The sequence below is a fragment of the Micromonospora sp. LZ37 genome (assembly GCF_059359015.1).
In genome coordinates, this window is the sequence record NZ_JCADBL010000005.1 from 167,555 (window position 1) to 223,965 (window position 56,411).

General features: G+C 73.9%; 50 protein-coding genes (2 of these 50 running past the window's edge). 32 read left to right on the forward strand and 18 right to left on the reverse strand.

Features of this window, described 5'->3' with window-relative positions; translation table 11 throughout:
• On the forward strand, positions 1-25 hold the end of the coding sequence (locus tag AC5L3Z_RS13305) for an ABC transporter ATP-binding protein (protein WP_494841901.1). The gene continues 809 nt to the left of window position 1, outside the view; 25 of the gene's 834 nt are visible here — the last part of the coding sequence; the start codon falls outside the window, past its left edge; it ends in the stop codon at positions 23-25.
• Positions 26-87: 62 nt separating this feature from the next.
• Positions 88-990, forward strand: a complete 903-nt coding sequence (locus AC5L3Z_RS13310; protein ID WP_494841903.1) for a ribokinase — start codon at positions 88-90, stop codon at positions 988-990.
• 21 nt (positions 991-1,011) lie between these two features.
• Here the strand turns inward: AC5L3Z_RS13310 and AC5L3Z_RS13315 are convergent, their stop codons facing one another.
• A complete protein-coding gene (locus AC5L3Z_RS13315) occupies positions 1,012-1,782 on the reverse strand; it encodes a hypothetical protein (RefSeq protein WP_494841905.1) in 771 nt (256 codons plus the stop codon).
• Between the two features lie 130 nt (positions 1,783-1,912).
• Between AC5L3Z_RS13315 and AC5L3Z_RS13320 the strand changes: the two genes are divergently transcribed.
• Positions 1,913-3,436: an alpha/beta fold hydrolase gene (locus AC5L3Z_RS13320; RefSeq protein WP_494841907.1), complete on the forward strand. Its 1,524-nt coding sequence runs from the start codon at positions 1,913-1,915 to the stop codon at positions 3,434-3,436.
• A 40-nt stretch (positions 3,437-3,476) separates the two neighbouring features.
• Here the strand turns inward: AC5L3Z_RS13320 and AC5L3Z_RS13325 are convergent, their stop codons facing one another.
• From AC5L3Z_RS13325 to AC5L3Z_RS13340, 4 genes are all read right to left on the reverse strand, one after another.
• Entirely contained in the window at positions 3,477-4,418 is a 942-nt protein-coding gene (locus tag AC5L3Z_RS13325) for an alpha/beta hydrolase family protein (RefSeq protein WP_494841909.1), read from the reverse strand.
• A gap of 94 nt (positions 4,419-4,512) precedes the next feature.
• On the reverse strand, positions 4,513-4,884 hold the full coding sequence (locus AC5L3Z_RS13330) for a DoxX family protein (protein ID WP_494841911.1): 372 nt from the start codon (positions 4,882-4,884) through the stop codon (positions 4,513-4,515).
• Positions 4,881-5,363, reverse strand: a complete 483-nt coding sequence (locus AC5L3Z_RS13335; RefSeq protein WP_494841913.1) for a DUF6232 family protein — start codon at positions 5,361-5,363, stop codon at positions 4,881-4,883. Before AC5L3Z_RS13335 ends, AC5L3Z_RS13330 begins: the two co-directional genes overlap by 4 nt.
• A 517-nt stretch (positions 5,364-5,880) precedes the next feature.
• Positions 5,881-6,402 (reverse strand): DUF6232 family protein, encoded by a 522-nt coding sequence (locus tag AC5L3Z_RS13340; protein WP_494841915.1) that lies wholly within the window; start codon positions 6,400-6,402, stop codon positions 5,881-5,883.
• A gap of 99 nt (positions 6,403-6,501) precedes the next feature.
• On the opposite strand from AC5L3Z_RS13340, the gene AC5L3Z_RS13345 reads away from it, so the two are divergent.
• From AC5L3Z_RS13345 to AC5L3Z_RS13360, 4 genes are all read left to right on the forward strand, one after another.
• Positions 6,502-7,275: an enoyl-CoA hydratase-related protein gene (locus AC5L3Z_RS13345; protein WP_334519113.1), complete on the forward strand. Its 774-nt coding sequence runs from the start codon at positions 6,502-6,504 to the stop codon at positions 7,273-7,275.
• A gap of 125 nt (positions 7,276-7,400) precedes the next feature.
• The gene (locus tag AC5L3Z_RS13350; RefSeq protein WP_494841917.1) at positions 7,401-9,023 is read left to right on the forward strand and encodes an acetolactate synthase; all 1,623 of its coding nucleotides are present in this window, start codon (positions 7,401-7,403) and stop codon (positions 9,021-9,023) included.
• Between the two features lie 155 nt (positions 9,024-9,178).
• Positions 9,179-10,153 carry an ATP-binding cassette domain-containing protein gene (locus tag AC5L3Z_RS13355; RefSeq protein ID WP_494841919.1) on the forward strand — a complete coding sequence of 325 codons (975 nt, stop codon included), beginning with the start codon at positions 9,179-9,181 and terminating at the stop codon, positions 10,151-10,153.
• Positions 10,150-10,971, forward strand: a complete 822-nt coding sequence (locus AC5L3Z_RS13360) for an ABC transporter permease (protein ID WP_334519104.1) — start codon at positions 10,150-10,152, stop codon at positions 10,969-10,971. The genes AC5L3Z_RS13355 and AC5L3Z_RS13360 overlap by 4 nt, the downstream gene beginning before the upstream one ends.
• A 51-nt stretch (positions 10,972-11,022) precedes the next feature.
• Here AC5L3Z_RS13360 and AC5L3Z_RS13365 read toward each other — a convergent pair whose 3' ends face one another.
• From AC5L3Z_RS13365 to AC5L3Z_RS13375, 3 genes are read right to left on the reverse strand one after another with little or no spacing between them, the layout of a single operon-like run.
• Positions 11,023-11,448, reverse strand: a complete 426-nt coding sequence (locus tag AC5L3Z_RS13365) for a PLD nuclease N-terminal domain-containing protein (RefSeq protein WP_494841921.1) — start codon at positions 11,446-11,448, stop codon at positions 11,023-11,025.
• Between the two features lie 27 nt (positions 11,449-11,475).
• A complete protein-coding gene (locus AC5L3Z_RS13370) occupies positions 11,476-11,775 on the reverse strand; it encodes a DUF202 domain-containing protein (RefSeq protein WP_494841923.1) in 300 nt (99 codons plus the stop codon).
• Positions 11,772-12,164, reverse strand: coding sequence for a YidH family protein (locus AC5L3Z_RS13375; RefSeq protein ID WP_494841925.1), 393 nt, complete (start codon positions 12,162-12,164; stop codon positions 11,772-11,774). Before AC5L3Z_RS13375 ends, AC5L3Z_RS13370 begins: the two co-directional genes overlap by 4 nt.
• Positions 12,165-12,205: 41 nt before the next feature.
• Between AC5L3Z_RS13375 and AC5L3Z_RS13380 the strand changes: the two genes are divergently transcribed.
• On the forward strand, positions 12,206-13,003 hold the full coding sequence (locus AC5L3Z_RS13380; RefSeq protein WP_494841927.1) for a GNAT family N-acetyltransferase: 798 nt from the start codon (positions 12,206-12,208) through the stop codon (positions 13,001-13,003).
• Positions 13,000-13,413 carry a hypothetical protein gene (locus AC5L3Z_RS13385; RefSeq protein ID WP_494841929.1) on the forward strand — a complete coding sequence of 138 codons (414 nt, stop codon included), beginning with the start codon at positions 13,000-13,002 and terminating at the stop codon, positions 13,411-13,413. The genes AC5L3Z_RS13380 and AC5L3Z_RS13385 overlap by 4 nt, the downstream gene beginning before the upstream one ends.
• Here AC5L3Z_RS13385 and AC5L3Z_RS13390 read toward each other — a convergent pair.
• A complete protein-coding gene (locus AC5L3Z_RS13390; RefSeq protein ID WP_494841931.1) occupies positions 13,385-13,573 on the reverse strand; it encodes a hypothetical protein in 189 nt (62 codons plus the stop codon). The two genes, AC5L3Z_RS13385 and AC5L3Z_RS13390, sit on opposite strands and share 29 nt — an antisense overlap.
• A 219-nt stretch (positions 13,574-13,792) precedes the next feature.
• Here AC5L3Z_RS13390 and AC5L3Z_RS13395 point away from each other — a divergent pair, with 219 nt between their 5' ends.
• The 3 genes from AC5L3Z_RS13395 (at position 13,793) to AC5L3Z_RS13405 (ending at position 18,491) form a co-directional block, all read left to right on the forward strand.
• Positions 13,793-14,572, forward strand: coding sequence for an electron transfer flavoprotein subunit beta/FixA family protein (locus AC5L3Z_RS13395; RefSeq protein ID WP_334519087.1), 780 nt, complete (start codon positions 13,793-13,795; stop codon positions 14,570-14,572).
• Between the two features lie 11 nt (positions 14,573-14,583).
• A complete protein-coding gene (locus tag AC5L3Z_RS13400; protein ID WP_494841933.1) occupies positions 14,584-15,543 on the forward strand; it encodes an electron transfer flavoprotein subunit alpha/FixB family protein in 960 nt (319 codons plus the stop codon).
• Positions 15,544-15,779: 236 nt separating this feature from the next.
• A complete protein-coding gene (locus AC5L3Z_RS13405; RefSeq protein WP_494841934.1) occupies positions 15,780-18,491 on the forward strand; it encodes an HAD-IC family P-type ATPase in 2,712 nt (903 codons plus the stop codon).
• Positions 18,492-18,565: 74 nt separating this feature from the next.
• On the opposite strand, the gene AC5L3Z_RS13410 is transcribed toward AC5L3Z_RS13405, so the two are convergent.
• Both AC5L3Z_RS13410 and AC5L3Z_RS13415 read right to left on the reverse strand, forming a co-directional pair.
• Positions 18,566-19,357 carry an anti-sigma factor gene (locus tag AC5L3Z_RS13410; protein WP_494841935.1) on the reverse strand — a complete coding sequence of 264 codons (792 nt, stop codon included), beginning with the start codon at positions 19,355-19,357 and terminating at the stop codon, positions 18,566-18,568.
• Positions 19,311-19,922, reverse strand: a complete 612-nt coding sequence (locus AC5L3Z_RS13415) for an RNA polymerase sigma factor (protein WP_494841937.1) — start codon at positions 19,920-19,922, stop codon at positions 19,311-19,313. Before AC5L3Z_RS13415 ends, AC5L3Z_RS13410 begins: the two co-directional genes overlap by 47 nt.
• Positions 19,923-20,164: 242 nt before the next feature.
• Here AC5L3Z_RS13415 and AC5L3Z_RS13420 point away from each other — a divergent pair, with 242 nt between their 5' ends.
• From AC5L3Z_RS13420 to AC5L3Z_RS13450, 7 genes are all read left to right on the forward strand, one after another.
• Complete coding sequence (locus AC5L3Z_RS13420; protein ID WP_494841938.1) at positions 20,165-20,995, forward strand: DUF4397 domain-containing protein; 831 nt, start codon at positions 20,165-20,167, stop codon at positions 20,993-20,995.
• Positions 20,992-21,663, forward strand: coding sequence for a class F sortase (locus tag AC5L3Z_RS13425; RefSeq protein ID WP_494841940.1), 672 nt, complete (start codon positions 20,992-20,994; stop codon positions 21,661-21,663). Before AC5L3Z_RS13420 ends, AC5L3Z_RS13425 begins: the two co-directional genes overlap by 4 nt.
• A gap of 108 nt (positions 21,664-21,771) precedes the next feature.
• Positions 21,772-22,947: a cysteine desulfurase family protein gene (locus tag AC5L3Z_RS13430; RefSeq protein ID WP_494841941.1), complete on the forward strand. Its 1,176-nt coding sequence runs from the start codon at positions 21,772-21,774 to the stop codon at positions 22,945-22,947.
• A 180-nt stretch (positions 22,948-23,127) separates the two neighbouring features.
• A complete protein-coding gene (mnmA, locus tag AC5L3Z_RS13435) occupies positions 23,128-24,201 on the forward strand; it encodes a tRNA 2-thiouridine(34) synthase MnmA (protein WP_494841943.1) in 1,074 nt (357 codons plus the stop codon).
• Positions 24,202-24,228: 27 nt separating this feature from the next.
• Complete coding sequence (locus AC5L3Z_RS13440; protein ID WP_494841945.1) at positions 24,229-25,233, forward strand: methionine synthase; 1,005 nt, start codon at positions 24,229-24,231, stop codon at positions 25,231-25,233.
• Positions 25,234-25,270: 37 nt separating this feature from the next.
• Positions 25,271-25,639, forward strand: a complete 369-nt coding sequence (locus AC5L3Z_RS13445; protein ID WP_494841947.1) for a VOC family protein — start codon at positions 25,271-25,273, stop codon at positions 25,637-25,639.
• Positions 25,640-25,723: 84 nt separating this feature from the next.
• Complete coding sequence (locus tag AC5L3Z_RS13450; RefSeq protein WP_494841949.1) at positions 25,724-26,725, forward strand: ADP-ribosylglycohydrolase family protein; 1,002 nt, start codon at positions 25,724-25,726, stop codon at positions 26,723-26,725.
• Between the two features lie 172 nt (positions 26,726-26,897).
• Here AC5L3Z_RS13450 and AC5L3Z_RS13455 read toward each other — a convergent pair whose 3' ends face one another.
• A complete protein-coding gene (locus AC5L3Z_RS13455) occupies positions 26,898-27,443 on the reverse strand; it encodes a type II toxin-antitoxin system PemK/MazF family toxin (protein WP_494841951.1) in 546 nt (181 codons plus the stop codon).
• Positions 27,444-27,590: 147 nt separating this feature from the next.
• Between AC5L3Z_RS13455 and ligA the strand changes: the two genes are divergently transcribed.
• From ligA to AC5L3Z_RS13485, 6 genes are all read left to right on the forward strand, one after another.
• Positions 27,591-29,726 carry an NAD-dependent DNA ligase LigA gene (gene ligA, locus AC5L3Z_RS13460; protein ID WP_494841953.1) on the forward strand — a complete coding sequence of 712 codons (2,136 nt, stop codon included), beginning with the start codon at positions 27,591-27,593 and terminating at the stop codon, positions 29,724-29,726.
• 159 nt (positions 29,727-29,885) lie between these two features.
• A complete protein-coding gene (locus AC5L3Z_RS13465; protein WP_494841955.1) occupies positions 29,886-32,261 on the forward strand; it encodes a putative bifunctional diguanylate cyclase/phosphodiesterase in 2,376 nt (791 codons plus the stop codon).
• A gap of 142 nt (positions 32,262-32,403) precedes the next feature.
• Positions 32,404-32,709, forward strand: a complete 306-nt coding sequence (gatC, locus tag AC5L3Z_RS13470) for an Asp-tRNA(Asn)/Glu-tRNA(Gln) amidotransferase subunit GatC (protein WP_334519044.1) — start codon at positions 32,404-32,406, stop codon at positions 32,707-32,709.
• Positions 32,710-32,785: 76 nt separating this feature from the next.
• The gene (gatA, locus tag AC5L3Z_RS13475) at positions 32,786-34,261 is read left to right on the forward strand and encodes an Asp-tRNA(Asn)/Glu-tRNA(Gln) amidotransferase subunit GatA (RefSeq protein ID WP_494841957.1); all 1,476 of its coding nucleotides are present in this window, start codon (positions 32,786-32,788) and stop codon (positions 34,259-34,261) included.
• Between the two features lie 13 nt (positions 34,262-34,274).
• Positions 34,275-35,774: an Asp-tRNA(Asn)/Glu-tRNA(Gln) amidotransferase subunit GatB gene (gatB, locus tag AC5L3Z_RS13480; RefSeq protein WP_494841959.1), complete on the forward strand. Its 1,500-nt coding sequence runs from the start codon at positions 34,275-34,277 to the stop codon at positions 35,772-35,774.
• 122 nt (positions 35,775-35,896) lie between these two features.
• Positions 35,897-38,254, forward strand: a complete 2,358-nt coding sequence (locus AC5L3Z_RS13485) for a thiamine pyrophosphate-binding protein (protein ID WP_494841961.1) — start codon at positions 35,897-35,899, stop codon at positions 38,252-38,254.
• Between the two features lie 576 nt (positions 38,255-38,830).
• Here the strand turns inward: AC5L3Z_RS13485 and AC5L3Z_RS13490 are convergent.
• From AC5L3Z_RS13490 to AC5L3Z_RS13500, 3 genes are all read right to left on the reverse strand, one after another.
• Positions 38,831-40,408 (reverse strand): metallophosphoesterase, encoded by a 1,578-nt coding sequence (locus AC5L3Z_RS13490; protein ID WP_494841963.1) that lies wholly within the window; start codon positions 40,406-40,408, stop codon positions 38,831-38,833.
• Positions 40,409-40,523: 115 nt separating this feature from the next.
• Positions 40,524-41,693: a PQQ-dependent sugar dehydrogenase gene (locus AC5L3Z_RS13495; RefSeq protein ID WP_494841965.1), complete on the reverse strand. Its 1,170-nt coding sequence runs from the start codon at positions 41,691-41,693 to the stop codon at positions 40,524-40,526.
• Positions 41,694-41,761: 68 nt separating this feature from the next.
• Positions 41,762-43,582, reverse strand: a complete 1,821-nt coding sequence (locus AC5L3Z_RS13500; protein ID WP_494841966.1) for a SpoIIE family protein phosphatase — start codon at positions 43,580-43,582, stop codon at positions 41,762-41,764.
• A gap of 165 nt (positions 43,583-43,747) precedes the next feature.
• Here AC5L3Z_RS13500 and AC5L3Z_RS13505 point away from each other — a divergent pair, with 165 nt between their 5' ends.
• The gene (locus AC5L3Z_RS13505; protein ID WP_494841968.1) at positions 43,748-44,674 is read left to right on the forward strand and encodes a 2-hydroxyacid dehydrogenase; all 927 of its coding nucleotides are present in this window, start codon (positions 43,748-43,750) and stop codon (positions 44,672-44,674) included.
• A gap of 25 nt (positions 44,675-44,699) precedes the next feature.
• Here the strand turns inward: AC5L3Z_RS13505 and AC5L3Z_RS13510 are convergent, their stop codons facing one another.
• Positions 44,700-45,074, reverse strand: a complete 375-nt coding sequence (locus AC5L3Z_RS13510) for a PH domain-containing protein (protein WP_494841969.1) — start codon at positions 45,072-45,074, stop codon at positions 44,700-44,702.
• A gap of 215 nt (positions 45,075-45,289) precedes the next feature.
• Here AC5L3Z_RS13510 and AC5L3Z_RS13515 point away from each other — a divergent pair, with 215 nt between their 5' ends.
• Both AC5L3Z_RS13515 and AC5L3Z_RS13520 read left to right on the forward strand, forming a co-directional pair.
• On the forward strand, positions 45,290-47,872 hold the full coding sequence (locus AC5L3Z_RS13515) for a putative bifunctional diguanylate cyclase/phosphodiesterase (RefSeq protein WP_494841970.1): 2,583 nt from the start codon (positions 45,290-45,292) through the stop codon (positions 47,870-47,872).
• Positions 47,873-47,990: 118 nt separating this feature from the next.
• The gene (locus AC5L3Z_RS13520; protein WP_494841972.1) at positions 47,991-48,659 is read left to right on the forward strand and encodes a hypothetical protein; all 669 of its coding nucleotides are present in this window, start codon (positions 47,991-47,993) and stop codon (positions 48,657-48,659) included.
• Between the two features lie 34 nt (positions 48,660-48,693).
• Here AC5L3Z_RS13520 and AC5L3Z_RS13525 read toward each other — a convergent pair whose 3' ends face one another.
• Positions 48,694-49,713 carry a LacI family DNA-binding transcriptional regulator gene (locus tag AC5L3Z_RS13525; protein ID WP_494841973.1) on the reverse strand — a complete coding sequence of 340 codons (1,020 nt, stop codon included), beginning with the start codon at positions 49,711-49,713 and terminating at the stop codon, positions 48,694-48,696.
• A 383-nt stretch (positions 49,714-50,096) separates the two neighbouring features.
• Here AC5L3Z_RS13525 and AC5L3Z_RS13530 point away from each other — a divergent pair, with 383 nt between their 5' ends.
• The 4 genes from AC5L3Z_RS13530 to AC5L3Z_RS13545 all read left to right on the forward strand — a co-directional run bounded on the left by AC5L3Z_RS13530 (position 50,097) and on the right by AC5L3Z_RS13545 (position 55,886).
• On the forward strand, positions 50,097-51,377 hold the full coding sequence (locus AC5L3Z_RS13530) for an ABC transporter substrate-binding protein (protein ID WP_494841974.1): 1,281 nt from the start codon (positions 50,097-50,099) through the stop codon (positions 51,375-51,377).
• Between the two features lie 158 nt (positions 51,378-51,535).
• Positions 51,536-52,549 carry a carbohydrate ABC transporter permease gene (locus AC5L3Z_RS13535; protein ID WP_494841976.1) on the forward strand — a complete coding sequence of 338 codons (1,014 nt, stop codon included), beginning with the start codon at positions 51,536-51,538 and terminating at the stop codon, positions 52,547-52,549.
• Positions 52,550-52,605: 56 nt separating this feature from the next.
• Positions 52,606-53,448, forward strand: coding sequence for a carbohydrate ABC transporter permease (locus AC5L3Z_RS13540; RefSeq protein ID WP_494842187.1), 843 nt, complete (start codon positions 52,606-52,608; stop codon positions 53,446-53,448).
• The gene (locus tag AC5L3Z_RS13545; RefSeq protein WP_494841978.1) at positions 53,445-55,886 is read left to right on the forward strand and encodes a glycoside hydrolase family 2 protein; all 2,442 of its coding nucleotides are present in this window, start codon (positions 53,445-53,447) and stop codon (positions 55,884-55,886) included. The genes AC5L3Z_RS13540 and AC5L3Z_RS13545 overlap by 4 nt, the downstream gene beginning before the upstream one ends.
• 128 nt (positions 55,887-56,014) lie before the next feature.
• On the opposite strand, the gene ilvD is transcribed toward AC5L3Z_RS13545, so the two are convergent.
• Positions 56,015-56,411, reverse strand: partial view of a dihydroxy-acid dehydratase gene (ilvD, locus tag AC5L3Z_RS13550; protein WP_494841980.1) — the final stretch only. 1,451 nt of this gene lie beyond the right edge of the window; 397 of the gene's 1,848 nt are visible here — the last part of the coding sequence; its start codon lies off the right edge, out of view — the gene reads right to left on this strand; the stop codon is at positions 56,015-56,017.

A 56,411-nucleotide genomic window follows, 5' to 3' on the forward strand; every position in this document is an offset into this window, starting at 1 on the left:
GCGCTGGACCGCCCGCTCCGCCTGAGCGGGGCCGGCGGGGACCGCACGTCCTAGACTTCGCCGAAGCTCAGCTGGGAGGGGACCGACGTGCGGCAGACCCGGGTCGTCGTGGTGGGCAGCGCGAACATGGACGTGGTCGGGACCGGCCCGACGCTGCCCCGACCGGGTGAGACCGTGCTCGGCAGCGACTTCGTGATGGTCCCCGGCGGCAAGGGCGCCAACCAGGCGATCGCCGCCGTCCGCGCGGGCGCCTCCTGCGCCTTCCTCGGCGCGCTCGGCTCGGACGCCTTCGGGGTCACCCTCCGCGCCCGGATCACCGCCGCCGGGGTGGACACCGGGCAGTTGCGGGTGGTCTACGGCGCCTCCGGGGTGGCCCTGGTGATGGTCAACGCCGACGGTGAGAACGCCATCCTGGTGACCCCCGGCGCGAACGCCTCCTTCACCGGGCTGACCGAGGGCGAGCTCGCTGCCGTACGCGAGGCGGACGTGCTGGTCGCGCAGCTGGAGATCCCACTGGAGACGGTGACCGCGGCGGCCGTCGCCGCGCGGGAGGCCGGCACCCGGGTGATCCTCAACGCGGCGCCGGCCCGGCCGGTGCCGGACGAACTGCTGGCCGCGGTGGACCTGCTGGTGGTGAACGAGACCGAGGCGCAGCTGCTGACCGGCCGGGGCCGGGACGAGCCGCAGGCGCTGCTGGACCTGGTGCCCCGGGCGGTGCTCACCCTGGGCCGCGACGGCGCGTGGTACGGCGACCGGGACGGCGCCGCCACGCACGTGCCGGCGGTCGGGGTCGACGTGGTCGACTCGACCGCGGCGGGCGACGCCTTCACCGCCGCCCTGGCCGTGGCCTGGGGCGAGGGACGAGACGTGCTCGACGCGGTGTGCTGGGCGGCAGCGGCCGGGGCGGCCTGCGTCCGCCGGCTCGGCGCCTCCGTGGCACTGCCCCGGCGGGCCGAGATCGACGAACTCTACGCCCGGTCGGCCGGCTGACCTACCGCGCGACCGGGACCGTCACTCGGCGGGCTCGTCGGTGAGCCGCTCGCCCCGACGCCGCAGCATGCCGAGACCCGGGATGCCGGCGACGGCGAGCTTGAGGTCCCGGGTGACGTCGAGCAGGTCGTGCAGGTCCGGGCCGACCCGGTCCAGGGTGGCCAGGATCGGCAGGATGTCCGAGGTGAGGTGCTGCTTGAGCTTGGGCAGCTCGTCAACCAGCCGGATCGCGGCGGTCACCTCCTCGTGGCTGAGCTCCTCGACGAAGCGGTTCGCCATCGGCGCGCCCCGGCGCAACGCCGGCTCGTACGACTCCAGCAGGTCGGCGGCGGTGGCGGCGGCCCCCTCGGCGGTGACCACCGTGCCCGCGGCGCGACCGGCGACGGCGTCCGCCTCGGCGACCACCGCGGCGGCGGCCCGGGACACCTTCTCCGCCTCACCCACCACGACGGCGGCCGCGCCGGACACCTGCTCCGCCTCCGCGACCACCACGGCCGCCGCGGCGGCGACCTCGGTGGCGGTCTCGATCGCCCCGGTGGCGGCGGCGCTGATCACCGCGACCTCGCGGACCGCCGTCTCGGCGTCGGTGAGCACCCGGTCGGTGCGCTCCAGGGTGCCCTCGATCCGGTCCACCACCCCGTTGATCCGCGCCAGCAGCGCCTCCACCCCGTCCAGCACGGCGAACGCGCGGGCCGGCACGGCGGCGAACGAGGCGGCCGAACCGAACGCCTGGTCCAGGGCGGAGCGGGTGAGTCCGACGACGGCCGTCGGCCGGGGAAGGGGAATAGCCATGTGACCAGTGTGCGCCGGGCCGGCCAGCGGTGCCCGACGGCGCGGTCCCGGTCACCTCCGGCCCGGGTGCGCACCGCCGCGACCATCCACGGGGATCCTCTTCTGTGGCTCCGGTCGGTACTGTGCCGGCATGTCGGACCGCCGCTCCGGCGCCACCCCCGCCGCCCGCCGGACCATCCTGCTCGGCGCGCTCGCGGCGCTCGCCCTGGTCCTCGGGGGTCACGGGCTGGTCCGCGCCGGGTCCGGGCTGCACACCCGCCAGGTGACCGTCAACGAGGTGCCGATGACCGAGGTGCGGGCCGGGGCGGAGCCGGGGCGCCGGCCCGGGATGGTGATCGCGCACGGCTTCGCCGGTTCCGCCCGGCTGATGCGCCCGATCGCCGACACCGTGGCCCGGCGGGGCGCCGTCGCGCTGCTGCTCGACTTCGCCGGCCACGGCGCCAACCCGGCCGGACTGCCCGGGGCGGGGCGCGACAGCGCCGCCTCCCGGGCCGCCCTGGCGCGGGACCTGGACGTCGCCGTGGCCCACCTGCGCGGGCGGCCGGACGTCGACCCGGACCGGATCGTCCTGGTCGGACACTCGATGGGCGCGGGGGCGGTCACCCGCTACGCCGCCGACCACCCGGAGATCGCCGGAACGGTCGCGATCTCGCTGCCCGACGCCGACGACCTGCCGTACGGGCGGCCCCGGTCGCTGACGTTGGTGGTCGGGGCCGCCGAGTTCCCGGGCTTCCGCCGCGCCGCCGAGGAGGCGCTGCGCCGGGCGTCGCCGGGGCAGCGGGCGATGACGGTCGTCCCGGCCACCGAACACGTCTCGGTGCTCTTCGCCGTTCGGACCCACGAGGTCGTCGCCGGCGCCCTGCCGGGTGCGCCGGACGGGCCGCCGCCGGAGCCCGTCGTCCGGCTGGGCGCCGCCGGGCTGCTGCTGCTCGGCTTCGGCCTCGGCTTCGTACCGTTGGTGCGGGTGCTCCACCGTGGGCGCCGGGACGGGCCGCCGGTCGCGGCGGTCGCCGGGTGGCGTCGGCCGGTCGCCGGGATCGTCGCGGCGGCGCTCGGCGCGGTCGCGGCCGTGGCGTCGCCCACCGTCCGGCTGCCGCTGGCGGTCGGTGGGTACGTCACCGGATTCCTGCTGGCCACCGGCCTGCTGCTGGTCGCGGCGACCCGCTGGTGGCCCGGACCCACGGTTGCGGGCGCGAGCGCCGGGCCGGCTGTGCCCTCGGGTGGGGGCCGCGGGTCGGTGCCGGCGCCGGTCGTGGCCGTCGTGCTGACCGGGTACGCGGTGACCGCCGTCGCGGTGCCGATGCATCTCGGGCTGACCTCGGCGCTGCCGGTGGGCGCCCGCTGGTGGCTGCTGCCGCTGGTGGCGCTCGGCGCGCTGGTCTTCCTGGCCGGCGCGGAGCGGGCGACCGGCGGCCGGAGCTGGTGGTACGCGGCGGTCGGCGGGATCGCCGTGCTGGCGCTGACCGCCGCGGCCGTGGTCGGCCTGGCGCCCGGGTTCGTGCTGCTGGTGGTGCCGCTCTTCGCGGTGCTGATGGGCTGGCAGGCGGCCTGGGCGGCAGTGCTGCGCCGGTCCGGCGCGCCCCGGTGGCTGCCGGCCCTGGTGGGCGCGGCGCTGCTGGCCTGGCCGGTCGCCACCACCCTGCCGCTGAGTTGACCGGTGCCGGATCGGGGCGCCCCGGCACCGGTCCGGCGGCTCAGCGCACGCCCTCGAAGCTGACCTGCGGGTCGTTCTGGGCCGGGGCACCCCAGACGGCGTTGTCGTAGGTGGTGTCACCGGCCAGGTAGAGCAGGAACCACTCGGTGAGCAGCCGCTTGCTGATCGGCAGCTGGGTGGCCCGGCTGATCCCGCCGCTGTCGCAGAAGATCGACGAGCCGTCCATGAACCCGCAGTGGAACCCGCCCTTGATGATCCTCAGCTGTTTGGCCGACGGCTTCGCCGCGTAGATGGGTCGCTGGTGGTCGGCGACCCCGGCGATGGTGTCCCGCTCCCCGGCGATCAGCCGGACCGGCACGGTCAGGGTCGCGGCGGCGGCCTTCGCCGACGGGTTGGTCTCGGCGGCGGCGAGGTTGGCCACCGTGACCACCTTCGGGTTGCGGGCCGCGGCGAGGATGCTGGCGCCACCGCCCATCGAGTGTCCGGAGAGCCCGAGCCGGTCGGTGCGGACGTGTCCGGCGAACCGGGAACCGGTCGTGGTGTCCTGGGCGACGGTCCAGGTCAGCGCCGCGTTGAGGTCGTCGGCGAAGGCGCTGTGGCTGGGGGAGAGGCCGCCCTGGGAGGTGGGGGCGAGCACGATGAAGCCCCACGACGCCAGGTGCCCCAGCGTCGAGTAGTACTTCGACACGCTCTGGAAGAAGCCGTGGCCGAAGGCGACGACCGGGAACCGGCCCGCCGCGACCGGCTGGCCGCTGCCGGCGGCGGTTGCGGGGTAGTAGATCCGCGCGGAGAACGAACGGCCGGCCGCGCTGACCGTCGTGTCGACGTACCCGGCGGGGTGGGGCCCGGGGACCGACGTGTCGGCGGCGGCGGCGGTGGTGGGCGGCGCGGCGGTGGTGGCGGGTGGCGCGGCGGCGGCGGTGCCGCCGGGCAGCAGCAGGGCGATGGCCGCCGCGACGGCGACGGCGGGTCTTCTCCACATGACAGCCTCCCCAGATCAATGGATGGCACTGTCCATTGAGGAGAGCACTGGGTGGTCGCGCTGCCCACCACTCGGTTTGTCAATAACAGCCGGATTATGGCCGGGGGCGCGCCACCCGCAGCGCCCACCAGATCAGCGGCGCCTGCAACGGCAGCCGGCCGTAGGCGATCGCCCGCCGGGCGGGGCTTCCGCCGCGCCAGTCCACGGCCATCTGCGCGTTGGCCGGGAGCACCGCGGCGAAGAGCGCGGCGGCGGCCAGCCCGCCGCGCCGCCGGGTCGCCGGGTGGGCGACCGCCGCCGCCACCGCCAGCTCGGCGACCCCGCTGGCGTACGTCCAGAAGCGCGCCGGGGCGGGGAGTACGCGCGGCACGATCGGGTCGTAGAAGCGGGGCTTGAGGAAGTGGGTGACGCCGGCGGTGGCGAGCAGCCCGGCCAGCGCGACCGCCTCGCCGCGACGAGTGGTCATCGGTGCTCCCCCTGCTGCTCGATGGCGCGTTGCACGGCGCGGTAGATCTGCCCGAACCGTAGCGCGTCCGGCGTGCGGACCAGCAGCACCTCCTGCCCGTGGTGCTGCACCCACAGCTCGTGCACCCGGTTGCCGCGCTCGTAGGAGCGGTCGAGCCAGCTCAGCGGCAGCTCCAGGAAGGGGGTCAGGGCGAGCGCACCGACCGCGCAGGCGGCCAGGATGATCAGGGCCAGCTGCCAGTTGCCCCGGTCCTGCGCCGACCAGGCCAGCGAGACCACGCAGACCAGGGCCAGCAGCGGCGGCAGGGAGAGCAGCAGGACCAGCACGCCCCGCCCCAGCACCCGACCCCGGACCGCCATCGTCGTCGCCCCCCGGGCGTGCCAGACGTACGTCACGTCGGAGAGCCGGACCGCGTGCCCACCAGCCTGGATCGCCTCCGAGGTCACCTCGACGCGGTCGTCCCGGTAATAGAGGGTCATCACTAACTCTAACCGTGGGCCCACGCCCCGTGCCCGCCCTCGTCGCGCCCCTCGGGCGTCGTTGTGCGGGCCCGTCGGGCTTCGTCGTGTCGCCCGCCTCTGTCGCGGTCGGTCTCACCCCGGGCATCGAGTGGGTGCCTCCCGCGCCGGCGCTGGTTACGCCGATCCCGCGTGGCTGGACGCTCGACCTGGCCGATGGGGGGGCAGGTGTGTTCGTTGGATCCTTTGGAGCTGATGACGTGAACGGTTCACCCGTCCCGACGAGTCGTTTACGTCATCAGCTCCAAAGCATCCACACCGTAGGTCCGCTCCCTGGCCGGGCCGCCGATGCACCGCGCCTCGTCGGCCCCCGCAGCGCTGCCTGGGCGGCCTCTGTCCAAGGCCTGCCAGCTACGGACCCAGGGGCCTGTCAGCCACCTACGGCAAGGCCTGCCTGCCAGCGACGGCGCGCCGTCAGCGGCCGTCGTGCGGCGACCGGCGGTTGGCGGTGGCGCGGACCGCGGGGTGGGCGGGACGGCTACGGTCTGCGGCGGGGCGCGGGGTTGCTGCCGGACGAGCCGATCCGCTGCTGTGGCCGCGGGGCGGGGTGGCCGCTCTCCATCGCCCGCTGCACCGCCCGGTAGATCTGACCGAAGCGCAGCGCGTCGCCGGTGCGCAGCAGCAGCGTCGGCTGGCCGCGCCAGCGGGCCCAGAGCTCCAGTTGGCGGCTGCCCCGGGCGTAGGACCGGTCGAGGAATTCGAAGAGGACGTCGGCGAGCGGCCCGATGGCGAGCCCGACCAGCACCGAGGCGCCCACGATGGCGATGGTGACCGTGGGGGAGCGGTGCAGCCAGACGGCGACCGCGATGCCCAGCATGGCGGCCACGAGCGGTCCGGCCAGCGCCGCGCCGAGCGCGCCCCGCCCGGCGAGGACGCGCCAGGAGCGGCTGCCCCGCCGGTGCCAGACCAGGCCGAGTTCGGCGAGCGGGTAGCTGCGCCCGTCCACCCGGATCGCGGTGGAGGTGACCTGCACCGATCTGTCGTCGTAATAGGTGATCATGGCTGGACTCCCGACGGCGGGGCTGACACCTCGACTATGTACCCCAACGAGCCCGCCCGTAAGGTTGGCACGCGACTTCGACGAGGAAGTGAGGGCAGCGTGAGCGAGTTCGTGCGGCTGGAGACCCGGGACGGCATCGGCACCATCCGACTGGAGCGGCCGCCGATGAACGCCCTCAACACGCAGGTCCAGGAGGAGTTGCGCGCCGCCGCGTCGGCGGCCACCGCCGACCCGCAGGTCCGCGCCGTGATCGTGTACGGCGGGGAGAAGGTCTTCGCCGCCGGCGCGGACATCAAGGAGATGGCCGACATGTCCTACGTGGACATGGCGGCCCGGGCCGCCGACCTCTCCAGCGCGCTCGGCGCCATCGCCCGGATCCCCAAGCCGGTGGTCGCCGCGATCACCGGCTACGCCCTCGGCGGCGGCTGCGAGCTGGCGCTGGCCTGCGACTGGCGGGTGGTGGCCGAGGACGCCAAGCTCGGCCAGCCCGAGATCAAGCTGGGCATCATCCCGGGGGCCGGCGGCACCCAGCGGCTGGCCCGGCTGGTCGGCCCCGCCCGCGCCAAGGATCTGATCATGTCCGGCCGGATGGTGGACGCCCAGGAGGCGCTGCGGATCGGGCTCGCCGACCGGGTCGTCCCGGCCGGCGAGGTCTACGAGGCCGCGGTCGCCCTGGTCAAGCCGTTCCTGACCGGTCCGGCGCAGGCGCTGCGGGCGGCGAAGCTCGCCGTCGACGCCGGCCTGGACATGGACCTCAACTCCGGCCTGGCCTGGGAGAGCCAGCTCTTCGCGGCGCTCTTCGCCACCGACGACCGGCGCGAGGGCATGGCCGCCTTCGTCGAGAAGCGCAAGCCGGACTTCACCGGCCGCTGACGTATCGTCCGGGCCCGCGACCCGGCTGGGGGTCGCGGACCCGGATCGAGCGAACCGAGATCGGTTCACATTCTCCGTACCGACCAGTAGCGTGTGACTCCGGTCATGGGGCGAGGGGAGCGGCGATGACGGAACGGGTCGAGGGCCACGGCGGAGAGTTGGCGCTGGCGGCGCTGCGCGCCAACGGCGTACGGGAGATGTTCACCCTCTCCGGCGGGCACGTGTTCCCGCTCTACGACGCCGCGCACAGGGCCGACTTCCCGATCTACGACGTGCGGCACGAGCAGTCCGCCGTCTTCGCCGCCGAGGCGGTGGCCAAGCTCCAGCGCCGCCCCGGGCTGGCCGTGCTCACCGCCGGACCCGGCGTCACCAACGGGATCTCCGGCCTGACCAGCGCGTACTTCAACGCCTCCCCGGTGCTGGTGCTCGGTGGGCGGGCACCGCAGTTCCGCTGGGGCTCCGGCAGCCTCCAGGAGATGGACCACCTGCCGCTGGTCGCCCCGGTCACCAAGCACGCCGAGACGGTCTTCACCGCCGAGGACATCCCGCGCGCGGTCACCGCCGCCCTGACCAGCGCGCTCACCCCGCACCGCGGTCCGGCCTTCCTCGACTTCCCGCTCGAGGCGGTCTTCTCCGTCGGCGACGCCGAGCTGCCGGCCCCGGCCGCCCCCGCGCCGGTCGAGCCGGACCCGGACGAGGTTGCCAAGGCCGGCCGGCTGATCGCCGCCGCCCGGCGCCCGGTCATCATCGCCGGCTCCGACGTGTACGCCGGTGACGCCGTCGCCGCCCTCCGCGAGGCCGCCGAGGCGCTCCAGGTGCCGGTCTTCACCAACGGCATGGGTCGCGGGGCGCTGCCGCCGCAGCACCCGCTCGCCTTCGCCAAGGCCCGCCGGGTCGCGCTCTCCGGCGCCGACGTGGTCGTGGTGATCGGCACCCCGCTGGACTTCCGGCTCAGCTTCGGCGACTTCGGCGACGCGGCGGTGGTGCACATCGTCGACGCGCCGAGCCAGCGGGCCGGGCACGTCCAGCCGGCCGCCAGCCCCGCCGGTGACCTGCGACTGATCCTCTCCGCGCTGGCCGACCGGACCGGCGACCGGGCCGACCACGCCGACTGGGTCGCCCAGCTGCGTACCGCCGAGGACGCCGCGAAGGCCCGCGACGCCGAGGAGATGGCCGCCGACACCGACCCGATCCGGCCCGCGCGGATCTACGGCGAGCTGCGCAAGGTCCTCGCCCCCGACGCGATCACCATCGGCGACGGCGGTGACTTCGTCTCGTACGCCGGTCGCTACCTGGAGCCGGCGCAGCCCGGCACCTGGCTCGACCCCGGCCCGTACGGCTGCCTCGGCACCGGCATGGGCTACGCGATGGGGGCCCGGGTCAGCCACCCGGACCGGCAGATCTGCGTGCTGATGGGCGACGGCGCCGCCGGCTTCTCGCTGATGGACGTGGAGTCGCTGGCGCGGCAGAAGCTGCCGGTGGTCATCGTGGTCGGCAACAACGGCATCTGGGGGCTGGAGAAGCACCCGATGCGGGCCATGTACGGCTACGACGTCGCCGCCGACCTCCAGCCGGAGCTGCGCTACGACCGGGTGGTCGAGGCGCTGGGCGGCGCCGGCGAGACGGTGGCGAAGGCGGACGACCTCGGCCCGGCCCTGGCCCGGGCGTTCGACGCCGGGGTGCCGTACCTGGTGAACGTGCTCACCGACCCGACCGACGCGTACCCGCGCTCGTCGAACCTGGCCTGAGCGGCGCGCCGCCACCGCCGTCGCCGGGTGACCGGCGGTGGCGGTGGCGGCCTTCTGTCGACAGCTAAATGAGCGGAATCTCCGCGCCCGTCGTCGTAACGTCAGACCCGTCGCTCATCGTTGGGTGACCAGCGACAACGACGGGAGTTCTCCGCATGACCCACGCTATCCGCGCCGAAGGGCTGGTACGCCGCTTCGGCGCGACCACGGCCCTGGCCGGAGTCGACCTGGAGGTCCCCACCGGGACGGTCTTCGGGTTGCTCGGGCCCAACGGCGCCGGCAAGACCACCGCGGTACGGGTGCTCGCCACCCTGCTCGCCGCCGACGAGGGGCACGCCACCGTCGGCGGGTACGACGTCCGCCGCGACGCCCACCGGGTGCGCCAGCTGATCGGTCTGACCGGTCAGTACGCCTCGGTCGACGAGACCCTCACCGGCACCGAGAACCTCCTGCTCATCGGCCGGCTGCTCGGGCTCGGTCGGGCCGCGGCCCGGTCCCGGGCGGCGGAGCTGCTCGCCGAGTTCCAGCTCACCGACGCCGCCGGCCGGGCGGCGAAGACCTACTCCGGGGGCATGCGCCGCCGCCTCGACCTGGCGGCCAGCCTGGTGGGCCGCCCGCAGGTGCTCTTCCTCGACGAGCCGACCACCGGGCTCGACCCGCGCAGCCGCAACGAGCTGTGGGACATCGTCCGCGGGCTGGTGGCCGACGGGGTGACCGTGCTGCTCACCACCCAGTACCTCGAGGAGGCCGACCAGCTCGCCGGCCAGATCGCGGTGGTCGACCACGGCCGGGTGATCGCCCAGGGCACGCCGGAGGAGCTGAAGGCCAAGACCGGCGGTCAGGTCCTCACCGTCCGGCCGGCCGACCCGGCCGACCTGCAGACCGTGCTGGCCGTCGCCGGCGAGGTGGCGGGGGTGACCCCGGAGGTCGCCCAGACCACGGTCACCGTGGCGGTCAACGACGCGGGCGTGCTGCCCGCGGTGGTCCGCCGCCTGGAGTCCGCCGAGATCGAGGTCGCCGAGCTGGCCCTGCGCGGTTCGAGCCTGGACGAGGTGTTCCTCTCCCTCACCGGCCACCGGGCCGAGCAGGACACGCCGACCGACGACGCTCTGGAAAGGACGCCGGCATGACCGCCGCCACCGCCACCGCCACGGTTCCCACCCCGCTGGCGCCGGCCCGCCGGCTCGGCCTCACCGCCGGGCTCCGGCACACCCTGACGCTGGCCTGGCGGAGCCTGGTGCAGATCAAGCACAACCCGATGGAGCTGCTCGACCTGAGCATCCAGCCGGTGATGTTCGTGCTGCTCTTCACGTACGTCTTCGGCACCGCCATCGCCGGCTCCTCCGGCGAGTACCTCACCTTCATGCTGCCGGGCATCATGGTGCAGAACGCGCTCTTCGCCACCATGACCACCGGGTTCGGGTTGAACAACGACCTGACCAAGGGGGTCTTCGACCGGCTCCGGGCGCTGCCGATCGCCCGCTGGGCGCCGCTGGCCGGCCGGATCCTCGCCGACACGGTCAAGCAGGCCTGGTCGATCGCGCTGCTGCTCGGTGTCGGGATGATCCTCGGCTTCCGGGTCGGCAACGGCGTGCTCGGCGTGCTCGCCGCGTTCGCCCTGCTGCTGGCGTTCACCCTGGCCGCGTCGTGGATCTCGGTGCTGGTCGGGGTGCTGGTGAGCGAGCCGGAGAAGGTGCAGATCTTCGGCTTCATGGTGATCTTCCCGCTCACCTTCACCAGCAACATCTTCGTGCCGACCGACCGGATGCCCGGGTGGCTGCAGAACTGGGTGGAGGTCAACCCGGTGACCATCGTCGCCGACGCGCTGCGGGGGCTGCTGGTGAGCGGCCCGGTCGCCGGCCCGGTGCTGCAGACCCTGCTGTGGGGCGCCGGCATCGCGGTGCTCTTCGCGCCGCTGTCGCTGCGGGCGCTCAAGCGTCGGGTGTGAGCCCGGCCGCCGCCGCGGCGGTGCCGATCCAGGTGGCCGGTCGCACCCCGGTCACCTGGACTCGGGCTGGTCCTCCCCGCGTGGCGGCGGGTCGCCCTCCTTGCTGCGCAGGTCGTCCTCGCGGCGGCGCAGGTCGTCCTCCCACCGGCGGAACAACTCCTCGTCGTCGCGGCGGGACCGTTCGGCGACGGACTTGAGGAACTCGGGGTCGTCGTCCGGCGCGACGGGCCGGGGGCGGGTCCGCTCCGGGAAGCCACCGCCGATTCGCCAGGTCGACCGCGACCGGGCGGCCCCGGGCTCGCGCCCGGCGACGAACCAGGCGATCGAGCCGAGCAGCGGGAAGAAGAGGATGATCAGCACCCACGCGATGCGGGGGAGTGCCCGGATCGCACCCTCCTCGGCCGAGAGGCAGCTGATCAGCGCACAGACGGCGAGGACGATCTGGGCCAGGAAGAGCAGCACGTACAGACGGGCCATGCGCCTATCATGGCGTACCCGCGCGCGTCACCACAGACCGCGCAGCGCCAGCGGCACGGCGAGCAGCGCCAGCGCGGCGGTGGCCAGGGCGACCAGCGGCACCCTCCGGGTCCCGATCCGCAGCGGGCCGGTGCCGGCGGCGCGGCCCCAGCAGACGGTGAGCGCCCCGGCCCAGAGCAGCACCACGGCCGCGGCGAGCAGCGCCCCCGTCGGGTCCCCGGTGAGGGCGAGCCGGACGGCCAGCACGGTGACCACGGTGAGTGCCAGGGCGGTCCGCCGCCAGGCCAGCCGGGTGCGTTCCGGTTGCAGCCCGGGGTCGCCCGTCACCGGGCGCCGAAGGTCCGGGCCAGCACCGCGGCCACCAGCAGCAGTGCACCGAACCCCACCAGCAGGGCGAGGACGGCCGGGAAACGGGAGAACGGCAGCTCCTCACCGAGCCTGATCGCGCGTTCGGTGCGGGCCCAGTGGTCGACCGCCCGGACCGCCACGGCGCCGCCGAGCAGCAGCAGCGCCACCGCGATCGCCTCGCGCAGGTGCCGCAGCGGCAGCGGGGGGAGGAACTGGGCGGCGGCGAGTCCCCCGGCGAGCAGCGCCAGCCCGGTCCGCAGCCAGGCCAGGAAGGTGCGTTCGTTGGCCAGCGAGAAGCGGTAGTCCGGGGTGGTCCCGACCGTGCCGAGCTCCGACGGGTCGAACCATCGCCTGATCGTCTGCCGCATGAGGATGATTATCCGCTTTGTCCCCGGCATAGCCTGGACCGATGACCGATCTTGACGCTTCCCGGCTGCGCGACGCCTACGACACCCAGCTCCGTCCGGAGATCCCCGACCCGGTGCCGGCGGGGGTGACGATCGAACGGGACGGCCCGCTGGTCCGGATCCTCGGCCTGGACCAGGGCGGCTTCCTCACGTACCGGACCCTGGACGGCCTGACCGGCGCGGAGCTGGACGCGCTGATCGCCCGGCAGGTCGAGTTCTTCCGGGAGCGCGGCCAGTCGGTGGAGTGGAAGCTCAACGCCCACGACGAGCCGGCCGACCTGGCCGACCGGCTGGCCGCGGCCGGGTTCGTCCCGGAGGACCGGGAGACCGTCCTGGTCGGGCCGGTCGCGCCGCTGGCCGGCGCGGTCCCGGTGCCGCCCGAGGGGGTACGCCTGCGTGAGGTCACCTCCCGCGCCGACCTGGAGCGGATCGCCGCCATGGAGGAGCAGGTGTGGCGGGCCGACCGGAGCCACCTGGTGTACGGGTTGGAGCGGGAGATCGCCGCCGACCCGCAGTCGATCACGGTGGTGGTGGCGGAGGCGGACGGGACGGTGGTCAGCGCCGGCTGGATCCGGTACGCGGCCAACACCGGCTTCGCGAGCCTGTGGGGCGGTTCGACGCTCGAGCAGTGGCGGCGCCGGGGCATCTACCGGGCGCTGGTGGGGTACCGGGCGCGCCTGGCCGACCAGCGCGGGAAGACGTTGCTCCAGGTGGACGCCTCGGAGGACAGCCGGCCGATCCTGGAGCGGCTGGGCTTCGTCCCGGTCACCACGACCACCCCCTACGTCTACACTCCGTGAGGATGGAGCAACGGTTGACGGACGAGGAGCAGCTGACCCTCAAGACCGGCGCGTTCGGCGCGGTCTTCCTGGTCTCCAACGCCGATCCGGGGATGTTCGCCATGATCCGGGAGAGCTTCGCCGCGTCGGGGGCGTTCAACGACGCCAGCGGAGTGGTGAAGGAGGCGCTCACCGTCGGCCCGCTGCCGCAGCTGCCCCGGGACTCGGCGCTGGAGGTCGAGTCGATGGTGCTGCCGGCGCTGGGCCGGGCCGTCGACATCCTGCGGCAGAAGTCCCCCGGCGACGTGGCGGTGTACCGGGAGCTGGTGCTGGCCGCCGCCGACCGGGTGGCCCAGGCGAACCGGGGGGTGGCGCCGGCCGAGGCGGCGGTGATCGACCGGATCAGGACGGCGTTGGCCGAGCCGGCCTGACCTCGGGGTCAGACCAGAGCGCGTGCACGGTGTCGCGTACGCAGCTGTCCCGTACCTGCCCGCAGGCGCACCGGTAGGTCCCGGTCTCCGGCTGGCGGCACTGCTCCGGGGTGGCGTCGGTGGCCGGCGCCGCCCCGTCGCTCCCATGCTGCACGGACATGTCTGACACCTCCCGATTCGTGAGTTTACTCAGTACGCGGCCGACGGTGAGCTGTGTCACTCTGAGTGCCCGAGAGGCGGAAGCTACTGGCAGGTAACATTGCCGTCGTGGGCAACTGCACAGCAGCCCGCGGTTGACCGGGCGTCAACGGACGCGCGAAGCTCCGCCCGTGACCGGGCGAGCAATCGCAACACCAAACAGGAGGGTCGTCGAAGCGCGATGAACATCGTCGTACTCGTCAAGCAGGTGCCCGATTCGGGCGCGGACCGCAACCTGCGCACTGACGACAACACCGTCGACCGCGGTTCGGCGAACAACGTCATCAACGAGATGGACGAGTACGCCATCGAAGAGGCGTTGAAGATCAAGGAAGCGCACGGCGGCGAGGTCACCATCCTGACCATGGGTCCGGACCGGGCGACCGAGTCGATCCGCAAGGCGCTCTCCATGGGCCCGGACAAGGCCGTGCACGTGGTGGACGAGGCCCTGCACGGGTCCTGCGCCGTGGCCACCTCGAAGGTGCTCGCGGCCGCCCTCGGGCAGCTCAACGCCGACCTGGTGATCTGTGGCGCCGAGTCGACCGACGGCCGGGTCCAGGTCATGCCGCACATGATCGCCGAGCGGCTGGGCGTCGCCGCCCTGACCGGCGCGCGCAAGCTCACCGTCGACGGCGCCACGCTGACCGTCGAGCGGCAGACCGAGGAGGGCTACGAGGTGGTCACCGCCTCGACGCCGGCCGTGGTCTCCGTCTGGGACACCATCAACGAGCCGCGCTACCCGTCGTTCAAGGGCATCATGGCGGCCAAGAAGAAGCCGGTGCAGACGCTCTCCCTGGGCGACCTCGGGGTCGCCCCGACCGAGGTGGGCTTCGACGGCGCGACCAGCGCCGTGCTGGAGCACACCAAGCGCCCGCCGCGCTCCGGCGGCGCCAAGATCACCGACGAGGGCGAGGGCGGCGTCAAGCTGGTCGAGTTCCTCGCCACCGAGAAGTTCGTGTGAGAGGTCTGGACATGGCTGAGGTTCTCGTCGTCGTCGAAGCCACCAAGGAATTCGGCGTCAAGAAGGTCACCCTGGAGATGCTCACCCTCGCCCGCGAGCTGGGCACCCCCAGCGCGGTGGTGCTCGGTGGCGCCGGCGCCGCCGAGGCGCTGAGCGCAAAGCTGGGCGAGTACGGCGCGGAGAAGATCTACGCCGCCGAGGGTGAGGAGATCGACGGCTACCTGGTGGCCCCCAAGGCCACCGTGCTGGCCGAGCTGGTCAAGCGGGTCCAGCCCGCGGCCGTGCTGCTCGCCTCCGCCCAGGAGGGCAAGGAGATCGCCGCCCGGCTCGCCGTCAAGCTGGACAACGGCATCCTGACCGACGTGGTCGGGCTGGACGCCGACGGCACCGCGACCCAGGTCGCCTTCGCCGGCTCCACCATCGTCAAGTCCAAGGTCACCAAGGGCCTGCCGCTGGTCACCGTCCGGCCGAACTCGGTCAACCCGACGCCGGCGCCGGCCACCCCGGCCGTCGAGCAGCTCACCGTCGCCGTCACGGACGCCGACAAGCTGGCCAAGGTCGTCGACCGGGTCGCCGAGCAGAAGGGCTCCCGCCCCGAGCTCACCGAGGCCGGCATCGTCGTCTCCGGCGGTCGCGGTGTCGGCAACGCCGACAACTTCAAGCTGGTGGAGGAGCTGGCCGACCTGCTCGGTGGCGCCGTCGGGGCGTCCCGCGCGGCCGTCGACTCCGGCTACTACCCGCACCAGTTCCAGGTGGGCCAGACCGGCAAGACGGTCTCCCCGCAGCTCTACGTCGCGCTGGGCATCTCCGGCGCGATCCAGCACCGGGCCGGCATGCAGACCTCGAAGACCATCGTCGCCGTCAACAAGGACGGCGAGGCGCCGATCTTCGAGCTGGCCGACTTCGGCGTGGTGGGCGACCTGTTCAAGATCGTGCCGCAGGCCGCCGAGGAGATCCGCAAGCGCAAGTGAGCTGAGTTCCAGCCGCGGCCGAGGGCCGGGAACCGCCAGGTGCGGTTCCCGGCCCTCGGTGTCGCGGTGCCGTCTACCGCCCACCCCTCCGAGCGGTCGCCGCCGGGTCGAAGGCCGCACAGCGGGGCCACTCGGGCGATCGCGCCGGAACGCCCCGCTGTCCGGGGCGGAGCTGCGACGATGGCGGTGCCCCCGCGCACCCCCTCGGCCGGAAGGTGTCGAAGGAGGAGTGCGCCATGCCGGTCAGGACGCCGGGAAGCGACCACCACGCCCTGGCCGTGCACGAGGTCGTGCTGCTGCTGGAGACCGACACCGAACGAGGTCTGAGCGACGGGGAGGCGGCCGCGCGCCTCGAACGGTTCGGTCCCAACGTGCTGCCCACCGCCGCCCGAGGCGGCGTGTTCCGCCGGCTCCGGCGGCAGTTCCAAAACCCGCTGGTGTACGTCCTGATCGCCGCCGGCCTGGTCACCCTGCTGCTCGCCGAGTACGTCGACTCGGCCGTGATCTTCGGGGTGGTGGTGGTCAACGCCGCCGTGGGATTCCTCCAGGAGTCCAAGGCCGAGGCGGCGCTCGACGCCCTCCGGTCGATGGTGCGTACCGAGGCGCAGGTGGTGCGGGACGGCCGGCGGCGGCCGGTGCCGTCGGACGAGTTGGTCCCCGGCGACCTGGTGCTGGTCGAGGCGGGCGAGAAGATCCCGGCGGACCTGCGGTTGGCGCGCGCCGCCGAACTGCGGGCGGACGAGTCGGCGTTGACCGGCGAGTCCCTGCCGGTACGCAAGGACGAGGTCGTCGTGCCGGACGAGACGCCGGTGGCCGACCGTCGCAACGTGCTCTACTCCGGCACCCTGGTCACCGGTGGGTCGGCGGCCGGCGTCGTGGTGGCCACCGGCGCGGAGACGGAGCTGGGCCGCATTCACCGCCTGATCGGCACGGCGCAGGTCCTCGACACGCCGCTGACCTCGAAGCTCAACCGGTTCAGCCGGGTGTTGACCGTGGCGATCCTGGTCCTCGCGGCGGTGACCTTCACCGTGGGCGTCGTGCGGGGTCAGCGGATCGGGGAGACCTTCACCGCGGCGGCGGCGCTGGCCGTCGGGGCCATTCCCGAGGGCCTCCCGGCGGCGGTGACGATCACCCTGGCGATCGGTGTCGCGCGGATGGCCGGCCGACGCGCGGTGGTCCGGCGGCTGCCCGCCGTGGAGACCCTGGGCAGCACCACGGTGATCTGCACCGACAAGACCGGCACCCTGACCGAGAACCAGATGACGGTGCAGGCGGTGTGGACGCCGCACGGCCGTTACCAGGTGAGCGGCGCCGGCTACGCCCCGATCGGCGAGATCCACGCACCGGACGGCGGGTCGGTGCCGGCCGGGGCGGGCGGTGCGCTGCGCTGGTCGTTGCTGGCCGGGGTGGCCTGCAACGAGGCCCGGCTCGACGCGGGCGACGACCGGTGGACGGTGATCGGGGATCCGACCGAGGGGGCCATGCTGGCGGTGGGCGCCAAGGTGGGGATCCGCGCGGAGGAGGTCGCCGCCGAACTCCCCCGGGTGGCCGCCATCCCGTTCACCTCGGAGCGGCAGTTCATGGCGACCCTGCACGACGGGCGGGACGGCGGGCGCGTCGTCCTGGTGAAGGGGGCGGTGGAGCGGGTGGTCGAGTGGTGTGCCACGGGGCTGGACGCCGACGGTCGTACCGTCGCGCTGGACAGGTCCGCCGTGCTCGCCGCCGCGCACGAACTGGCCGGCGAAGGGCTGCGGGTGCTCGCCACCGCGATGCGGCACGGCGACCGGAGCGACGAACTGGTCGAGGAGTCGCTGCCCGGCACGCTGACCTTCACCGGACTGCACGCGATGCTCGACCCGCCCCGCGCCGCCGCGGCGGCCGCCGTCGAGTCCTGCCACCGGGCCGGGATCGCAGTGAAGATGATCACCGGCGATCATCTGGCGACGGCGAGCGCCATCGCCGCACGCCTGGGACTGCTCGCCGCCGAGCCGGGTCCGGGGGACGTGCGAACCGGCGTCGACCTGGCGGCCCTGCCCGCCGCCGAGCTGCCCGGGGCGGTACGCCGGGCGTCGGTCTTCGCCCGGGTCTCGCCCGAGCAGAAGCTCCGACTGGTGCAGGCGTTGCAGTCCGAGGGCCAGGTGGTGGCGATGACGGGCGACGGGGTCAACGACGCGCCGGCGCTGCGTCAGGCCGACATCGGGGTGGCCATGGGGCGCAGCGGCACCGAGGTGGCCAAGGAGGCGGCCGACATCGTGCTCACCGACGACGACTTCGCCACCATCGAGTCGGCCGTGCGGGAGGGGCGGGGCGTCTTCGCCAACCTCACCAAGTTCATCACCTGGACCCTGCCCACCAACACCGGCGAGGGGCTGGTCATCCTCGTCGCGATCGTGCTCGGTACGGCATTGCCGATCCTGCCGAGCCAGATCCTCTGGATCAACATGACCACCGCGGTGGTGCTCGGCCTGACGCTGGCCTTCGAACCCACCGAACCCGGGATCATGGACCAGCCGCCCCGCGATCCCGCCCAACCGCTGCTCACCGGGGCGCTGGTCGTCCGCATCCTGCTCGTGTCCGCGTTGCTGGTGGCGGGCACCTGGTGGTTGTTCGAGTGGGAGCTCGGTGCGGGTGCGGGACTGGCGGAGGCGCGGACGGCAGCGGTGAACCTCTTCGTCGCGGTGCAGACCTTCTATCTGTTCAGCTGCCGCTCGCTGACCCGTTCACCGTGGCGCCTGGGGTTCTTCGGCAACCGTTGGTTGATCGGCGGAGTGGTGGTGCAGGCACTCGGTCAACTGGCGCTGACGTACCTGCCCGTGATGAACACGCTGTTCCGGACCGCTCCGATCACCATCGAGGCATGGCTGCGCATCCTGGGCCTCGCCCTGGCGGCCTCCGCGATCGTGGCGCTCGACAAACGCGTCGGATGGTTGGGCCGCCGGCTCGGCTGAATCGCCGGAGCCGGCGGCCGTGCCGCGCGGAAGGGAGCTGATCGGCGGGCCGGGGAGCTGAGCCGGCCCGCCGATCAGCCCGTCAGGTTGCCCCTCAGCAGGCTGTCGCCGGAGTGGGCAGGCTTGTTGTCGAACTGTTCGGCGGAGACGTCGACAACTGAGTATGCCTGAAGATCGACGTTTGGTGGCAACGGGAGCAGCGCGTCGCCGGAGCGGTCGCGCAGCAACCCGACCGAGAACATCTGCATGTTGCTCGGGTTGATCAGCCAGACCTCGTAATACCCCGAAACATCCGGGAGATTCGCGACGTGCAGGTGCAGTCGGCCGTCGGTGAAGACCCGGGCGTCGCCGTTGGCTTCCTTCGGCGTCGTGCCGTACGCCGACAGGGACCCGCTGGCCAGCACGACCTGCCGCGGTGCGGGCTGGTCGGGGTCGTTGGACCCGAGCACGGCCAGCGTGCCGGCCACCCCGATCGCGGCGGCGGCGGCCGCCGTGACGGCCGTCGTCACCCAGCCCGACCAGCGCCGACGACGGCGGGACCGGTCCCGCGTCCCGGCGACGACCGGGCGGTCGGCGTCCGTGCCGGCGGGGCGCGGGTCGACCGCGGGCTGCCGACGGGCGTCGGTCAGCGACGGCAGCTCCTCGGCCGCGTTGATCTCCGCGACGATGCCCTGCCAGATGTGCTCGGGCGGGTCGGGCAGGTCGCCCAGAGCCTGGGTCTCCGCGCCGAGCCCGGCGACGTGCTGGAGCGTCTCCATCTCGCCCCGGCAGTGGGCGCAGGCGCCGAGATGGTCGGTCTCGCCGTGATCCGCACTGCTCTCACCGAGCGCCAGATAGACCAGCCGGTCGTGGTCCAGGTGCTGCACCGTCCACCTCCCATCTGCGTTTCAAGCTCGCCATGCCGCGTCGGATGTGACTCTTGACCGTGCCCAGGGGCACTCCGGTCACCGTCGATATCTGCTGGTGTGTCAGGTCGTCGTAGAAGGCCAGTTCCAGCATGCGTCGTTGGTCGTCGGGGAGCCGGGCCAGCTCGTCGGCGACCACCAGCCGGTCGACCACCGTGTCCGGGTCGGGGCCGGTGGAGACCGGCTCCGGCAGTTGTCGGACCGTCTCCACCACCCGGGTCTCCCGGGCCGAGGCCCGCAGCCGGTCGATCACCTTGCGCCGCCCGATGCCGAGCAGCCAGCCGATCAGCGACCCCTTGGCCGGATCGAAGGTGTCCCGCCCGAGCCAGGCCGCGACGAAGGTCGCCTGGGTGACGTCCTCCGCGTCGCTGCGGTTGGCCAACGTGCTGGTGGCCAGGTGGAGCACGGCCCGGCCGAACCGGTCGTACGCCTCCCGCAGGGCGGTCTCGTCGCCGGCGCGGAACCGCTCCGCCAGGTCGTCCGGGGGTGGGGGCGGGGGCTCGGGTTCCTGTCGTACCGCCGTCACCGGGCGGTTCGCCTTCCGTGGGGCATGCCCGACTGTAACTCTCACAGCCTTCGCCCCACTTCCCCGGTCCGTCCGTGTCCGTGTCCCCGTCACCTGCTCTTCGCTGCCGGAGGGGCGTGCGGATGCGCTCCGCCGACGGAAAAAGAAATCTCCGTCGGCTGCATCCGCCCGTCGGGGCGGTGGCGTATCCCGTTCTGCAAGCCAGGCCTGACGAATCAGCACCAATCAGCAGGAGGCAGACAATGCAGCTCTCGATCTTCCGTCGGGTCGCCACGGGTGGCGCGGTGGCCGCCCTGACCTTCGCCGGCGTCGGCGCCGTCACCGTGAGCCCGGCCTACGCCGCCTCGTCCAAGGTCTCGGTCGTGCACGGCATCCCGGACACCCCGGTCGACGTGTACGTCAACGGCAAGAAGACGCTGGACAACTTCAAGCCGGGCGACGTCGCCGGCCCGCTGAACCTGGCCGAGGGCGAGTACGACATCGCGCTGACCAAGCCGGGCGAGGCGGTCGACCAGGCCATCCTCAAGGTCGACGACGCCGAGGTCCCGGGCGGCGCCAACATCAGCATCGCCGCGCACCTCGACGAGGCCGGCAAGCCGAAGATCACCCCGTTCGTCAACGACACCTCCAAGGTCGACGCGGGCAAGGCCCGGCTGATCGTCCGGCACACCGCCGCCGCTCCGGGGGTGGACGTGCGGGCCGGCGGAACCCCGGTCTTCGAGGGCCTGACCAACCCGAAGGAGGCCAAGGGCGACGTCGACGCGGGCACCGTGAAGGCGGACGTGGTGCTGGCCGGCACCGACACCGTCGCGATCGGCCCGGCCGACCTCAACCTCAAGGAGGGCACCGCCACGATCGTCTACGCGATCGGCTCCGCCGAGGCCAAGAACCTCGACCTGGTCGCGCAGACCATCACCGGTCTGCACTCGGCTCCCGGCGGCGTGCCCAGCGGCACCGGCGGCCAGGCCGACACCGGCGTGGACACCTGGTGGTACGTGCTGGCCGGTGCCGGCGCGCTGCTCCTGGTCGGCGGCGGGGCGCGGGTGGCCACCGCCCGGACCGGTCGCAAGTGACGGTGCGCAACCGCGGGGCGCTGGCGGCCATGGCCGCCGGCGTCGCCGCGCTCACCCTCGCCACCGGAGTGGCGTGCGGGTCGCAGCCGGCCGACGACGTCGGCGCCGACGAGGCCGCGGCCCTGGCCAGCACTACGCCCACCCCGGCCCCGACGAGCGTCGCCCCGGGCGACGCGTCGGTGCCGGTGGGCGCCGGCACCCTGCCGGCGCAGCCGAAGACCGTCCCCCCGGTGAAGTTGACCATCCCGCCGATCGGCGTCACCGCCACGGTGAACGCCGTCGGCATCAACGAGCGGACCAACGAGTTCGAGGTGCCCCCGAGCGTCGACCAGATCGGCTGGTACCGCTACGGACCCGGCCTGGAGGCCGAGGCCGGCTCGGTGGTGATCGCCGGGCACGTGGACAGCGCCGAGCAGGGCAAGGGGGCGTTCTTCCGGCTCCGGGAGCTGGACCAGGGCGACACCCTGACCGCCACCGGCTCGGACGGCCGGCAACGCGCGTACCGGGTCGTCGCCCGGGAGGAGTACGTCAAGACGAAGATCCCGCTGGAGCGCTACTTCGCCCGGGACGGCAAGCCCCGGCTGACGCTGATCACCTGCGGCGGCCCGTTCGACGCCGCGACCCGCAGGTACCGCGACAACATCGTCGTCACCGCCGTACCCGCCTGAGGGTGTCGGGAGGGGCCCTGTCAACGCCGGCGTTGTGCGGGCCCCTTCCCGATGCCGGGCCACTCCGGCGTCCGGGCGACCGTCCGACGGTCAGTAGGCTGGACGGTGATGGCATACCTGGATCACGCGGCGACGACCCCCATGCTCGACGAGGCACTGGAGGCGTACGTCGTCACCGCCCGCGAGGTCGGCAACGCGTCGTCGCTGCACGCGGCGGGCCGCCGCGCCCGGCGGCGGGTGGAGGAGTCCCGCGAGCGGGTGGCCGCAGCGCTGGGCGCCCGCCCCTCCGAGGTGATCTTCACCGGTGGCGGCACGGAGAGCGACAACCTCGCGGTGAAGGGCATCTTCTGGGCCCGCCGCGACACCGCGGCGGCGCGGACCCGGGTGGTCTCCAGCGCGGTGGAGCACCACGCGGTCCTCGACGCGGTCGACTGGCTGGCCGACCACGAGGGAGCCGAGGTGGGCTGGCTGCCGGTGGACGAGGCCGGTCGGCTCGACCCGGCCCGGCTGCGGGCCGAGCTGACCGCGCACGCCGACCGGGTGGCGGTGGTCACCGCGATGTGGGCCAACAACGAGGTCGGCACCGTCCAGCCGGTGGCGGAGCTGGCGGCGGTGGCCGCCGAGCACGGCGTGCCGTTCCACACCGACGCGATCCAGGCGGTCGGCCAGGTGCCGGTGGACTTCGCCGCCAGCGGCGTCGCCGCGCTCACCGTGACCGGGCACAAGCTGGGCGGGCCGGCCGGGGTCGGTGCCCTGCTGCTGGCCCGGGACGTCGCGGCCACTCCGCTGCTGCACGGTGGCGGCCAGGAGCGCGACGTCCGCTCCGGCACCCTCGACACCGCCGGCATCGTCGCCTTCGCGGTCGCCGTCGAGGCCGCGGTCAAGGGCCAGCAGGAGTACGCGGCGCGGGTGGCCGCGCTCCGCGACGACCTGGTCCGCCGGGTCCGGGAGGCCGTCCCCGAGGTGGTCTACAACGGCGACCGGACCGACCGGCTGCCGGGCAACGCGCACTTCTCCTTCCCCGGCTGTGAGGGCGACGCGCTGCTGCTCCTGCTCGACGCCCAGGGCATCGCCTGCTCCACCGGCTCGGCCTGTTCGGCGGGGGTGGCCCAGCCCTCGCACGTGCTGATCGCGATGGGCGCGGACGACGACCGCTCCCGCTCCTCGCTGCGCTTCTCCCTCGGCCACACCAGCACCCCCGCCGACGTCGACGCCCTGATCGCCGCCCTCCCGGCGGCCGTCGACCGCGCCCGCCGCGCCGCCGCCCTCCGCACCCCCCGCTGACCCCCCGCCGCCCGCGCCCGCGCCGGCACCTCGGAGCCGATCATGCAGTTGTGGTGCCCGAAGTGCGATGACCTGTAGGGGTTTGTCGCCCACCACAGCTGCATGATCGTCGGGGTGGGGTGGGCGGCTGGGCGGGCGGGGTAGGGGTGGGTAGGGTCGGGGGGAAGGGGGTGGGGGCTGGTGAGGGTTCTGGCGGCTATGTCGGGCGGGGTGGACTCCGCGGTGGCGGCGGCGCGGGCCGTTGAGGCCGGGCACGACGTGACCGGGGTGCACCTGGCGCTGGCCCGCAACCCGCAGACCTACCGCACCGGCGCGCGCGGCTGCTGCACGCTGGAGGACTCCCGCGACGCGCGCCGGGCCGCCGACGTGATCGGCATCCCGTTCTACGTCTGGGACATGGCCGACCGGTTCCACGAAGACGTGGTGGACGACTTCGTCGCCGAGTACGCGGCCGGTCGTACCCCGAACCCGTGCCTGCGCTGCAACGAGAAGATCAAGTTCGCGGCGGTGCTGGACCGGGCGGTGGCCCTGGGCTTCGACGCGGTGGTCACCGGCCACCACGCCCGACTCGGCGCGGACGGCCTGCTGCGCCGCAGCGTCGACGAGGCCAAGGACCAGTCGTACGTCCTGGCGGTGCTGACCCGCGCGCAGCTGGACCGCTCGATCTTCCCGCTCGGCGACTCGACCAAGGCCGAGGTGCGCGAGGAGGCCGCCCGGCGTGGACTCGCCGTCGCCGACAAGCCCGACTCGCACGACATCTGCTTCATCGCCGACGGCGACACCAGGGGCTTCCTCGCCGGGCGGCTCGGCGAGGCTCCCGGCGACGTGGTCGACGCGGTCACCGGCGCGGTGGTCGGCAGCCACACCGGCGCGTACGCGTACACCGTCGGGCAGCGACGGGGCCTGCACCTGGACCGGCCGGCCCCGGACGGTCGGCCGCGCTACGTGCTCTCCATCACCCCCAAGACCAACACCGTGACCGTCGGCCCGGCCGAGGCGCTGGAGGTCTCGCGGGTGCGGGCGACGCGTCCGGTCTGGACCGGCGCCGAGCCGCCGACCGCGCCGGTCGAGTGCGAGGTGCAGCTGCGGGCGCACGGCGAGGTCGTCCCGGCCACCGTGGCGCTGGACGGCGACGCCCTCACCGCCGAGCTGCGCCGGCCGATGCGGGGGGTGGCCGCCGGGCAGGCGATCGTGGCGTACCGGCCGGACCCGGCGGGGGACATCGTGCTCGGCTCGGCCACCATCGCCGGCTGACCGGCCCCGGGCGAGTAGCCTTCGGCCGTGACTGATCAGTCCTGGCCCTGGCCAGCCGGAGCGGCGACCGGCATCGGTTCCCTGCCCGGCACCGACATCGCCGAGGCGCAGCGGGTCGTCCTCGGTGAGCTGCCCGCCCTGCCTCACCTGCCCGAACTGCCGGCGCGTGGCCCCGGCGCCGACCTCATCGGCCGCACCGGCGGAATGCTGGTGGAGCTGCCGGTCGAGCTGTACGCGGCCCGTTGGCGGGTCGCGCCGCGCCCCGGGCGGGACCTGCGCCGGGCCCGGGACCTGATGGAACGCGACCTGGACCAGCTCGCCGAGCAGGCCGAGGCGTACGCCGGGCCGGTGAAGGTCCAGGCAGCCGGGCCGTTCACCCTGGCCGCGACCCTGGAGCTGCCGATCGGCGGGCGGATGCTGCGCGATCCCGGCGCGGTGCGCGACCTGGCCGGCTCGCTGGGGGAGGGGCTGCGACGGCACGTCGGGGCGGTGACCCGCCGGCTGCCCCGGGCGTCGGTGCTGCTCCAGCTCGACGAGCCGTCCCTGCCGGCGGTGCTCGCCGGCCGGGTGCCCACCGAGAGCGGGCTCGGCGCCTACCGGCCGGTCGAGCCGGAGCGGGCCCGGTCGCTGCTGCGCGACGTGATCGAGGCGGCCGGGGTGCCGACGGTGGTGCACTGCTGCGCGCCGGACGTGCCGTTGGCGTTGATCCGCTCGGCCGGGGCGGTCGGGGTCGCGTTGGACCTGGATTTCGTCACCGACCTGGACCCGCTCGGCGAGGCGATCGACGCCGGGTTCGGGCTGCTGGCCGGCGCCGCGCCCACGCTGCCCCCGCCGGCCGGTCCGGCGCCCACGTCGGCGCAGGTCGCCGACCGGGTACGCGGGCTGTGGGACCGGCTCGGCTTTCCCCGGCGGCAGCTCGCCGAGCAGGTGGTGGTCACCCCGGCCTGCGGCCTCGCCGGGGCCACCCCCGGGTACGCGCGGGCCGTCCTCGCGGCCTGCCGGGACGCGGGGCGGCGGCTGCACGAGGACTGAGGGTTTTCCGTCGTACCTCCGGGGCACGATGACGGGCATGATTGGACAGCTGCGTTCAGTGGTGATCGACTGCCCCGATCCGCGGGCCCTGGCCGGCTTCTACGCGGAGCTGCTCGGCCTGCCGCTGGTGGAGGAGAACTCCGACGGTGACGAGTGGGTGGTGCTCGGCGGCCGGCCGGGGCACCAGCCGCGACTCGCCTTCCAGCGGGCGCCAAACCTGCGGCCGCCGGCCTGGCCCGACCCGGAACGGCCCCAGCAGTTCCATCTCGACGTCACGGTGGACGACATCGAGACGGCCGAGAAGGCGGCGCTGGCGCTCGGCGCTCGGCGGCTGCCGGGCGAGGGGGAGGGCTTCCGGGTCTACGCCGACCCGGCCGGCCACCCGTTCTGCCTCTGCTGGGACTGATCCCCGGGCGGGCGCGGCCCCGGCCTGTGCCGGGCCGCGCCTTCGGCCGGGCGAGGCTTGCCCGCGCGGTGCATGATCTCCAGCATGATCGACTCCTCGCCCCGCCGGGCCTCCGGCTCGCTCTTCGGCCTGGCCTACGGCGACGCCCTGGGCAAGCCGACCGAGTTCCTGACCGTCGCGGAGATCGTCCGCCGGTACGGCCCGACCGGGCCGCGTGAGCTGGTCGGCGATCCCGCGCTGGTCACCGACGACACCCAGATGGCCCTCGCGGTCGCCTGGGCGCTGCACGACGCCCCCGAGCTCACCCCGGCGGCGGTCGAGCCGCTGCTGCGGCGGCGCTTCCTCGACTGGGCGGTCAGCCCGGACAACAACCGCGCCCCGGGGATGACCTGCCTGCGGGCCTGCGCCGAGCTGAACCGGGGCCTGCGCTGGCAGGAGGCGACCGTGGTCGACTCGAAGGGCTGCGGGGCCAACATGCGGGTCACCCCGGTCGGGCTGCTCGACGTCGACCTGGACACCCTGGCCGGGCTGGCCCAGCTCCAGGCGGGCCTCACCCACGGCCACCCGACCGGGCTGGCGGCCGGCGAGCTGACCGGGTACGCGGTGCGCCTGCTGCGCGACGGCGCCGCGCTGGCGGAGCTGCCGGCGCTGCTCACCGAGCGGGCCCGGGAACAGCGGCGGGTCTACCGGGCCGACTGGCTCGGCGACCTGTGGCAGCGTGCCGGTGCGCCGACGCCGGAGGAGTACATCGCCCGGGGCTGGGACGAGTGCCTGCACGCGCTCGGGCGGCTCGACGCCGCGCTGACCCGGCCCGACGACGGCGACGATCCGTGCCGGCACACCGGTGAGGGCTGGGTCGCCGAGGAGGCCCTGGCCACCGCCCTGCTCTGCGCGCTGCGCCACCCCGACGACCCGGTCGTGGCGCTCGCCCGGGGCGCGACGACGGCCGGAGACTCCGACTCCATCGCCGCCCTGGCCGGCGCCTTCCTCGGCGCGGCCCACGGGATGCCGGCCTGGCCGGCGCGGTGGTCGACCCGCATCGAGTACGCCGACCAGCTCACCGCGCTCGGCGCCGGCTGGGACTGACCGGCGGGCAGCGGATGCCCGGCGCGACCACCCGGGCGTCGGTCGGCCGCCGGGCGTCGGTAGGCCGGCGCGACCACCTGGGCGTCGGTCGGTCGCCGGGCGGCGTCGGTTGCCCGGCGCGGCCGACCCGGACGGCGAGGCGGCGCGGCCGGGGCGAAGGGGCGTCGGTCGGTCAGGCCGAGCTGCGCCGGCCGTGCAGCTGCCGGACCCGGCGCCACAGGTCCCGGTCGCAGGTGCCGGCCCGGTCGGCGAAGGCGTCCAGCGGGATCCGGAGCGGCTCGGCGAGGTCGAGCCAGCTGTCGGCGTCGGCGTCGGGGTCCCAGTCGCGGGTCGGAATCCGTACGTGGTCGTCGCGGTTGCTCTTGTCCTGACTGGTGATCTTGAGCACCTCGGCGCCCCGCTCGTCGGCGCGCAGCACCAGACACGGCCGCACCTTGGAACCGGTGCCGTCGTGGAACGGCACGTCGGCCCACCAGATCTCACCAGGGCGGGGGGCGGCGACCGGGGCGCGCGGGCGGGGCGGCGCGGAGGGCCGGGCCCGGTCGCGGGGCGGCGCGCCCCGCTCACCAAGGGTGCGGGTGCCCGTTCCGGACCGGCGGTCGGCGTCACGCCCGCGCCACTCGTTCCACCCCCACCCGGCGACGACGGCCAGTACGACCAGCGCCGCCCAGAGCAGCCACTCCGGCATCCGTACCCCCGCCTCTCCCCGCGTCGGCACGCCGCCGACGTGCGGCGATCCTCGCACGGCCGGTGGCCCGGCGCCCGTCGGCGCGTCGGGGGAGGCGACGGGTTGTCCCACCCTGCCGATACGGTGCTCCGGTAGCGTGATCACGGGGAAACCCGACAGGTGTCCGGAGGCGGCAGGGTGTCCGAAGAAGCGATCCCCCAGCAGGTCAGCGCCGCGCAGGAGGCGGCGGCGGGTGGCGAGCCGACCCCCGAGGCGCGGGAGCGGCACGCCACGCTGAGCCAGGAGCTCACCGAGCACCAGTACCGCTACTACGTCCTCGACGCGCCGATCATCTCCGACGCCGAGTTCGACAAGCAGCTGCGTGAGCTGGAGGCGCTGGAGGCGGAGTTCCCGGCGCTGCGCACCCCCGAGTCGCCGACCCAGCGGGTCGGCGGCACCTTCTCCACCGACTTCACCCCGGTCACCCACGCCGAGCGGATGCTCTCGCTGGACAACGCCTTCGCCGACGAGGAGCTGGCGGCCTGGGCCGAGCGGGTCGAGCGGGACGCCGGCGGCCCGGTCCCCTACCTCTGCGAGCTGAAGGTCGACGGGTTGGCGATCAACCTGACCTACGAGAAGGGGCGGCTGGTCCGGGCGGCGACCCGGGGCGACGGGCGCACCGGCGAGGACGTCACCGCCAACGTCCGCAGCATCCGCGACGTGCCGGCGAGGCTCACCGGCAGCGACGAGTTCCCCGACGTGCCGGAGCTGATCGAGGTGCGGGGTGAGATCTACTTCCCGGTGGCCGCCTTCGCCGACCTCAACGCCTCCCTGGTCGAGCAGGGCAAGGCGCCCTTCGCCAACCCGCGCAACGCCGCCGCCGGCAGCCTCCGGCAGAAGGACCCGCGGGTCACCGCGTCCCGGCCGTTGCGCCTGGTGGTGCACGGCATCGGCGCCCGCCGGGGCTTCTCGCCGCGCGCCCAGTCCGAGTCGTACGCGGCGCTGAAGGCGTGGGGGCTGCCGACCAGCGACCGGTGGCGGGTGGTGCCGGACCTGGCCGGCGTCGCGGACTACATCGCGTACTACGCCCAGCACCGGCACGACGTCGAGCACGAGATCGACGGCGTGGTGGTCAAGGTCGACCCGGTCTCCATCCAGGGCCGGCTCGGCTCGACCAGCCGGGCGCCCCGCTGGGCGATCGCCTTCAAGTACCCGCCGGAGGAGGTGACCACCAAGCTGCTCGACATCGACGTCAACGTGGGGCGCACCGGCCGGGTCACCCCGTTCGCCGTCCTCGAGCCGGTGCGGGTCGCCGGTTCGACGGTCGCGCTGGCCACCCTGCACAACGCCCGTGAGGTCGAGCGCAAGGGGGTGCTGATCGGCGACACGGTGGTGCTGCGCAAGGCCGGGGACGTGATCCCCGAGGTGCTCGGGCCGGTGGTCGACCTGCGCCCCGCCGACGCCCGGCCCTTCGTGATGCCCACCACCTGCCCGGCCTGTGGCACGCCCCTCGCCCCGGCCAAGGAGGGCGACGTCGACATCCGCTGCCCCAACAGCCGCAGCTGCCCGGCGCAGCTGCGCGAGCGGGTCTTCCACCTGGCCGGCCGGGGCGCCTTCGACATCGAGGTGCTCGGCTACAAGGGCGCCGCGGCGCTGCTCGACGCGCAGGTCATCGCCGACGAGGGCGACCTGTTCTCCCTCGACGCCGACCAGCTCGCCCGCTCGCCGTTCTTCGTCAACAAGGACGGCAGCCTGGGCAGCAACGCCACGAAGCTGCTGGACAACCTCGCCGTCGCCCGGGAACGCGACCTGTGGCGGGTGCTCGTCGCGCTCTCCATCCGGCACGTCGGCCCCACCGCGGCGCAGGCCCTCGCCCGGCACTTCCGCTCGATCGAGGCGATCGACGCGGCCACCGAGGAGGAGCTCTCCTCGGTGGACGGGGTCGGTCCGACCATCGCCGCCAGTCTCAAGGAGTGGTTCGCCGTCGACTGGCACCGCGAGGTGGTGCGCAAGTGGGCCGAGGCGGGGGTCCGGATGGCCGAGGAGGCGGGCGACGAGGGTCCGCGTCCGCTGGAGGGGGTCACCGTCGTGGTCACCGGCACCCTCGCCGGCTTCAGCCGGGACCAGGCGGCCGAGGCGATCCAGAGCCGGGGCGGCAAGGTCACCGGCTCGGTCTCCAAGAAGACCGGCTTCGTGGTGGTGGGGGAGAACCCCGGCTCCAAGGCGGACAAGGCGGCCAGCCTCAAGCTGCCCGTCCTCGACGAGGACGGCTTCCGGGTGCTGCTCGACCGGGGCCCGGACGCCGCCCGTGAGGTGGCCCGCGTCGAGGGCTGAACGCCCCGACGACCGGATTGCGATCTTGAGGCCGTATACCAACTTAATTACGACTACGACCGATTCGTGACTGTCGTGCCGGGGTGACGGCACCCAGGGCGTTTCATTGGGTCACGACGCGCCGACGGCGCGTGCCCGACGAGACACCCGGGAGGTGCGATGGAGACCGCCGACGCCCGCAACTTCCTGCCACCCGGGCGGGAGTCGTCGTTCGGTGGCTTCGTGGCCGGCGTCGTCGGGTTCGCGGTGCTGGTCTCCGCGGTGCCGCTGGCCGGGCTCCCCGACCGGCTGCCCGACCTGCCGGTGGCGTTCTGGACGATGGCGACGCTCGCCGTCGCCTGCGACGCGCGCCCGTTCGTGCCGCCCGGGCGGCGGCAGACCTCGGCGGTCTTCCCGTCCACCTGCTTCACCTTCGCCATCCTGCTCGGCTGGGGGCTGGGCCCGGCCGTGGCCGTGCAGGCGGTCGCGGTCGCCGTCTCCGGCTGGCGGATGCGGCACTCGGTCTGGCGGACCGCCTTCAACGCCGCCCAGTACGCGTGCGCGCTCGGCGCCGCGTACCTGGTGCTCCGGCTCGGACCGGGCGGGCTCTTCGACGCCGGACGGCTGCGCTGGACCGACGTGGCCGCGGTCGGCGCCGCCACCGGCACCTGGTTCGCGGTCAACTACGGCCTGGTCAGCACCGCGCTGCGACTGCGCTTCGGCGGTCGGTGGTGGCCCAGCGCCCGGCAGGCGCTCCCCTTCGAACTGCTCTCCACCGGCTCGCTGCTGCTGCTCGCCCCGGTCCTGGTCGCCGCCGCCCGGGCCAGCGCCGCCCTGATCCCGCTGGTGCTGGTGCCGCTCTTCGCCGTCTACCGGATGTCCCGGCTCTCCGCCGAGCAGGAGCAGCTCGCCGACCTCGACCCGCTCACCGGGCTGCCCAACCGGAAGGCCCTGCTCGCCGAGGTGGCCGAGCAGGTGCACCTGCACGCCGAGCGGGTCGCCCGGGTCGCCCCCGACGCCCACCTCGCCCTGCTCCTGATCGACCTGGACCGGTTCAAGAACGTCAACGACGCGCTCGGCCACGCGGTCGGGGACCGGCTGCTGGTCGAGGTGAGCGCCCGGCTGGCCGACGTGGTCGCCGGGCGGGACATGCTGGCCCGGCTCGGCGGGGACGAGTTCGCCATCGTGGCGGCCGGGCTGACCGGCGTCGACGACGCGCGGGAACTCGCCGGCCGGGTGGTCGCCGCGCTCGCCGAACCGGTGTCGCTGGACGGGCTGCCGCTGGACGTCGGCGGCTCGATCGGCATCGCCCTCTTCCCCGAGCACGGCGAGGACTACGCCACCCTGATGCGCCACGCCGACGTGGCGATGTACGACGCCAAGCACCGCAACGACACCGTCGCCGTGTACGCCGCCGAGTCCGACCACAACTCCGCCGAGCGGCTCGGACTCCTGGCCGACCTGCGGCGCGTACTCGAGGCGGGGCCGGGAGGCGGACGGACGGTGCGGGGCGGCGACGGCGCCGCGCTGCCGTCCCGGCTCGGCGTGGACCCGCGGGCCTCGGCCGGCGGGGCCACCCGGTGGTGGTCGCGGCGCCGGCGGCAGCGGGCGACGGTGACCCACCCCGACGAGCTGCTGAACCGGATCCTCACCGGCGCCGACCCGACCCGCCGGCACGCCGACCCGGCCCACCGCTCCGACGGCCCGGCGGTCGCCGGCGAATCCGCCGGCCCGGCCGCGCCGGCGGCGCCGGTGGACGCCGAGCCGGTCACCGACGCCGGCGAGATCACCATGTACTACCAACCGCAGATCGCCATCGCCACCGGCGAGGTGGTCGGGGTGGAGGCGCTGCTGCGCTGGCGGCACCCCCGCCGGGGCATGGTCGACCCGGGCGAGCTGATCCAGGTCGCCGAGCAGAGCGCGGTGATGAGGCTGCTCACCCAGCGGGTGGTGGACGACGTGGTGGAACAGCTGGCCAAGTGGTCCGCCGCCGGGATCAGCCTGCGGGCCGCGCTCAACGTCAGCGTCCGCGACCTGCACACCGGGGAGATCGCCGACCAGATCGCCGACCGGCTGACCCGCTACGGGGTACGCCCCGAACGGCTGCAACTGGAGATCACCGAGGGCGCCCTGATGGCCGACCCCCGGCGGGTGCTCACCACCATCACCCGACTGCACCAGCTCGGCGTGGCCATCTCGCTGGACGACTTCGGCACCGGCTACTCGTCGCTGCAGCACCTGCGCCGGCTGCCGCTGGCCGAGGTGAAGGTGGACCGGTCGTTCGTGCTCGGGATGGCCGAGGATCCGGACGACGCGGCGATCGTCCGCTCGATGATCGAGCTGGCCGGCGCGCTCGGGCTGCGGGTGGTCGCCGAGGGCGTGGAGGACGAGCGCACCTGGCGGCTGCTGCACGCGGCCGGCTGCGACGCCGCGCAGGGCTGGTTCTACGCCCGACCCATGCCCGCCGAGGAGCTCGTCGCCTGGTTGTCCCGGTACCGCCCGGTGCGTCCGGTGCCCAGCGCCGACGTGGAGATCCCCCGCCGCCACGCCCGGTGAGGCGGGCCGGCGAGGGGGAGTCGGAGGCGTCCGCGTGGGCGCAGGACAATAGACTCGCTCCGGTCACCGCGCGTCATCCTCCCCGGAGCCCGCGCGGCCGGCACACCGCAGACCCAGCAGGACAGCCACGAAGGGGGCACCGATGGCCGCCATCTCCCGCGAGGAGGTCGCGCACCTCGCGCGACTGTCGCGGCTCGCCGTCACGGAGGAGGAGTTGGACACCTTCGCCGGTCAGCTGGACGTGATCCTCCAGTCGGTCGCCCAGGTCGGCGAGGTCGCCGCGGCGGACATCCCGCCGACCTCCCACTCGGTGCCGCTGACCAACGTGCTCCGCGAGGACGTGGTGACGCCGTGCCTGACCCCGGAAGAGGTGCTGTCCGGCGCGCCCGACGCCGACCAGCAGCGGTTCCGTGTCCCGCGGATCCTGGACGAGGATGTGGCTTCATGAGCGAGCGCAGCGAGCGACTCATCAGACTCAGTGCGGTGGTGCCTCATGACGGCACGGAGCGAAGCGGAGTGCCGGCATGAGCGACCTGACCAAGCTGACCGCCGTCGAGATCGCCGGTCTCGTCGCCGGCGGTGAGACCTCCGCCGTGGAGGTCACCCGGGCCCACCTGGACCGGATCGGCGCCGTCGACGACCGCGTGCACGCCTTCCTGCACGTCGACACCGAGGGCGCGCTGGCCGCCGCCCGCGCGGTGGACGAGCGCCGGGCCGCCGGCGAGGAGCTGGGCCCCCTGGCGGGGGTGCCGGTCGCGGTCAAGGACGTGCTCACCACCAAGGGCGTGCCGACCACCGTCGGGTCGAAGATCCTCGAGGGCTGGCGCCCGCCGTACGACTCGACGATCGTGCAGCGGTTGCGCGCCGCCGGCACGGTGATGCTCGGCAAGACCAACATGGACGAGTTCGCGATGGGCTCCTCCACCGAATACTCCGCGTACGGCCCCACCTACAACCCGTGGGACCTGAGCCGGATCCCGGGCGGCTCCGGTGGCGGCAGCGCCGCCGCGCTGGCCGCGTACGAGGCGCCGCTGGCGATCGGCTCGGACACCGGCGGTTCGATCCGCCAGCCGGGCGCGGTCACCGGCACCGTCGGCGCGAAGCCCACCTACGGCGGCACCTCCCGGTACGGCCTGGTGGCGTTCTCCTCGTCGCTGGACACCCCCGGCCCGTGCGCCCGCACGGTGCTCGACGCCGCGCTGCTGCACCAGGTCATCGCCGGGCACGACCCGCGCGACTCGACCTCCATCCCGCAGCCGGTGCCGGACGTGGTGGCCGCGGCGAAGCTCGGCGCGACCGGTGACCTGACCGGGGTGCGGCTCGGCATCGTCAAGGAGTTCGCCGGCGAGGGCGGCGAGCCGGGCGTGATGGCCGCGTTCCGCGAGTCGGTCGACGCGCTGGCCAAGCTGGGCGCCGAGATCGTCGAGATCTCCTGCCCGCACTTCAAGTACGCGCTGCCGGCGTACTACCTGATCGCGCCGAGCGAGTGCTCCTCCAACCTGGCCCGCTTCGACGGGGTGCGGTTCGGCCTGCGCACCGGCGACGACGGCAACCGGTCGCTGGAGGAGGTCATGTCGCTGACCCGGGAGGCCGGCTTCGGCCCGGAGGTCAAGCGGCGGATCATGATCGGCACGTACGCGCTCTCCTCGGGCTACTACGACGCCTACTACGGCCAGGCGCAGAAGGTCCGCACCCTGATCACCCGCGACTTCACCGCGGCGTTCGAGCAGGTGGACGCGCTGATCTCGCCGACCACCCCGTTCGTGGCCTTCCCGGTCGGTTCGCGCACCGCCGACCCGTACCAGATGTACCTGGCGGACCTGTACACCATCCCGACCAACCTGTACGGCGGCCCGGGCATCTCGGTGCCGTGCGGCCTCTCCGACGGCCTGCCGGTCGGCCTGCAGGTGATGGCCCCGACGATGGCGGACGACCGGATGTACCGGGTGGCCGCCGCGCTGGAGTCGGCGGTCGGCACGTTCACCCCACCGGCACTGTGAGTCAGGAGCACCGATGACGACGACACTGCCCGCGTACGACGAGGTCGTCGCGCGCTACGAACCGGTGATCGGCCTGGAGACCCACGTCGAGCTGGGCACGAACACCAAGATGTTCTGCGGCTGCCCGACCGACTTCGGTGGCGAGCCGAACACCCGGGTCTGCCCGGTCTGCCTGGGTCTGCCCGGTTCGCTGCCGGTGGCCAACAAGGCGGCCATCGAGGCGACGATCCGGATCGGCCTGGCGCTGAACTGCTCCATCGCCGAGTGGTGCCGGTTCGCCCGGAAGAACTACTTCTACCCGGACATGCCGAAGAACTTCCAGATCAGCCAGTACGACGAGCCGCTCTGCGTCGACGGCTACCTGGACGTCGAGGTCAACGGCGAGCTGGTGCGGATCGGCATCGAGCGGGTGCACCTGGAGGAGGACACCGGCAAGACGCTGCACGTCGGTGGCGCCACCGGCCGCATCCACGGCGCGACCGAGTCGCTGGTGGACTACAACCGGGCCGGCATCCCGCTCGTCGAGATCGTCACCAAGCCGGTCCCCGGCACCGGCGCGCTCGCCCCCGAGGTCGCCAAGGCGTACGTGGCCGAGCTGCGCGACGTGATCCGCTCACTGGGCGTCTCCGACGTGCGGATGGAGGAGGGCTCGCTGCGCTGCGACGTCAACACCTCCCTCAACCTGCCGGGCGAGGAGTGGGGCACCCGCACCGAGACCAAGAACGTCAACTCGCTGCGCTCGGTGGAGCGCGCGGTGCGCTCGGAGATCCTGCGCCAAGCGGCGGTCCTCGACGCGGGCGGCCGGATCCTCCAGGAGACCCGGCACTTCCAGGAGGACACCGGGGACACCCGGCCGGGCCGGTCCAAGGAGACCGCCACCGACTACCGGTACTTCCCGGAGCCGGACCTGGTGCCGCTCGCCCCGGACACGGCCTGGGTCGCCGAGCTGAAGGCCGCCCTGCCGGAGCTGCCGCGGCTGCACCGCCGCCGGCTGCAGGAGCAGTGGGGCCTGTCGGAGGCGGACATGCAGTCGGTGCTCAACGCCGGCGCGGTGGAGCTGATCGAGCAGACCGTCGCCGCCGGCGCGACCCCGGCCGCCGCCCGCAAGTGGTGGCTGGGCGAGCTGTCCCGCCGGGCCAACGAGACCGGTGCGGAGCTGGCCGACGTCGGGGCCACCCCGGAACAGGTCGCCGAGCTGCAGGGCCTGGTCGACGCCGGCAAGCTCAACGACAAGCTGGCCCGTACCGTCCTGGAGGGCGTGGTGGCCGGCGAGGGCTCGCCGACCGAGGTGATGACCAACCGGAACCTGGAGGTCGTGTCGGACACCGGCGCGCTCACCGCCGCCGTGGACGAGGCGATCGCCGCGAACCCGGGCATCGCCGACAAGATCCGCAGCGGCAAGGTCGCGGCGGCCGGCGCGCTGGTCGGCGCGGTCATGAAGACCACCCGCGGCCAGGCCGACGCCAAGACCGTCCGCGAGCTGATCCTGGAACGCCTCGGCGTCCAGGGCTGAGCCCGACCGGGAAGGCCGCCGCCGCGAACCGGCAGCGGCCTTCCCGCCTTTCCCGAGTACGCGCGACCCGCGCCACCCCCCCCTCGCGTGGGCGTCAACGGCGACGCCTGAATGGAGCCACCGTGAAGCAGCACGACCTCGACGTCCTCGACGAGATCCAGCGCCGGGTGCTCTGGCTCGCCACCCGCATCGTCGACGCCGCCAACCACGACCGGGACACCGGTGACGGGGTGAAGGTCGGCGGCCACCAGGCCTCCAGCGCCTCCCTGGTCACCGCGATGACCGCGCTCTGGTTCGCCCACCTCGACGCCGAGGACCGGGTCGCGGTCAAGCCGCACGCCTCGCCGGTGTTCCACGCCATCCAGTACCTGCTGGGCAACCTGGACCGGTCGTACCTGCCGAAGCTGCGGGCGCGGGGCGGGCTCCAGTCCTACCCGTCGCGGACCAAGGACCCGGACGAGGTGGACTTCTCCACCGGCTCCGTCGGTCTGGGCGCCGCCGCGCCGCTCTTCGCCGCGGTCACCCGGCGCTACGTCGACGCGCACTTCGGCGCCCGGCCGCACTCCCGGTTCGTCGCGTTGATCGGCGACGCCGAGCTGGACGAGGGGAACATCTGGGAGGCCGTCGCCGACCCGGCCACCACTGGCCTGGGCAACGTGATGTGGCTGGTCGACTTCAACCGCCAGTCGCTGGACCGGGTCGTCCCCGGCATCCGGATCAACCAGTGGCGCGGCCAGTTCGAGGCCGCCGGCTGGCACGTCGTGGAGGTCAAGTACGGCCGCCGGCTCGCCGAGGCGTACGCCCGGCCGGGCGGGGAGGCGTTGCGCGACTGGATCGACCGGATGCCCAACGAGCAGTACCAGTCGCTGTTCGGGCTGGCCGGCCCGGCGCTGCGCAAGCAGTTCCTCGACGGCGCGCCGGCCGGGATCGAGGCGTTCATCGCCGACATCTCCGACGACGAGCTGGGCCCGCTCGTCACCGACCTGGGCGGACACGACCTGGCGGCGATGCTCGACGCGTACGCCCAGTGCGACGCGGTCACCGACCGGCCCAGCGTGGTCTTCGCGTACACCGTCAAGGGCTGGGGTCTGCCGCTCGCCGGCAACCCGCGCAACCACTCGGCGCTGCTCAGCACCGAGCAGGTCGACGCGCTGCGCGTCGCGCACGGCCTGACCGCGGAGACCGAGTGGGACCGCCTCGACCCGGCGTCACCGGCCGGCATCCGGGCCGGCGAGCGCCGGGAGGCGCTGTCCCGCGCGCCCCGCGAGCGGGCGCTCGGGGTCACCGTCCCGGAGACCACGAGGGTACGGGCGAACAAGCCGGTCTCCACCCAGGAGGTCTTCGGTCGGGTGCTGGTCGACCTGGCCCGGGACGAGAACGTGGCGCCCTACCTGGTCACCACCGCGCCGGACGTGGCCACCTCGACCAACCTGGCCGGGTTCATCAACAAGACCGGTGTCTTCGCCCCCACCGAGCAGCGCTCCTGGTCGGAGGACCGGATGCTGCGCTGGACGGAGAGCCCCGCCGGGCAGCACATCGAGCTGGGCATCTCGGAGATGAACCTGTTCCTGCTGCTCGGCCAGCTCGGCTTGTCGTGGGACCTGTCCGGGCAGCCGCTGCTGCCGGTCGGCACGGTCTACGACCCGTTCGTGCTGCGCGGCCTGGACGCGTTCCTCTACGGCACCTACTCCGGCTCCCGGTTCGTGGTCGCCGGCACCCCGTCGGGCATCACCCTGGCCCCGGAGGGCGGCGCCCACCAGTCCACCATCACCGCCTCGGTCGGCCTGGAGCTGCCTGGGGTGACCTTCATCGAACCGGCCTACGCGGCCAGCCTGGACTGGCTGCTCTGCGACGCGCTCGGGCAGATCGCCGGTGGGCCGGCCCCGGCCGCCACGGCCGCGCCCGCCGAGGACGGGGCGTACTACTTCCGGCTCAGCACCCGCCCGATCGACCAGGCGCCGTTCGAGGCGGCCCGGGCGCGGATCGGCGACGCGGTGCTGCGCCGGCAGGTGGTGGCCGGGGCGTACCGGTTGGTGGACGCGCACCAGGCGTACCCGCACCTGGCGGACGCGCCGGTGGTGACCCTGGCCGGGTCGGGCGCGGTGCTGCCGGAGGTGCTCGCGGCGGCCGCGGAGCTGGCCGACGAGGGCATCGCCGCGCACGTGGTCGACGTGACCTCGCTGGACCGGCTCTACCGGGCCTGGCAGCGCACCCTGCGCCAGGGCGTGCGGACGGCGACCGTGCCGAGCGTGCCGGGCGCGCTGCGGGCCGCGTTCGGTGACCGGACCCCGGTGGTGACGGTGCACGACGCCGCCTCCCACGCGATGGCGTGGCTCGGCTCGGCGCTCGGCGTGCCGGCGGTGCCGCTCGGGGTGGACGAGTTCGGCCAGTCCGGCACCGTCCGCGACCTGTACGAGCTGCACGACCTGCTGCCCGGCAGCATCGTCAACGCCGCGCTGGCCGCCCTCTCGCTGCGCTGACCGCCCGCGGCCGGTCCAGCTGGTCCGGCCCGTTCGGCTGGTCCGGCTGGTCCGGCCCGTCCGGCTGGTCCGGCTGGTCCGGCCCGTTCGGCTGGTCCGGCCGGTCCGGCTGGTCGGACCGGAGCGACCGGTCCGGCGGCCAGTCGCGCCGGCTTCGCCGGGCCTGACTGTCGGTGACGGCGCCTTTGTCCTGACCGAGCGTGAGGCTCGGCCTACCTCCGCAGACCTCCTCTCGGTCCTTTGCTCTGCTGCCCTCCCGGCAACACCACAGTTGAGCAGGGCATTCAGTGGCAACACCTCGCAGGGAGCGTTCACCGTCGGTGACTGTTGCGTCCGCCGCAGCAGAGCAAAGCGGGTGAGCGTGGCGTCGGGAGCCTGCCGCGAGCTTGCGCTGCGTAACGGTCGGGGGTGGGTCGCTCTTCCGCCCGCCTCCGCCGTCCGCCCGCCCGCGCGCCTCTGCCGCGCGCCTCTGCCGCGCGCCTCCGCCGCGCCCCCCGCCGCGCCCCGCCTCAGCGCGTCTCCGCCTCCGCGCGTCTCCGCCGCTTTCACGAGGGGCTCAGCCCGGACGGGAGGGGCTCAGCGGGTCGGGGTGGGGGTTACCGGGACCGGGGCGCCCCGCGCCGGCTCCTTGATCACGTTCCGTTCCAGGTTGACCTGCGCCTCGCCGGTGCCGCCGACGGTGATGTCGTCGTACGCCTGGAGCTGCCTGCGCTGGTCGAAGTAGAGCACCGTCATCGACAGCGGGGTGGGCTTCTCGCCCTCCAGACCGCGCAGCCCGGCCCCGCCGGTGGAGCCCTGCACCATGAGCTGGGTGGTCTGCCTCCCGGGCACCTGCGGCAGCTTGGACACCTGCCGGTTGTGGGTGTGCCCGGCGAGCACCAGCGGGCAGGTGCCCGACAGCGGGCCGGCCGAGGCCGGGTCGTGCACCAAGGCGATGTCCACCGGCCGCGGCGAGTTGCGCACCGTGCCGGCGAGCTTCTCCCCGGTCCCGATGACCTGCTCGGCGACCTGCCGAGTGAGTCCGCTGCCGGCCGGTGAGGTGTTCTTGTCCGGGGTGAAGCGGGGATCGCCGATGCCGGCGATGGTCAGCCCGTCCACGGTGGTGGTCGTGTTGTTCAGCACGATGGCGTTGGGCTGCCGGCCGACCGCCGCCGCGGTGCGCGGCGAGTCGTGGTTGCCCCGGATGTAGACGTACGGCTTCTTGAGCAGCCCGATCGAGCCGACGAACGAGGCCTCCGGCTCGCTGCCCCAGTCGGTGATGTCGCCGGTGTCGATGACCACGTCGATGTCGAACTGCTCCACCACGGTGCGGATCAACTGCCAGCCGGTCGGGTTGAGGTGCATGTCGGAGACGTGCAGCACCCGCATGGTGCCGGGGGCGGGCTCGTAGACGGGCAGGGCGGAGACGGTGGTGTAGAGCTTGCTGACGTTGCCGACCACCCGCTGCAACTGCTCCGCGTAGCGGCTGTAGTCGTTGGCGATCCGCCGCGCGTCACCGACGATCGCCGGGGCGTTGACCAACAGCCCCTCGTACCGCGGCTCCTCGATCGCCTGGGGGCGGATGGTGGCGGCGGCGAGCCCGAGGCTGCCGGCGGTGACGGCCAGGGCGACCCCCGCCGACCAGGCGGTGCGCCGGGTGTCCCGGAAGACCAGCACGGCCAGCACCAGGGTGACCAGCACGACCGTCGCGATGGTGCGCAGGCCGAGCCGCATCGCCCCGTCCCGCACGTCCTCGACGGCGGTCTGGCTGGCCCGGCTGATGCTGGCCGGGTCGTCGATCAGCGCCTCGGTCCGGCCCTGGTCCAGCGCGCCGAGCCGGACGGTCAGGCGGGTCGGCCCGTCGTGGCTGTCCAGCAGCAGCGCGCCCAGCGGCGGGATGTCGACCGTGGTGCCGCCCTCGACCGTCGGGGTGAGGCTCATGTTGGCGCGGAACGGCCCGATGTCGGTGTCGAGCCGTCCACCGGCCAGCGTCCCGATGATCGCGCCGGCGAGGCCGACGGCCAGCACCGCCACGACCACGCCGACCCGCCGGGCCACGCCGGACCCGCCCGACCGTCCGGCCCGTCGCGTCCAGGGCCGCCAGCGCCGCTCACGCCGGGCCGCCGAGGGCTCCGCGTCCCCGGTCCCGCGCTGCTCGTTCTCCTGACCGTCCATGCTGAGATTCTGACCTGCCCAGTGAAGGATCTTGGCAAACCCGGGCACGACTCTCGGTCGCCGGACGCGACACGCCGGTGCGTGCCCCGGCCGTGGGCGGGGCGGCGGATGCGGATCAGCTTCGGCCGGCGCCGCCGTCGGCGAAGACCAGCCGCAGCAGTCGGTCGTCCTCGGGCTCCGGCCGGCCCCGCCCGTCGTGGTTGGAGCTGGAGGCCCAGAGAGAGCCGTCCGGCGCGGCGGCGATGGCCCGCAGCCGGCCGTACCTGCCCTTGAGCAGTTCGCGCGGCTGGCCGAGCACGGTGCCGGTGTCGGTCAGCTCGACCACCCAGAGCCGCTCGCCGCGCAGGCAGGCGGTGACCAGCAGCCGGCCCGTCGTGGTGAGGCCCGAGCAGGAGGCGTCGGCGGTGCGCCACTGCGCGATCGGGTCGACGTAGCGCTTGTCGCCGGCCTGCCCCTCGACCAGCGGCCAGCCGTAGTTGGCGCCCTTGTCGATCCGGTTGATCTCGTCCCAGGTGTTCTGGCCGAACTCGGTGGCGTACATCCGCTTGCCCGCGTCCCAGGCGAAGCCCTGCACGTTGCGGTGCCCGAGGGACCAGACCGGCGAGCCGGGGAAGGGGTTGCCGGGCGCCGGGCGGCCGGCCGGGGTGATCCGCAGGATCTTGCCGCCGAGGCTCTTCGGGTCCTGTGCGGCCTCCCGGTCGCCGGCGTCGCCGGTGCTGACGTAGAGCTGCCCGTCGGGGCCGAAGCCCAGCCCGCCGCCGTCGTGGAGCTGCGCCCTGGGGATGCCGGTCAGGATCGGGGTGGGTTGGCCGCCGAGGACCAGCTTGGCGACCCGGTTGTCCTGCTCGGTGGTGTAGTAGACGAAGACGGTGCGGTCCTTCGCGTACGCCGGGGAGACGGCGATGCCGAGCAACCCCGCCTCGCCCCCGGCGGCCACCCCCGGCACGGTCTGCACCGGGGTGACCCGCAACCCCTCCGGTGTGGACTCCGGGCCGACCTGGAGGATCCGGCCGGTGTCCCGCTCGGTGACCAGGGCGGCGCCGTCGGGGAGGAAGGCGATGCCCCACGGCACGCGCAGCCCCTTGGCCAGGACGGTCGCCACGACCTGCTGGCCGGCGCCGCCGGAGCTCGCCGACGCCGACGGAGTCGGCAGATTCGGTGGTTCGCCGGCCGGGTCCGGCTCCGGTTGGCCGAAGCTGCACCCGGTCAGCAGCAGCGCCGCGCTGGACGCCGCCAGCGCCGCGCGGAGTCGGCCGGTGCGGGGGTACGGGGCACGGACGCTCATCCGGCCCAGCGTAGCCCGCGAAACCGGACCCGCCCGCCCTGGCGGGGACAGTCGACCCGGTGAACGGCTCAGCGGGCCCGGACGGCGAGCAGGGCGATGTCGTCCTCGCGGTGCGCGGTGGCCAGCAGCAGGTCGCAGATCTCGGCCAGCGGGAGCTTCGAGGCGCCGGCGAGCTCGTCGAGCAGCTCGGCGATCCCCTCGTCGATCGGGCGGTCCCGGCGCTCAACCAGCCCGTCGGTGTAGAGCAGCAGGGTGTCCCCGGGGGCCAGCGCCGTCTCCTGGCTGGTCCGCCGGACCGGGCGGGTGAGGCCGAGCAGCGGCTCCCGGCGGCCGTCGAGGACGCGGACCGTTCCGTCGGCGCCCGCCACCAGCGGCGGCGGGTGCCCCGCGTTGCACCAGCGGACGGGAAGACTGCCGTCGGTCTCCGGGCCCAGCCGGGCCAGGATGGCCGTGGCGGCGGTCCGGATGCGCAGTCCGGAGATGGTGGCGTCCAGCCGGGTCATCAGCGCGTCCACCGGGTCGGTCCGGTCGAACGCGTTGCCCCGGACCAGATTGCGCAGCTGCCCCATGGTCGCGGCGGCCTCGATGTCGTGGCCGGCGACGTCCCCGATCGCCACGATCAGGTCGCCGTCGGGCTGGACGAAGGCGTCGTACCAGTCGCCACCGACCTCGACCCGGTCGGCGGCCGGCTGGTAGCGGGCGGCGAGCTCGACGGCCGCGCTCTCCGGCAGCTCGGGCAGCATGCTGTGCTGGAGCACCTCGGCGACGTGCCGCTGCTCGCCGTAGATCCAGCTGTTGCCGACCGCCTGCCCGGCACGACGGCCGATCTCCAGCGCGGTGTGCAGGTCGGTGTCGTCGAAGGGCCGCCGGCCGGGGGCGTTGAGCAGCGTCACGCTGCCCAGCACGGCGCCGCGCCCCGGCGGGATGATCGGCACGGTCAGGTGCGACCCGAAGCCGAGTTTCTCGGCCAACGACACCAGCTCGGGGTTGGTGGTGGCCCGCCGGACATCGTCCAGGTCGGCCGCGCTGCCCAGCACCGGCTGGCCGGTGCGCAGCACGGTGCGGGTGATCGACCTGGGGCCGAGGCTGGTCGTCATCAACTCGGCGAAGCGGGTGACCTCGACGAGCCGCGCCGGGTCCCGGTGCAGGGCGCTGACCCGGCGGGGCGAGCCGTTCCGGTCGGCCAGGGTGACCAGGGCCCAGTCGGCGAGCAGCGGCACCACCGCGCCGGTCAGCCGCTCCACGGCGGTGTCGGCGTCCAGGGTGCCGCTCAGGGTCTCGCTGAGCCCGGAGAGCAGTTCGAGCCGTTCGTGCGCCTCCTCCACCGCCCGCCGGGCCTGCCGGGCGCCGTCCAGCGCGATTCGTAGCCGCAGCTCCGACGAGCAGGCGGCGGCGAGGTCGGACAGGGTCCGCAGCTGGGTCGCCGTCCAGGCCCGGGGCTTGTGGTCGATCGCGCAGAGCGAGCCGAGCACCCGGCCGTCCAGATCGGTCAGCGGGACGCCGGCGTACGCGATGACGCCCAGCTCGGGGAGGGCGAGGTTGTCCCGCACCCGGGGGTAGAGCCGGGCGTCCGGCAGCACCATCGGCAGCTCGATGTCGACCACGTGCTGGCAGAACGAGTGGCTCAGCGGGGTCTGCCGGCGGGCGGCCCACGGCTCCGGCAGGCCGACCGCCCCGGGGAAGAACTGCCGGGTGTCGGTGACCAGGGAGACCAGCGCGACCGGCACGTCGAGCAGGTCGCTGACGAGCCGGGCGAACCGGTCGAAGGCCTCGTCCGGCTCGGCCTCCAGGCGGGTGTCGGCGAGTGACCGTAGCCGGGCGGGGTCCGTCAGGGCCGAGGTGTCGTCGGCCGGGCGCCGGTCGGGGCGGCCCGGGGAGCACTCGGTCATCGGCCACCCGTCTGCGATCGTGCGGTACGCCGGTCGGCGTTCCGATTCTCGGTTATACCCGCCACCGCGACCCGGTGCCCACGGATGTGGGCCGCGCCGCCGTACGGCGGGCCGATGGCCGGACCGCCCGGCCCGACGCCCGTGGGACCGCTATCGTCGGCGGACGTGAAGGTGTGGATTGCGCACGAGGCCGGGACCGCGCTGCTCGGTGAGGTGCCCGCGGGCGTCACGGTGGAGCCGTGGACGGACCCGGGCACGATGCCGTCGGACCCGGCGGGCGTCCGGTTCTGGGTGCCGCCGTTCCTCGCCGCCGGTGACGTCGGCGCGCCGCTGGGCCGGCTGCCCGACCTGGCGGTGGTGCAGCTCCTCTCCGCCGGGGCGGACGCCTGGGTCGGCCGGATGCCGCCGGGGGTGGCCCTCTGCGACGCCCGCGGCGTGCACGACGCCGGCACCGCCGAGTGGGCCGTCACGGCGATCCTGTCCCAGCTGCGGAACTTCCCCGCCATGGCCCGCGCCCAGGCCCGCCGGGAGTGGGCGTACGCCGAGGTCACCCCGACCGACGAGCTGACCGGCAAGCGGGTGCTCATCGTCGGGGCCGGTTCGATCGGGGCGGCGGTCCAGGCCCGGCTCGCCCCGTTCGAGGTCACCTTCACCCTGGTGGCGCGCACCGCCCGCCCGGCCGAGGGGGTGCACGGCGTGGCCGACCTGCCCCGGCTGCTGCCCGAGGCGGACGTGGTGGTGCTGCTGGTGCCGCTCACCGCGGCGACCCGGGGCATGGTCGACGCGGCGTTCCTCGCCGCCATGCCGGACGGTGCGTTGCTGGTCAACGCGGCGCGCGGCCCGGTGGCGCGGACCGAGGCGCTGGTCGCCGAGCTGACCTCCGGCCGGTTGCGGGCCGCGCTGGACGTCACCGATCCGGAGCCGTTGCCCACCGACCACCCGCTCTGGGAGCTGCCGAACGTGCTGCTGACCCCGCACGTGGCCGGTTCGGTGCGTGGCCTGCTGCCGCGGGCGTACCGGCTGGTGGGCGAGCAGCTGCGCCGGTACGCGGCGGGGGAGCCGCTGCACAACACGGTGGTCGACGGCTACTGACGCCGGGAACCGGCGCCGGCGCCGCTCAGCGGGGGTCGGACAAAGTCTGCCCGGTGGCCGACACCAGCCGGGGCAGGTCGGCGCCGCGCACCGCGGGCAGGACGACCTCCTGCCCGTCGCCGAGGCGGGCGACCGCCCGGCCGCGCCCGTCGGTGGTGAGTTCGGCGACCTGGTCCCAGCGGATCCGCCGGTCGCCGGCGAGCGCCCGCAGCCGCAGCTCGCGCGGGTCGGCGTCGGTGCCGGCCCGCCACGCCCAGACCCCGACGGCCAGCGGCACCAGCAGCACCGGCGACAGGTACCACTCGACGCCGGCCAGCGGCAGCGCGCCGAGGAAGGCGACGATCGCCGCGACCAGGATGGCCTGGTTGTGCCGGAAGCGGATGGTGTCGGCGCTGTTCACCCCCCGATGATCCCACTCCGCGCCGGTCCCGCTCCGGCCGGGCGGCCCCACCCGCACCGGCACCCGCGGCAGTGACGTGGCTCACGTCGTCGGGGGCGTAACCGGTGAAACGGTGGTTCGTTGAGGGGAGTTGGCGTGCCGGCTACCCGCAGGCACTCCGCGTACCGCCCGCACCGCCGCACCGCCCCGTGTCCCCCCTCACGAAGGCGACCGCCGTGCTCCACGCGTACCTCGTCCGTCGTCCGCCGTCCGCGGTGGCCGCCGTGCTGGCGGTGGCCGTGCTCCTCACCGGCGCCGCCGTGGCCGGTCCGCTCGCGCCGTTGGCCGCCACGACGCTCGCCGCCGCCCTCGGCTGCGCGGTGGCCGGCGTCCGGCTCTCCCGGTTGGCGGCCGCCGACGGCGGCGGGCGGCGGGCGCGGCGGCGCCGCCGCGCCGCCGCGCTGCTCGACGCGGCCGTGATGGTGGTCGGCCTGACGGTGGCCGTCCTGCCGCTGGCCGATCCCACGCAGCGCCCGTACGTCACCACGGCCGGCCTGGCCGCCGCGGCCCTGACGTACGGCGGTGGGCTGCTCCTGCTCCCCGGCCACTCCCGGCTGGCGTCCCGGGTCCGGCTGCGCCGCGGCGTCGACGTGCTGGGCCTCGGCGCCGCCCTGCTCTTTGCCGGGTGGGTGCTGCTCCCACCGGGCGAGGTGCCCCCGCTGGCCCGGGTCGTGACGGTGGCCGGCGCGGGGGCGCTGGCGGGGCTGCTGGTGAGCGCGTTCGCCGAGCGGTACCGCCGGCCGGGCGCGGCGCTCTGCCGGGCCGGTGCCGCGGCGGCCGTCCTCGGCCTGGGTGACCTGGCGGTGCTGCTGGCCTACCGGGTGCCGGAGTCGGCGGTGCTGTCGGCGGTGGCGCCCCTGGTGGCCGGGCCGCTGCTCACCGCCGCCGGCATGGCCCGGGTCGCCGCCGGCGATCCGCCGCGCGGCGCCGGCCCGCATCCCGCCTGGTCCGGGGCGACCGCCCCGGCGGCGCTGGCGACGCTGGCCGCGGGGTGGCACCTCTGGGTCTTCGGCGGCTTCACCCCGACGGCGGTGCTGCTCGGGCTCGCGGTCATCCCACCGCTGGTGGTCCGGGAGCTGCTCGCCACTGCGGACGCCCGGCGTCGGGCGCGCCGCCTGGCCGCCCGGGAGGCTCGCTTCCGGACGCTGGTCTCCGGCGGTCGGGACCTGGTCCTGCTCGTCGACGACGAGCTGCGGGTGAGCTGGCTCTCCGCGGCCGGCGCGCGCTGGTTCGACCTGCGCGACGAGGAGGTCCTCGGCCGGCCGCTGGCCGACCTGCTGCACCCGGAGGACGTGCCCGGCGCCGTCGCCCGGCTGACCGGAACCCCGGCCGGTGGGGAGCCGCCGCTGCTGGTGGCGCGGCTGTCCACCGCAGACGGTGGCTGGCGGGAGACCGAGTCGACGGTGAGCGACCAGCGCGGGACGCCGGAGGTGGGCGCGCTGGTGCTGCACGTACGCGACGTGGGGGAGCGCCGCCGGCTGGAGCGGGAGTCGCCCCGGCCGGCCGCCACCGACCAGCCCACCGGCCTGGTCGACCGGCGCGAGCTGCTGTGCGCCCTGGACACCGGGCGGGAGGGCGGGGGTGCCCTGCTCCTGGTCGAGCTGCACGGCCTCGGCGGGGCCGACGACGGCGCGGGCCGGGCGGTGGGGGACGCCGTGCTGGTGGCCGCCGCACGCCGGATGCGGGACGTGGTGGGGCCTCGGGACCTGGTCGCCCGGGTGTCGGGGGAGGAGTTCGCGGTGGTCACCGGGCTGGGTCCGGTGCCGGCGTACGCGTTGGGTGCCCGGTTGCTGGCCACGCTCTCCGAGCCGTGTCCCACCCCCGGGGCGATGGTGCGGCTGCGGGTCAGCATCGGCCTGGCCGAACTGGCCGGGGCGGGCCCGGAGGACGTGCTGCGCCAGGCGGAGCTGGCCCGGCGGCGGGCCGCCCAGCTCGGCGGGGGCCGGGTGGAGTGGTACGACCCGTACCTGGAGGAGCAGCTGGTCCGCCGGCTCGACGTGGAGCGGGAGCTGCCCGGCGCGGTCGCCCGCGGCGAGCTGGACCTGGTCTACCAGCCGGTGCTGGGGCTGGCCGACCGGCTGCCGGTCGGCACGGAGGCGCTGCTGCGCTGGCGCAGCCCGGTGCTCGGCACGGTGCTGCCGGCGGAGCTGCTGCCGGTCGCGGAGGACCTCGGCCTGGTCGGTGAGCTGGGCCGGTGGGTGCTGGACCGGGCCTGCCGGCAGCTCGCCGAGTGGTCGACCGGTGGCCGGCAGCTCTGGATGGCGGTCAACGTGACGCCCCGGGAGCTGCTCGCGCCGGAGTTCCTCCCCGCGGTGGCGGCGACGTTGGCCGGGTACGGCGTGCCGGCGGAGCGGCTGGTGGTGGAGGTCGGCGAGCCCCGGGTCGGCGCGGAGCTGCCCACCGTGGTGGCCCGGTTGGCCGGGTTGCGGTCGCTGGGGGTGCGGACCGCGCTGGACGACTTCCGCGCCGAGCACGCCTCGCTGGCCCAGCTGCGCCGGCTCCCGATCGACCTGCTCAAGGTCCGTCCGCAGGCGCCGGAGTCGGCGGCCGGCCCGGAGCGCCCGCTGATCGACGTGGTGGTCAGCCTGGGTGAACGGTTGGGCCTGGAGGTGGTGATGGAGGAGCTGGAGTCCGACGCCGACGTGGACCGGGCCCGCCGGGCCGGTTGCCGCTACGGGCAGGGCTTCGCGTTGGCCCGCCCCGCGACCGCCGAGCGGGTCGAGGCGTACTTCGAGGAGTTCCCCTCCGCGTCCCGTTGAGCCGTCTCGGGGCTGCGGTCGCTGCGGCTGCGCCGGAATAATCGCAGGCTCTCCGCTGCAAGACTTTGCACGGTGCAAGTTGCCCTACTCGTGAGGTGCGGCGGACCTGGAGGAAGCGATGAACGACACGGCGGGCGAACTCGAGCCCTCTCTGGTCCAGAAGGCCGTGGAGGCGATCGCCATCTCACCGGAGGCGGCCACCGAGCTGGTGGACGGTTACCGTGCGACCTTCGAGGCCAAGTTCAAGCGAAAGCCCGAGAGCCTGGAGGACAAGCGCCGGATCGCCGACAAGGTCATCGACCGGTACTCCAAGTTGTCGGCAGCCGCTGGTGTGGTCACTGCGGCCCCCAGCGTGATTCCGGGGATCGGGACGGCGGTCGCTGTCCTGGGCGGCGGGGTCACCGATCTCGCCGTGGCACTCAAGCTCCAGATCGACATGTGCATGTGTCTGGTCGAGGTCTACGAGGCCGAGCTGAGCGACGAGGACAAGAAGCACCTCGCCTTCGTGCTCGCGTTGGCGGGTTCGGCAGAACAGATGGCGGCGAACGGCGGCAAGGCGGTGGTCCAGAAGGTCGCCCAGAAGTTGGTCTACCAGTACCTGCGGGGACCCGCCCTGGCCATGATCAAGCAGTTGTTCAAGCAGGTGTCCATCAACTTCACCCAGAAGGCGGCGGCAAAGGCGGTCCCATTCGGCGTGGGTGTCATCTTCAGTGGCTCGACCAACTACGTCCTGACGACGGTGGTGGGCAAGGTCGCGGTCGCGGTCCTGGCCAAGGATGTGGAGTAGGCCGAGGGCCTGGCCCGACGTTCCCTGAACCGATTCACCGCACCCGGGGTGGTGCGGTGCTGCCGCGCGGGGTGAGGTGGGCGGTCTCGTCCTGCACGCCGGTCACCGCCTCCCCGGCGATGACCCGGAGCAACTGCCGGGCCGCGTGCGCCCCGTACGCCGGGATGTCCCGGCCGAGGGCGGTCAGCGGTGGGTGCACCAGCTGGCACAGCGGCGAGTCGTCCCAGGCCACGATCGACAGGTCGCCGGGGACGGCGAGCCCCATCTCCTGGGCCACCGAGAGGCCGGCTATCGCCATCACGTCGTTGTCGTAGATCACCGCGGTGGGCCGGTGGGCGGAGCTGAGCAGCCGCCGGGTGGCCCGGGCGCCCTCCTCGCCGGTGTAGTCGGACCAGACCGTGGCCGTGTCCTCCAGTCCCAGCCGGCGGCACACCTGGGCGAAGGCGTCGGTACGGATCTCGGTGTGCAGCAGCGAGGGCAGGCCACCCACCCGGGCGATCCGCCGGTGTCCGAGCGCGGCCAGGTACTCCACGGCCTCCACCAGCGCGGCGGCGTCGTCGGACCAGACGCTGGCGAGGCTCCCGGTCCGCCCGGGTCCGCCGATCACCACCGCCGGCAGTCGCAGCTGCTCCAGCGCCGGCACCCGGAGGTCGTCGGTGCGCAGGTCGCAGACGAAGACGCCGTCCACCCGCCGCTCGGCCCACCAGCGCCGGTAGACCGCGATCTCGGCTTCCTGGTCGGCCACCACCTGGAGGGTGAGCGCGTAGGACCGGGCGGAGAGTTCCGCCTCGACGCCGCTGATCAGCTCCATGAAGAACGGCTCGATGCCCAGGGTCCGGGCGGGCCGGCACAGGGCCAGGCCGACGGCGTTGGCGGTGGCGCCGGAGAGGGCGCGGGCGGCGCTGCTCGGGCTGAAGCCGATCTCGGTGGCGATGGCCAGGATGCGTTGTCGGGTCGCCTCCGAGACGCCGGGCTGCCCGTTGAGCGCGTACGACACCGCGCCCTTGGACACTCCGGCGCGCCGGGCGACGTCGGCGATGGTCGGACGCTTCACCGGCGTGCTCCTCCAGTCTCGCGGCCTTCGGGGGCCGGTTCCGCGGCGCCGGGATCACCGGCGGCCCTCACGCTACCGCGACCGGTCGGCGGGCTCCGCCCGCCATCGGTCGGCCTGCGCCACCGTGCGGCATCGACTACTTGCGCGGTTAAGCGTACGACCTGACCCGCCGGCCCCGCCGCACCCCGGGGTGGGTCCAGCTGCACGGGGAAGCGCTACACCATGCATGGTCACGCTCCCGTCGGGCCTTGACGGGTCCGGAAGGCTGCGTCGTTCGCCGACCGTTGACAGTGCTGGGGTCGGACCGTACGGTGGCCTAACTTATCCGGTTCAGTCAACGTTCCTCGATATGAGGAGCGTTCCCGTTTGGCGCGGAGGATGACATGAAAAGGTCCTGGACCCACTGGGCCCGCGCGGCGACGGCCGGCGCCGTGAGCCTGTTCCTGGTCGCCGGATGCAGCGGCAGGAGCACCACCGACTCCGACTCCGGCGACGGCACGGTCACGCTGAAAATCAACTTCTGGGGCGACTTCGGTCTCCAGGACCTGAAGACCCGGTACGAGGCCGCCAACCCGAAGGTGAAGATCCAGCTCAACTCGGGCGAGTACAACGCCCAGCACGAGGACCTGCAGAAGAAGCTGGTCGCTGGCAACGGGGCACCGGACATCGCCGCCATCGACGAGGGCTTCATGGTCCAGTTCCGTGGCCAGTCCGACAAGTTCGTCAACCTGCTCGACAAGGGTGCCGGTTCGTACGAGAGCAAGTACCTGCCCTGGAAGTGGAAGCAGTCGCTCTCGGCTGACGGCAAGACCCAGATCGGCCTCGGCACCGATGTCGGCGGCCTGGCCATGTGCTACCGGACCGACCTGTTCAAGGCCGCCGGGCTGCCCACCGAGCGGGACCAGGTCTCCGCCCTCTGGCCCACCTGGGACAAGTTCATCGAGGTCGGCCAGCAGTACACCGGCAAGACCAACAAGAAGTTCATCGACGCGGGCACCAACCTGTTCAACCCGATCCTGGGCCAGCAGCAGGTCGGTTTCTACAACGACCAGGAGCAGCTCCAGATGGAGCAGGGCCCGAAGGTCGCCTTCGACTACACGGTCAAGGCCGTTCAGGCCGGGCTCTCGGCCAACCTGGTCAGCTTCCAGGCCGACTGGGACAAGGGCTTCACCAGCGGGGCCTTCGCCGTCCTCGCCTGCCCGGCATGGATGCTCGGTCACATCAAGGAGACCGCCCCCGGCACCCAGGGCAAGTGGGACATCGCCGCGGTGCCTGGCGGCGGCGGCAACTGGGGCGGCTCCTTCCTGACCATCCCCGAGCAGGGCAAGCACGTCGACGAGGCGTACAAGTTGCTGGAGTGGCTGGTCCAGCCGGAGCAGCAGATCGAGATCTTCAAGAAGGTCGGCAACCTGCCCTCGCAGCCGGCCCTCTACGCCGACCCGGCGATCGCCGAGTTCAAGAACCCGTTCTTCAACGACGCGCCGGTCGGGCAGATCTTCCCCAAGATGGCGCAGGGCCTGACCCCGCAGTACCTGGGCAAGAAGAACGGCCCCACCCGCGTCGCGGTGGAGAACGTCATCCGCCGGGTGGAGAACAAGACCTTGAAGCCGGACGCCGCCTGGGCGGAGGCGGTCAAGGAGGCCGAGAAGGCCGGCACGTCCTGACGATCCGGTGACCGGTGGCGGAGCGGAACCGACCGCTCCGCCACCGCCCCGGGCGGCCATCCGCCGCCCGGCAGCCCGGCACCCCGGGCCTCTGCCCGGTCGAGGCCGACCCGCACCGTCCGTACCCCCGTCACCTCTTCGGCCCTGGAGTGTGTCCCATGTCCACCACCCGTGCCGCGCCCGCGCCGTCGGGCCGCCGAGCCGCGCCGGGGCGCGGCGGCTCCGGATCCGATGAGCGACGCCTCAGCTGGCGCAACCGGCTGTACCGCTTCGACATGCGCTACATGCCGTACCTGATGATTGCGCCGTTCTTCCTGCTCTTCATCGTCTTCGGGCTCTTCCCGCTGGTCTTCAACGGCGTGGTCTCGCTGCGCAACTACCGGCTCGACGACCCGACGCTGCCGTACTGGGCCGGCGCCGACAACTTCACCCGGCTGGTCGGCGACGAGGACTTCTGGAACGCGCTCTACAACACCTTCGGCATCTTCCTGCTCTCGTCGGTGCCGCAACTGCTGCTGGCGCTGGTGGTGGCCTCCCTGCTCAACCGCCGGCTGCGCGCGCAGACCTGGTGGCGGGTGGGCGTCCTGTTGCCGTACGTCACCCCCATCGTCGCCTCGTCGATGGTCTTCAGCGTCTTCTTCTCCCGCGACTTCGGCATGGCCAACTGGGTGCTCGGCCTGTTCGGGTACGGCAGCCCGGACGCCCCGATCGACTGGCGGGCCGACAAGCTGCACTCCTGGATCGCCATCGCCACGATGGTCAACTGGAAGTGGATCGGCTACAACGCCCTGCTCTACCTGGCCGCCATGCAGTCCATCCCGCGCGACGTCTACGAGGCCGCGGCGATCGACGGCGCCGGCCCGTGGAAGCAGCTGTGGAAGATCACCGTGCCGATGATCCAGCCGGTCATCGTCTTCACCGTGGTGCTCTCCACCATCGGCGGCCTCCAGCTCTTCACCGAGCCCATGCTGTTCGACCCGAACGCACAGATCGCGACCGGCGGGCCGAACGGCGAGTGGCAGACCATCGCGCAGCTGATCTACAAGGTCGGCTGGAAGGACCTGAACCTCGGCTACGCCGCCGCGATGTCCTGGGCGCTGTTCCTGATCATCCTGATCGTCGCCGGCATCAACACGCTGCTGACGAACCGTCTCTCGGGAGGTCGCAGATGACCGCCGTCGCCCCGCCGCGGCCCGCCGCGCCGGTTCGGCGCAACAAGCCGGCCCTGATGGGACGGGCGCCGCAGGACACCCCGGCCGGTGTCTGGACCTACCTGCTGCTCGCCGCCACCATGCTTTTCTCGGCCTTCCCGCTGTACTGGATGTTCGTCATCGCCACCAGCAACGACGAGGCGCTGGCGAAGCTGCCGCCGGCCGTCGTGCCCGGCGACCGGTTCATGACGAACGTGGAGGAGGTCTTCTCCCTCCAGGACGTCTACTTCGCCGCCTCGCTGGTCAACAGCGTCATCGTCTCGACCGTGGTGACCGCCTCGGTGCTGTTCTTCTGCTCACTGGCCGGGTTCGCCTTCGCCAAGCTGCGCTTCAAGGGCAGCCGGGCGCTGATGCTCTTCGTGGTGCTCACCCTGACCGTGCCCAACCAGCTCGGCATCGTGGCGCTCTACATCGTGATGGGCAAGCTCGGCTGGAACGGCACCCTGCTCGCGGTCATCGCGCCCGGCCTGGTCACCGCGTTCGGCGTGTTCTACATGCGGCAGTTCATCGTCAACACCGTGCCGGACGAGCTGGTCGAGTCCGCCCGGGTCGACGGTGCCACCACCATGCGCGTCTACTGGAACATCGTGCTGCCGGCGATCCGCCCGGCCCTGGCGGTGCTCGGCCTGCTCACCTTCGTCGCCACGTGGAACGACTTCCAGTGGCCGCTGATCACGCTGAGCGGCACCGACTACCCGACGTCGATGGTGGCCGTCTCCGACCTGGCCAGCGGAAACTATGTGATCTACCGGCGGGTGCTGGCCGGCGCGTTCATCGCCACCATCCCCCTGCTGGTCATGTTGTTCATCGGCGGCCGTCAGATCGTCCGCGGAATCATGGAAGGCGCGGTGAAGTCGTGATCCACCAGAGGCTGCACGAGGGCTGGGAGCTGCGGGCCGTACCGGGACAGCAGGTGCCGGCGGAGATCGCCGGCCGGGCCGTGCCGGCCACCGTGCCCGGCTGCGTGCACACCGACCTGCTCGCCGCCGGCCTGATCCCGGACCCGTTCGTCGACGACAACGAGACGGCGCAGGCCTGGATCGGTCGCACCGACTGGAGCTACGAGACCACCTTCGCGCACGAGCCGGGCGACGAGGACCGGGTCGACCTGGTCTGCGCCGGGCTCGACACGGTCGCCACCATCACCGTCAACGGCACCGAGGTGGGCCGCACCGAGAACATGCACCGCGGGTACCGGTTCGACGTGCGGTCCCTGCTGCGGCCGGGCGCCAACAGCTTGACCGTCCGGTTCGACTCGGCGTACCGCTACGCCGAGGCCCGGCGGGACTTCCTCGGCGACCGGCCGAACGCCTACCCGGAGCCGTTCCAGTTCATCCGCAAGATGGCCTGCAACTTCGGCTGGGACTGGGGGCCCACCCTGGTCACCGCCGGGATCTGGCAGGAGATCGGGTTGCACGCCTGGTCCACCGCCCGGCTCGCCGCCGTCCGTCCACTGGTGACCGTCGCCGACGGCGAGGGACGGGTGGAGCTGCACGTCGAGGTGGAGCGCGCCGCGGACACCCCGTTGAGCGTCCGGGCCACCGTCGCCGGCGCGGCCGTCGAGGCCGTGATCCCGGCGGGGGAGCGCACGGCCGTGGCCACCCTCACCGTCCGCGACCCGGAGCTGTGGTGGCCCCGGGGGTACGGCGCTCAGGCGCTGCACCGGCTCGACGTCACACTCTGCGCGCCGGACGGCCGGACGCTGGACGCCTGGTCCCGTCGGATCGGCTTCCGCTCGGTACGCCTCGACACCACTCCCGACGCGCACGGCACCCCGTTCGCCCTGCACGTCAACGACGTCCCGGTCTTCGTCCGCGGGGTCAACTGGATCCCCGACGACCCGTTCCCGAGCCGGATCACCCGGGACCGGCTGGCGCACCGGTTCGGCCAGGCCGCCGGGGCCGAGGTGAACCTGCTCCGGGTCTGGGGCGGCGGCCGGTACGAGTCGGAGGACTTCTACGACCTCGCCGACGAGCTGGGCCTCCTGGTCCAGCAGGACTTCCTATTCGCCTGCGCGGCGTACCCGGAGGAGGAGCCGTTCGGCTCCGAGGTGGCCGCGGAGGCCGCCGAGCAGGTCACCCGGCTCGCCGGCCACCCGTCCCTGGTCCTGTGGACCGGCAACAACGAGAACATCTGGGGCTGGCACGACTGGGACTGGCAGGAGCCGCTGGCCGGTCGCACCTGGGGGCGGGGCTACTACCTCGACCTGCTGCCCCGGATCGTGGGCGAGCTGGACCCGACCCGGCCGTACTGGCCGGGCAGCCCGTGGTCGGGCCGCGAGGAGGTCCACCCCAACGACCCGGCGCACGGCACCACCCACATCTGGGACGTCTGGAACACCGACGACTACACGAAGTACCGGGAGTACGTGCCGCGCTTCGTCGCCGAGTTCGGCTATCAGGCGCCGCCGGCGTACGCGACGCTGCGCCGGGCGCTGAGCGACGAGCCGCTGGCCCACGACTCGCCCGGGATGGCCCACCACCAGAAGGCCGCCGACGGCGACGCCAAGCTCCAGCGCGGCCTGGACGCGCACCTGCCGGCGCCGGCCGACTTCGACGACTGGCACTTCCTGACCCAGCTCAACCAGGCCCGGGCCATCCAACTGGGGGTGGAGCACTTCCGCTCCCACCGGGAGGTCTGCGCCGGCACCATCCTCTGGCAGCTCAACGACTGCTGGCCGGTCACCTCGTGGTCGGCCATCGACGGTGACGGCCGGCGCAAACCCCTCTGGTACACGCTGCGCCGGGCGTACGCCGACCGGCTGCTCACCGTCCAGCCCCGCGACGGCGGGCTGGCCCTGGTGGCGGTCAACGAGACCGGAGAGCCGTGGCGGGCCCCGGCGACGGTGACCCGGCTGACCCTGGCCGGCGAGCCGAGGGCGAAGACCTCGACCCAGCTCGACGTCCCGCCGTACTCGGCGGTGACGATGGCGCTGGCGGCGGACCTGGCGCGGCCGGAGGACGCCCGCCGGGAGTTGCTGGTCGCCGAGGCCGGTGACACGGCGCGGCGGGCGCTCTGGTTCTTCGCCGAGGACCGGGACGCGCAGTGGCCGGCGGCCCGCTTCGACGCGACGGTCGAGCCGGTCGACGGCGGCCAGCGGGTCCGGGTCACCGCCCGGACGGTGCTGCGCGACCTGACCCTCTTCCCGGACCGGCTCGACCCGGCCGCCGAGGTCGACGAGGCGCTGGTCACCCTCCTGCCCGGGGAGTCGGTCACCTTCACCGTGCGCGCCGACGCGCCGCTGGACCCGGCGGCGCTCACCACCCGCCCGGTGCTGCGCTGCGTCAACGACATCTGAGCTGACGGGGGCCGCACCTACGAGCGTGATACCTCAGAGGCATCAAGATGCCTCTGAGGTATCACGCTTCACCCGGCATCCGCCTTCGACGCCGTCGTGGCCGGCTGCGCGGCCCGCGCCGCGTCGGCCTACTCCGGCACCCGCCGGTACGCGCCGTCGCTGGCCGAGGTGGCCATGGAGGCGTACGCGCGCAGCGCCGCCGACACCGGGCGCTGCCGGTCCGCCGGGGTGTACGGCTTGTCCCGCTTCTCCTCGGCGACCCGCCGCGCCTGGAGCACGTCCTCGGGCACGTTCAGGTCGATGGACCGGCCCGGGATGTCGATGACGATCTCGTCGCCCTCCCGGACCAGCGCGATCAGCCCGCCGGAGGCCGCCTCGGGGGACACGTGCCCGATGGAGAGCCCGGAGGTCCCGCCGGAGAACCGGCCGTCGGTGAGCAGCGCGCAGGCCCGGCCCAGCCCCCGGCCCTTCAGGAACGAGGTGGGGTAGAGCATCTCCTGCATGCCGGGGCCGCCCTTCGGGCCC

Excerpts from the sequence above, each read along its gene's own strand:
- AC5L3Z_RS13315 (WP_494841905.1), bottom strand. The coding sequence starts at position 1,782 with ATGGCTATTCCCCTTCCCCGGCCGACGGCCGTCGTCGGACTCACCCGC.
- AC5L3Z_RS13320 (WP_494841907.1), top strand. The coding sequence starts at position 1,913 with ATGTCGGACCGCCGCTCCGGCGCCACCCCCGCCGCCCGCCGGACCATC.
- AC5L3Z_RS13325 (WP_494841909.1), bottom strand. The coding sequence starts at position 4,418 with ATGTGGAGAAGACCCGCCGTCGCCGTCGCGGCGGCCATCGCCCTGCTG.
- AC5L3Z_RS13330 (WP_494841911.1), bottom strand. The coding sequence starts at position 4,884 with ATGACCACTCGTCGCGGCGAGGCGGTCGCGCTGGCCGGGCTGCTCGCC.
- AC5L3Z_RS13335 (WP_494841913.1), bottom strand. The coding sequence starts at position 5,363 with ATGACCCTCTATTACCGGGACGACCGCGTCGAGGTGACCTCGGAGGCG.
- AC5L3Z_RS13340 (WP_494841915.1), bottom strand. The coding sequence starts at position 6,402 with ATGATCACCTATTACGACGACAGATCGGTGCAGGTCACCTCCACCGCG.
- AC5L3Z_RS13350 (WP_494841917.1), top strand. The coding sequence starts at position 7,401 with ATGACGGAACGGGTCGAGGGCCACGGCGGAGAGTTGGCGCTGGCGGCG.
- AC5L3Z_RS13355 (WP_494841919.1), top strand. The coding sequence starts at position 9,179 with ATGACCCACGCTATCCGCGCCGAAGGGCTGGTACGCCGCTTCGGCGCG.
- AC5L3Z_RS13360 (WP_334519104.1), top strand. The coding sequence starts at position 10,150 with ATGACCGCCGCCACCGCCACCGCCACGGTTCCCACCCCGCTGGCGCCG.
- AC5L3Z_RS13365 (WP_494841921.1), bottom strand. The coding sequence starts at position 11,448 with ATGGCCCGTCTGTACGTGCTGCTCTTCCTGGCCCAGATCGTCCTCGCC.
- AC5L3Z_RS13375 (WP_494841925.1), bottom strand. The coding sequence starts at position 12,164 with ATGCGGCAGACGATCAGGCGATGGTTCGACCCGTCGGAGCTCGGCACG.
- AC5L3Z_RS13380 (WP_494841927.1), top strand. The coding sequence starts at position 12,206 with ATGACCGATCTTGACGCTTCCCGGCTGCGCGACGCCTACGACACCCAG.
- AC5L3Z_RS13390 (WP_494841931.1), bottom strand. The coding sequence starts at position 13,573 with ATGTCCGTGCAGCATGGGAGCGACGGGGCGGCGCCGGCCACCGACGCC.
- AC5L3Z_RS13395 (WP_334519087.1), top strand. The coding sequence starts at position 13,793 with ATGAACATCGTCGTACTCGTCAAGCAGGTGCCCGATTCGGGCGCGGAC.
- AC5L3Z_RS13400 (WP_494841933.1), top strand. The coding sequence starts at position 14,584 with ATGGCTGAGGTTCTCGTCGTCGTCGAAGCCACCAAGGAATTCGGCGTC.
- AC5L3Z_RS13405 (WP_494841934.1), top strand. The coding sequence starts at position 15,780 with ATGCCGGTCAGGACGCCGGGAAGCGACCACCACGCCCTGGCCGTGCAC.
- AC5L3Z_RS13420 (WP_494841938.1), top strand. The coding sequence starts at position 20,165 with ATGCAGCTCTCGATCTTCCGTCGGGTCGCCACGGGTGGCGCGGTGGCC.
- AC5L3Z_RS13430 (WP_494841941.1), top strand. The coding sequence starts at position 21,772 with ATGGCATACCTGGATCACGCGGCGACGACCCCCATGCTCGACGAGGCA.
- AC5L3Z_RS13445 (WP_494841947.1), top strand. The coding sequence starts at position 25,271 with ATGATTGGACAGCTGCGTTCAGTGGTGATCGACTGCCCCGATCCGCGG.
- AC5L3Z_RS13450 (WP_494841949.1), top strand. The coding sequence starts at position 25,724 with ATGATCGACTCCTCGCCCCGCCGGGCCTCCGGCTCGCTCTTCGGCCTG.
- AC5L3Z_RS13465 (WP_494841955.1), top strand. The coding sequence starts at position 29,886 with ATGGAGACCGCCGACGCCCGCAACTTCCTGCCACCCGGGCGGGAGTCG.
- gatC (WP_334519044.1), top strand. The coding sequence starts at position 32,404 with ATGGCCGCCATCTCCCGCGAGGAGGTCGCGCACCTCGCGCGACTGTCG.
- gatA (WP_494841957.1), top strand. The coding sequence starts at position 32,786 with ATGAGCGACCTGACCAAGCTGACCGCCGTCGAGATCGCCGGTCTCGTC.
- gatB (WP_494841959.1), top strand. The coding sequence starts at position 34,275 with ATGACGACGACACTGCCCGCGTACGACGAGGTCGTCGCGCGCTACGAA.
- AC5L3Z_RS13490 (WP_494841963.1), bottom strand. The coding sequence starts at position 40,408 with ATGGACGGTCAGGAGAACGAGCAGCGCGGGACCGGGGACGCGGAGCCC.
- AC5L3Z_RS13495 (WP_494841965.1), bottom strand. The coding sequence starts at position 41,693 with ATGAGCGTCCGTGCCCCGTACCCCCGCACCGGCCGACTCCGCGCGGCG.
- AC5L3Z_RS13500 (WP_494841966.1), bottom strand. The coding sequence starts at position 43,582 with ATGACCGAGTGCTCCCCGGGCCGCCCCGACCGGCGCCCGGCCGACGAC.
- AC5L3Z_RS13520 (WP_494841972.1), top strand. The coding sequence starts at position 47,991 with ATGAACGACACGGCGGGCGAACTCGAGCCCTCTCTGGTCCAGAAGGCC.
- AC5L3Z_RS13530 (WP_494841974.1), top strand. The coding sequence starts at position 50,097 with ATGAAAAGGTCCTGGACCCACTGGGCCCGCGCGGCGACGGCCGGCGCC.
- AC5L3Z_RS13535 (WP_494841976.1), top strand. The coding sequence starts at position 51,536 with ATGTCCACCACCCGTGCCGCGCCCGCGCCGTCGGGCCGCCGAGCCGCG.
- AC5L3Z_RS13540 (WP_494842187.1), top strand. The coding sequence starts at position 52,606 with ATGGGACGGGCGCCGCAGGACACCCCGGCCGGTGTCTGGACCTACCTG.